We start from the raw sequence: 45,284 nt of genomic DNA, 5'->3' as shown, positions 1-45,284 counted from the left end.
CATGCGGCCCTTGGCCGGTGGCGACTTCACCGGCAGCCCGGCCGCCGAAGACCCCGCCCGGCCTTCGGTTGGCGGTGGTCCCATGCGGCCCTTGGTCGGTGGCGGCTCCTCCGGCAGCCCGGCCGCCGAAGACCTCACCCGGCCCTCGGCCGGCGGCGGCCTCGCCGGGGCCCGGGTCGACGGCGGTCACGACCGACCCCCAAGCGACGGTGACGCCCGGCCACCCGCCCGCCACGACAGGGGCGACCGCGCCCCCTCCGCCCACCACCGGAACGAGGAGGCGCGGCCATGAAGGACACCCTGCTCATGGCCCTCATCGCCTTCCTGGGGGCCGCTGCCGCCGGGCTGCTCGGCGCGGGTGCGCTGCGGCTGCTGCGGCGCCGCTCCCTCATCGCGTCGCTCACGGTGGTCGCCGCCGTCGCGGTGGGTGCGATGCTCGCCGGGACCCTGGCTGTGGCGTGGGCGATGTTCCTCTCCCCGCACGACCTGTCGGTCGTCACCACGGTCGTGGCGATGGCCGCGGTGGTCTCGCTGGCCACCGCGCTGCTGCTCGGCCGCTGGGTCGTCGCCCGCAGCCGCGCCCTCCAACTCGCCGCCCGCTCCTTCGGCGACGGCGGCTCCTTCGCCGCCCCGGACGGCCCGGCCACCGCCGAACTCGCCTCCCTCAGCGCCGAGTTGGCGGCCACCAGCGCGAAACTCACCGAGTCCCGGCAGCGGGAGCGCGCCCTGGAGTCCTCCCGGCGCGAACTCGTCGCCTGGATCTCCCACGACCTGCGCACCCCGCTCGCCGGTCTGCGCGCGATGGCCGAGGCCCTGGAGGACGGCGTCGCCGCCGACCCCGCCCGCTATCTCACACAGATCCGCACCGAGGTCGAGCGCCTCAACGGCATGGTCGGCGACCTCTTCGAACTCTCCCGCATCCACGCCGGCGCCCTGGCCCTCACCCCGTCCCGGATGTCCGTCTACGACCTGATCGGCGACGCCCTCGCCGGGGTGTACCCCCTGGCCCACGAACACGGGGTGCGGCTCGTCGGCGACCGTGTCGAGCCGCTGCCGGTAGAGGTGGACGGCAAGGAGATGAGCCGGGTCCTCGGCAACCTCCTGGTCAACGCGATCCGCCGCACCCCCGCCGACGGCACCGTCATGGTGGCCGCCGAACGCTCCCCCGACGGCGTGGTGCTCTCCGTGACGGACGGCTGCGGAGGCATCCCCGAGGAGGACCTGCCCCGCGTCTTCGACACCGGCTGGCGCGGCACCCACGCCCGTACGCCCCCGGCGGGCGCCGGCCTCGGCCTCGCCATCGTCCGCGGCATCGTCGAGGCCCATCAGGGCCGCACCACGGTCCACAACATCCCCGGCGGCTGCCGCTTCGAGGTGGTACTGCCCGCGGCCGCTTCCTGAAAGCGGGCAGCACCACCGGTGCTGGGCGGGGTCACGCGCCCCGCATCCCGCAGCGCGCGAACTCCCGCATCCCGTCGGCGAAGCCGACCTCCGGCTTCCACCCCAGCTCCGAACGCAGCCGGGACGAGTCCGCCGTGATGTGCCGTACGTCGCCCAGCCGGTACTCCCCGGTCACCACGGGCTCCGGCCCGCCGTACGCGTCGGCCAGCGCCGCCGCCATCTCCCCGACCGTGTGCGGCTCACCGCTGCCGGTGTTGAACGCCGTGAGCGCCCCGTCCCGGACCTCGGCCTCCAACGCGACCACATTGGCGGCGGCCACATCCCGTACATGCACGAAGTCCCGCCGCTGCCGCCCGTCCTCGAACACCCGGGGCGCCTCGCCGCGCGCCAGCGCCGACCGGAAGAAGGAGGCCACCCCGGCGTACGGGGTGTCGCGGGGCATCCGGGGCCCGTACACGTTGTGGTAGCGCAGCGACACCGCCGTACCGCCCGTCGTACGCGCCCACGCCGCCGCGAGATGCTCCTGGGCGAGCTTGGTCGTGGCGTACACATTGCGCGGATCGACCGGCGCCTCCTCACTCACGAGCCCGGGTGACAACTCGGCCCCGCACACCGGGCACAGTGGCTCGAAGCGGCCTGCCGCGAGATCGTCGGCCTCACGCGGCCCCGGCCGCACCACCCCGTGCCGCCCGCACTCGTACCGCCCCTCCCCGTACACCACCATCGACCCCGCCAGCACCAGCCGCCGCACCCCCGCGTCGGCCATCGCGGCCAACAGCACCGCCGTACCCAGGTCGTTGCGGGAGACGTACTCCGGCGCGTCGGCGAATCCCGTGCCCAGACCGACCATCGCCGCCTGATGACACACGGCGTCCACCCCGACGAGCGCCCGGCCGACCGCCCCCCGGTCCCGCACATCCGCGCCCGTGTCCACCGACACGTCGAACACGACGGGCTCGTGCCCGCCCTCCACCAGCACATCCACCACATGGGACCCGATGAACCCGGCACCGCCGGTGACCAGTACACGCATACGGCCACGCTAGGTCCGCCCACCCGCGGCACCCCGCGTCCACGCCCGTCACGTCACGCTTCCGTAAGGGCCGCACAGGGATCGGCCGGTGGCCGGCCCTCGGACTCGATTGGGTAAAGGGGCGGGTTGAGGGCCCCGCGATCGGGACAACCTTTGCATAGTCTCAGAGTGAGGAGGGGCGCCTGAGCAGGGCGGCTCTCCGGTGCCGGGCCCGCCGCTGGAGTACGCCATGACCGAGAAGAACCCGCCGTCCGGCGGCAGACTGCTGTCCGCGATGCCGGTCGCGGTGATGGCCGTGGTGACGGGGGTGGACGTCGTGGCCGGACCCGGTGTGGGGCTGCTGCCGCTGGTGTCGCTCGGCCCGGCCTTCTCCGGGCTCGTCGGGGGCTGGCGGCGTACCGCGGTGATCGGCGTGGTGGCGCTGGTGCTGTGCGTGGCACTCGGTCTGTACAACGGGCAGTTCGAACAGCGCCGGGGCTTCGCCGCCCTGGGATCGGTGGCAGGTGTCACCGGTGTGGCCATCGCCGCCGCGGTGATGCGTTCGCGCCGGGAGGCGGAGCTGGCCGGTGTCCGCTCGATCGCCGAGGTCGCCCAGCGGGTGCTGCTGCGGCCGGTGCCCCTGACGGCGGGCCCGTTGCAGATGGCGGTCTCGTACACCTCCGCCGTCGCCGAGGCGAGGATCGGCGGTGATCTGTACGAGGTGGTCGCCTCGCCGCACGGTGTCCGGGTGATCGTCGGCGATGTGCAGGGCAAGGGGCTGGCCGCGGTCGAGACGGCCGCCGTGGTGCTCGGCGCCTTCCGGGAGGCCGCCCATGACGAGCCCGATCTGGTGGGGCTCGGCGAGCGGCTGGAGCGCAGCCTGGCGCGCGAGTTGGAGGGGGAGACGTTCGTCACCGCGGTCCTCGCCGAGATCGGCACCGACCACGAGGCCGTCTTCCTCAACTACGGCCACCCGGCCCCGATGCGGGTACGCCGCGACGGCACCGTCGACTTCCCGCAACCACCCACCTACGCCTTACCCCTGGGGCTCGGCGCCCACGGAGGCGACGGGCCGAAGCCGTACCCGGTGGCGTTCGGGCCCGGTGAGCAACTGCTGCTGTACACCGACGGCGTGACCGAGGCCCGGGACGAACACGGCTCCTTCTATCCGCTCGCCGACGGGGCCCACCTGCTGGCGTGTTCCGACCCGCACAGCGCGTTGGACGCGTTGCGGGAGGACGTGGTGCGCCACGCGGGCGGGCCGACCCATGATGACGCCGCCATGCTCCTGCTGCGCTACCACGGTCATGGAAAGGGAAAATCTCACCGGGGCGATTGAGTGCGCACGCGCCATGCCGCGTAGAAAGGGAGGCATGGCGGAGCGCGAAACCCCTGTGAGGGGCATGGACGATGTCGATGCGGTCACGCGAGCGGTGCTGACCGCGTCACGGCTATTGGTGGCGGTCTCCGCGCGTTCGTTGGCCGAGGTCGAGGAGCGGGTGACGCTGCCGCAGTTCCGCATGCTGGTGGCGCTGTCCACCCGGGGCGCCACCAAGCTCGTCGTCCTCGCGGACCTGCTCAGGGTGGCGCCGTCCACCGCCATGCGCATGGTCGACCGGCTGATCGCCGCCGGCCTCGCCGACCGTCAGGTCAACCCTGACAATCGCCGCGAGACCATGCTCATGCTCACCGAGGAGGGGCGCCGCACCGTCGCGGACGTCATGGCCCGGCGCCGTACCGAGATCGCACAGATCGTCGAACGCCTCGACCCCGGGCAGCGCGCGGCACTCGTCGACGCGCTCACGGCGTTCAACGAGGCGGGCGGGGAGCCCCCGGCCCCGGCGGTGGACGACCCGGAGCCGTATCCGCTGGGCTGGGTCGTGGACACGGCGGTGGGGCGCGGCGTCTGAGGGCCCCTCACCCCTCCGGTGACGGCGACGGCGACGACGGCGTGGCCGTCGGGGCACTGGTCCGCACATCCAGATCCGGACGAGGACTCAGGACGACCATCGGGGCACCCGGCTGCGGCACGGGCGGCGTGACCTGGTCGCTGGGCAGCTTCGGCGGGTTGGTCTGCTGGTAGTTGACGTTCTCGTGGTTGACCAGACCGGTCTTCTCCAGCACGGTGATGTGGTCCAGCACGGTGTCGTTGGCGAGGTCGGCCAACTGGCGCACGAGGGTGTTCCTCGTACTGGCGCGGATCTTGGCGATCGTCGGGAAGATCTGGCCGTGCGTGACCCGCATGATGGTCACGGCGGTGGAGTCGAACTCCTTGTCGCTGGCCACCTTCACCGTCTCCACGAACTGCTGCTGTTGCGGGCTCGCCTGGTTGTTGAGGGTGATGCCCAGCTCCGGAGCGATCTTGCGGCACATCTCGTCGAGCCCGGCATGCCCCACCACCAGGTGCTCGCCGGCCTCCTTCATCTCCGGAGTCGTACCGCGCTCCATGGCCATCTCGCCGAGCGGGTACTCCCACAGCCCCGCCGACCGCACCTTGATCACGAAGTCCCGGTCCGCCTCCGTCAGCGGCCCGTAGGCCGTGTTGGCGATGATCCGCTCCGATCCCGTGGCCGTCTTCTCGATGCCCAGCATGGCGGGGTAGGCGAGCGCGGCGACGGTCAGCACCAGACCGCCGCTCACAAAAATCGTTCCGATGTTCCATGTACGCATGACATCTCCTGGCAGCGGGTGGCCGCACCCGGCGGCTCCGATACGGCACACCGGAGCCGCCGGTGCGACTGGGTCGCCAGGGGGTACGGATGAGACGCCCGAATGAATCATTGCGCTGGGTAAATTTTGCAGTGTGCTCAGAACGGTTGGTGTGGCCATGCGCTTCGCTCCCCTCTGACCTGCGGGAACGCGGGGTGGTGCGAGCCGGGGGAGGTGAAACGCGGCCCGGCCCCCGGCGCGGTCTCGATGGTTGAGATTTCAGCTACCCCCGTCAGGTGAAGTAAGCCTTGCCTTATATGCTGTCTTGGCCCCTTCACCCCATCCGGTGCTCCCGGGGGTCTACCGTTTTCTCCCGCACGACAGGACCCCCATGCGTACGACCTCCCGCGGCCTCTTCGCGGTGCTCGCCCTCACCCCGCTGCTGGCCGGCTGTTTCGTCTCCGGTGAGGACGGCTCGGGCACGGACGGCGACGGCGGATCGGCGGGGCGGCTGAGGGTCGCTCTCGCGGTGCCGCCGGTGCAGGCGCTGTCGCCGTACAGCAACGACGCCACCGTGCTGAGCAAGCTGTCCGTGGCCGAGGGCCTGACGGCGCTGGACGAGGACGGCGCCGCCGCGCCCGCGCTGGCGAAGTCCTGGAAGCGGACGAACGACACCACCTGGACCTTCGAACTGCGTAAGGCCACCTTCCAGGACGGCACGGACGTCACCGCCGAGTCCGTCGTGAACGCGCTCGACCACGCGGGCGCCGCCGAGACCAAGCCCCGCGTCCTCAGCGATGTGACCCTCACCGCGAAGGCCGAGGACGCCGACACCGTCACCATCACCACCAAGACCGCCGACCCGGTCCTCCCCCTGCGGCTCGCCAGCCCGGCGCTGGGCATCCTCTCCGCCAAGGCGTACGGCGAGGACGGCACCGTCAGCCCGGTCGGCACCGGCACCGGCCCCTTCGAGATCACGAAGCTCACCGGCAAGTCCAAGGCCACCCTCGACCGTTACGACGGCTACTGGGGCGGCGAGGCCGCGGCGCCCGGCATCGACGTGACCTGGATCGCCGACGGCACCGCCCGCGCCAACGCCCTGCGCTCCGGCGACGTCGACATCGCCGAGTGGATACCCACCGCCCAGGCGAAGCTGCTGGACGCCGACACCCGTCACGAGGTGCCGTCCGTACGGACCGACAGCCTCGTGCTCAACACCGGCAGCGGCCTGTTCACCGACCCGGCGCTGCGCGCGGCGGCCCGCGAGGCCGTGGACGGCTCCGCCCTCGTCGACTCGGTGTTCGGCGGGTACGCCGACCCCGCGCAGGGCCTGTTCGGGCCCGCCGTGTCCTGGGCCGCCGACAACCGCGTCGACGTCACCCGCCGCGCCGACGCCGCGACCACCGCCGAGGTCGAGGACGGGACGAAGGGCAAGACCCTGCGTCTGGCCACCTACACCAACCGCGCCGAGCTGCCCGAGGCCGCCACCGTCCTGCAACAGCAGCTGGAGAAGGCCGGGTTCACCGTGAAGCAGGACGTACGCGAGTACACACAGATGGAGGCCGACCTCCTCGCCGGCAAGTACGACGCGCTCGTCTTCTCCCGGGTCACGCTCCTCGACACCGGCGACGCGGTCGCGTACCTGGCGAGCGACTACACGAGCGACGGCGTCTACAACATCGCCGCCCTGAAGGACTCCGAGGTGGACAAGGCCATCAAGTCCGCCGCCGAGGAGGGCGACACGACGAAGCGCCGGCAGAAGATCATGGCGGCCGAGGCGGAGATCCTGCGCACCGACGCCGTCGTCCCGCTGGTCCACGAGAAGGTCGTCCAGGGCATCGCCACGGAGGTCGAGGGCGTGCTCCTCGACCCGCGCGAGCGCTCCCTGATCGACCTCGACACCCGCCTGAAGTAGCCGCTGATGAGCGCCACATCGGCCGGGGCGGACACCCGACCCTCCCGGTGGCGCGCGGGCCTCGGCCGCCTCACGGCCGGGGCCGCGCTGCTGACGGCCGTGGCCCTGCTGCCCTGGCTGTCCGGGAACGACCCCGCGCTGACCGTCCTGCGCGCCCGCTCCGCCGACCAGGACCCGACGCCCGCGCAACTGGCCGCCGTACGGGAGCAACTCGGCCTGGACGAGGGTCCGTTCACCCATCTCGCGCAGTGGCTGGGCGGACTGCCGCAGGGTGACGCGGGCACCTCCTGGGTGTCGGGCGAGGCGGTCCTGCCCGAGGTGACGGCCGCCTTCGCGGTCTCCTTCACCTTGATGCTCGGCGCACTCGTGGTCACGGTCGCGGTCGCCGCGCTGGTCAGCGCCCGCACCCTGTACCTCGGCTCCCGGCGGCGCCTGCACCGGGGGAGAGGCGCCGCCGGTACGGCCGTCCTCGCCGCGCTGCCCAAGTTCCTGCTCGCCTCACTGCTCGCCACCGTGCTCGGGGTGTGGCTCGGCTGGTTCCCGTCCAGCGGGTGGGAGGGGCCGCCGTCCATGGTGCTGCCCTCGCTCGCCCTCGGCGTCCCCTCCGGCGCGATGATCGGAGGCCTGCTCGACCAGTCGCTGCCCGCCGCCTTCAACGAACCCTGGGCCCGGACCTGGTACGCCTACGGCTTCGCACCCGGCCATGTCGCCCGCCACGCGCTGCGCCGCACCCTGGCCGGCGTTCTCCCCCAACTCCTGCCCACGGTCGTGGCGTTGGTCGGCGGTGCCGTCGCCGTCGAGAAGATCTTCAACATCCCCGGGCTCGGACGTCTCGCGCTGGACGCCGCCATCGCCCAGGACCTCCCGCCCCTGCAGACCGCGACCCTGGCCCTGGTCCTGCTCGGCATGGCGGCCGGTCTCCTCATCCAGGCCCTGCGCCGAACCCTCCTCGGCCCCGCCCTGCGCGACGGCGCCCTGCCCGCCCCGCACACCCCGGCCCTGCCACGAAGCCGCTCCACCCACTGGATCGCCGCGGCCTGCGCCGTCGCCCTGCTCACCCTCGTCGTCGCCGGACTGCTGCGCGACCCCCTGTACGTGGACACGACCGCCCGGCTGCTCCCGCCCTCGACCGCGCACCCGCTGGGCACCGACTCGCTCGGCCGTGATCTGCTGGCCCGGCTGGGCCACGGAGCGCTGCGTACGGTGGGCGTGGCCCTCGCCGTCACGGTGGCGTGCACCGTCATCGGACTACTGCTCGGTACGGCGGCACAGCTGGGCGCGGGCCTGACGGAAGTGATGTCGACGGTGCCGGCGGTCCTCGCCGGACTGCTGACGACCGCCGTGACCGGCCCGTCGGTCGGGGGCGCCGCACTCGCGGTCTGCCTGGTCGGCTGGACCCCCTACGCCGCCCAGGCGGCCGCCCTGATCGAACAGGAACGGGCCAGCGGCCACCTGCTCGCCTCCCTCTCCTTCGGCGCCGGTCCCCGCTATCTGCTCCGCCACCACCTGCTGCCCGCCGTCCTGCCCGCCGTCCTGCGCAACGCCCTGCTGCGCCTGCCCACCACGGTCCTCGTGCTGGCCTCCCTCGGCTTCCTCGGCCTGGGCGAACAGCCGCCCACCGCCGAATGGGGCCGCCTGTTGTCGGAGAACCAGCCGTACGTCGAACTGGCCCCCTGGACCGTACTCGGCCCCGCCGGCGCCCTCGTCCTGCTCTCCGTCCTCGCCGTCTCCGGCACGACCGCGGGCCGAGGAGACCGCACGAGACGCCGCTGAACGGCGACCGCGCCTCGCCCTCAGCTGCGCCGCCCGCCCTCAGCCGTGCCGCCCGCAGTGACTTCCCGTTTGCGAACTCCTACTTGTTCCAGATTCTGCGGTACGCCTGGCGGTAGCCCTCGGAGTCCCAGGACAGTGCGCCTCCGCTGTTGGCCGCGGTGGTGATGTGGACGGGGGCGACGTACCCGCTGGCGGTCTCGCCCGCGAAGGCGCGGTTGAACTCGTCGATGATCTGCCATCCCTGTTCGGACAAGGGCTCGGGCACGGTGGCGGACTGGTACTTCTTGCCGTTGATGCGCTGGAAGGCCGACGGATCGCCGTCGCCCGCACCGATGTTGAACGGTGCGCCGTCGCCCTTCCCGCCGGCGGCGCGCAGCGCGGGGGCGGCGTGGTCGAAGTACAGGTCGTTGATGGCGGCGGAGTAGGTCCAGCGGTCGCCGAGGCGGGAGTGGAGGGCGGAAACCTTGTCGAGCGTACGGCTGTTGGCTTCGGGGATGGGGATGTCCTCGTAGCTCAGCAGATCGACGTCGGGGCAGGTGGCGAGTTCCTTCTTGATCAGATCCGACTTCCGCTTCGCGAACGGTATCGAGGCGTCGGTGAACAGCACCACGCCCGCACGGCCGGCCGAGCGGGCGATGATCCAGTCGGCGCTGATCTTCGCGACGTCCTCGACCCTGGTGGTGATGTTGCTGAAGAGCTTCGGGTCCTCGCTGGGGCCGGGGGCGGCGGTGGCGTGCCAGCCGATCAGCCAGATGCCCGCGGCGCCGGCCTGTTCGACCTGCTTGGCAACGGACTTGGGGTCGAAGCCGCCGACGACGATGCCGGAGGGCTTGAGGGCGAGGGCCTCGGCGAAGGCGGACCGGATACCGGCGGATGTGCCCTGCCCGTCGAACGTGCGGACGTCCCAGCCGATGACCTCGGCCGCCTCCTGAACACCCTTGGCCACGCCGGAAACACCGGGGTTGGTCATCGTCTGGGCGACATAGGCGATGGTCCTGTCGGCAACGGCTTTGGGCCCGGTGGTGGGGCCGCTCCAGGGGGCGTTGACGTCCTCGGCCTTCTTGACGGCCTGCCGCGCCTCGGCGAGGACGGCGGGGCAACCGGGTTCCTGGGAGGCGGTGGTGGCCGCCGAGGTCGTCGAACCGCTCTCGCAGCCGACGACGGTCGAGGCCACGGCCAGGAACGTGACGGCTGCCGCAGTCGCTTTGCGGATGGGGTGCACGGGGTCTCCTCACGGAGCACGAGGGGGTATTACGGGATCGCGTGGGGGGAGGAGACCGAACCGGCCAACGGCCGGAACCGCAACGGTCACGACGACGCCTCCGGCTGCGGCCCGGAGTTGTCGCGGTGGGAATGTAGCAGGGCTCCCACCAGGTGTTCCACGGGCGGTGCGGCACTCGGTAGGCGCGTATGAACAATTCGTAATCACGTATTGATTACGTACAGGCTCAAAGCGATCACACAGGCGGTAGTCTCCGACCGACGAGATCCGGACACGTGACGTGAATCAGTAGCCCACGTTCCGGTTCCGATCGCTCACCGAAGGAGATCAGCGTGTCCGCGAACCCAGTGGAGCCGCCACCCGGACACCTGGACCGGACTCCTCCATTCCGTCGCAGGGCGGGAAACGTTCTCGCCCGGTGGCCGTTCCGGCGGAAACTCAACATCCTCGTCGTCGCGCCCATCGCGGTCGTCGGTGTACTCCTCGGCATCGGTGTCACCGGCCAGATGCAACAGGCCCGCGACGCCGCCCGGGTCGCCGAACTCGTCCGGGACAGCGAAGAGGTCGCCACGCTCATCAACGACGTACAGGCCGAACACCGGCTGGCCCTGCTGCTGTCCGTGCAGTACGACGCCGCCCGCCCCGGAGCCGCCCGGCCGTCGACCACCGCCTACCGCGAGGCACAGCAGGCCACCGACGCGCAGGTCGCCGCCGTGCGCTCCGCGTTCGGGGCCGGTCTGCCGGCCGAGGAGAAACAGGCACTCGACTACATCACCGGCCTCGACGTCCTGCGCGAGAAGCTCGGCCGGGACTACGTGCCCGCCGCCAACATCGACCCCGCGTACGCCGCCGCGGTCGGCTATCTCATCGACGGCATCGGACTCGACGGCTTCTCCACGACCTCCGAGTCCTCGGTCACCAATCTGCTGGACGCCGTACTACGCGCCGACGCCGCCCACGCGGCCTTCGAGAGCGCGGTGTTCTCCGCGCAGACCCGGGACGCCAACGCCCTCACCGAGTACACGCGCGCGGCCGGCGCCCACGAGCTGTACACGTACCAGGCGGACCGCTTCGGCCGGATCGCCACGCCGGAGCAGGTCCTGCGCATGGGCGGCATCGAGCGCGCCGCCGAACAGAACGACATCACCTCCCAGTTCGCGGAGCTCCAGATCGATCCGGGCTCCCTGCAGTCGCAGACCACACGGGAGCTGCGCAAGAAGATCACCGCCGGTCAGCGGCAGGCCGACACCCGTCTCGGCATCACCCGGACACTGATCGGACAGACCGCCGCCCAGGCCGACTCCGTCTCCGCGAACGCCCTGAGCAGGGCATGGACCATGCTCGGCGCGGCCCTGCTCGGCTTCGCCGCCTGGCTGGCCTTCTGCGTCCTGGTCCGGCGCTCGGTCATCCGCCCCCTCACGGCCCTGACCGGCTCCGCCCAGCAGGTGGTCGAGGCCGCCGACGACGAACTCGCCCATGTCGCGGACGACGAACTCGCCGACAGCACCCCGTTCAGACCGCGGCCCATCCCCGTCCCCGTCCGCGACGAGATCGGCCAGCTCGCCGAGGCGTTCAACCGTGTGCAGGTCACCTCCGCCGCGCTGCTGGAGCGGCAGGTGCTCAGCCGACGCAACGTGGCCGAGATGTTCGGCAACGTCGGACGCCGGGTCAGCAATCTGACCACCCGCCAACTGCTGCTGATCGACGCCGTGGAACGCGAGGAGACCGACCCCGACCTCCTCGACCGGCTCTACCGCATCGACCACATCGCCGTACGCCTCCAGCGCAACGCCGACAGCCTGATGCTGCTCGCCGGAATCCGCGAGACCGACGTCGAGGCCCGGCCGACCACCCTGGCCGACGTCATACGCTCGGGCCTCGGCCGCATCGAGGGATACCAGCGGGTGTCCCTGCGCTCCGAGACGGACATCACCGTCGGACCCGACATCACCGGCGACCTGACGCTGATGCTCGCCGAACTGCTGGAGAACGCGGTCGCGTTCTCCCCGTCCGACACCCCCGTCGAGGTGGTCGTCCGGCCCGGCACCGATGTCACCAAGGACGGCGGGGCACTGGTCGAGGTCATCGACCACGGCCTCGGCATGAGCGCCGAACGCCTCGCCGAGGAGAACGCCCGGCTCGTCCGCCGGGAACGCCTCGACCTCGTACCGACCAAGGTGCTCGGCCTCTTCGTGGTCGGCAGCCTCGCCCGCCGCCTGGGACTGCGCGTCACCCTGAGCCGTACCCCCGGCGGTGGTGTCACCAGCACCGTCTGGATACCCTCCGCGCTCCTGCTGGCCATCAGCCCCATGGACGCCGGGGCGCCCACCGGGGGCCCGACCGGGACGGTGGAGGCGTTCACGACGAAGCCCGAGCGCAAGGCGGCGACACCCGCACCGGTCGCCGCTGCCGCCCCCGCACCGGCGGCCGTCACCACCGCTCCCGCACCGGCCACCGGCACCGCTCCCGAGCGGCGGCCGATCGCCCTCTCACCCCAGGGCGACCTGCCCCGACGCATCCCGTCCCGCCCCGGCACGGGGAAGACGGCCGGCCCCGGTGGACCCGCCACGACGGCGACAACCCGACCACTGCGACGGCGGGTTCGGGGCGCGACCCTCGCCGTCACCACCCCGGCGGCCGACCGGAGCGTCACCGAGATACGACGGCCCGCCGACGCCGACGCCGTCCGCGCGGAACTCGACGAATTCGAGGCCGCCGTACGCCGGGCCGAGCGGGACAGCGCCGCGCCCCCGGACCTCACCGGCACCGCCGCGCCCCCCGACCCCACCGTGCCCCCGGACGCGAACAGCACCACCGCGCTTCCGGACACCACCAGCACCACCGCGACACCAGAGAACCCCAGAAGGCCAGAAGGAGACGGGCAGTGACCACGTCGACAGGTGACAGCACCCCCGAGCAGACGAAGCCCACCGACCTGCGAACCGCGGCGGCCGACTTCACCTGGCTGCTCGACCGTTTCGCCACGGACACCGCCGGCGTCGTCGACGCCATCGCGGTCTCGTCCGACGGACTGCTGATAGCCGTCTCCCAACTGCGCGACAGATCCGACTCCGAGCGGCTCGCCGCGATCGTGTCCGGCATCACCAGCCTCGCCGCCGGCGTCTCCGGCAACTACAGCCTCGGCGGCCTCAACAAGGTCATCATCGACCTGGAGGGCGGCCATGTACTGGTGTCGGCCATCGGCAACGGCGCCGTGCTCGGTGTCGTCGCCTCCAAGGAGGCCAAACTGGGCAACATCGCCTACGAGATGACCCTCTTCGCCAACCGCGCGGGCACCGCGCTCACGCCCCAACTGGTGATGGAGCTGAAGAACAGCGTCGGCTCCGCACCGGTCCGCTGAACCGTCCCGCGAGGCAGGAGATCGCCATGGCCGTCGGCGGGCGAGAACCGCATGAGGCAGCACAGGACACGTGGGACGGCTCACCGGAGCCGGAGACCTGGGACGGTTCGCCGGAGCCGGTCGGCCGCGCCCCCGCCGTCCGGCCGTTCCTGCTGACCGCCGGCCGGGTGTCGGGGGGAGGAACAGCGGCGTCCATCCCGATCGAGACCCAGATCGTGGCGACCTCGGCCGGGCTCTCCGTCCTCGGAGCCCTCTCCTTCGAACACCACGACATCGTCGCCGCCTGCCGACGGCCGCAGTCGGTGGCGGAACTGGCCGCCCGTCTGCGACTGCACCTCAACGTGGTCCGAGTGCTCACCGAAGACCTGTGTGCCGCGGGCCACCTGGCGGTCTACGTTCCGAACGCCGGTGTCGCCCAGGACATCTCCGTACTGCGAAGGGTTATCAATGGTCTCCGTGCCGTCCCCGACTCACCGGGCACACTCCGCGACAGCGGTTGAGCAACCCCCGCTGCCGGTCAAGCTGGTCATCGCCGGCGGCTTCGGGGTCGGCAAGACCACCACCGTCGGCTCGATCTCCGAGATACGACCGCTCACCACGGAGGCCGCGATCACCGAGGTCGCCGCGGGGGTGGACGATCTCACGCACACCCCCGGCAAGACGACCACCACCGTCGCCATGGACTTCGGCTGCATCACCCTCGACCCGACCCTGAAGCTGTATCTGTTCGGCACACCGGGCCAGGACCGCTTCGGCTTCATGTGGGACGACATCGTCGAAGGCGCGCTCGGCGCCCTGGTCATCGTCGACACCCGCCGCCTCGACGACTGCTACGCGGCCGTCGACTACTTCGAGCACAAGCACATCCCCTTCGCGGTCGCCGTCAACGCCTTCGACGGAGAGGTCGAGCACGAACTGGAGGAGGTGCGCTGGGCCCTGGACATCGCCGAGCACGTCCCCCTGATCGTCTTCGACGCCCGCAGAACCGGCTCGGTCCGCGACGCTCTCCTCGTCGTACTGGACGTCGCCCTCACCCGAGCCGAAGCGAGAACCCGCTGAGAACGCCGGGCACCGACGCCCAACTCCGCGAAGCCGCCGGTGGATTCCGTGAACCGGAAAGTCGGCACATACATAGGAGAAAACGGAACACCCGCGCGTAGCCGACAGATCCAAGGAGTACCCATGAGCAGCAGCCCGCGCCTCGACGACTGGCTCACGACGCGGCAACCCCTCGTCCTGGGGCTCTTCCGCATCGTCCTGGGCCTGTTGTTCGCCAGCGAGGGCGCCGCCACGGTCTTCGGGATACTGGACCGCGAGGCGAGCCCGGTCGGTGACTGGCCGTTCTGGTACGCCGGAGTCATCGAGTTGATCTGTGGCGTTCTCCTCCTCCTCGGCCTAGTGACCCGCGCTGCCGCGTTCATCAGCTCCGGCATCATGGCCTTCGCCTACTTCACGGAACACCAGAAGGACGGCCTCTTCCCCCTCCAGAACGGCGGCCTCGCCCCCGCCCTCTTCTGCTGGGGCTTCCTCCTCCTGGTCTTCACCGGCCCGGGCGCGCTCTCACTGCACCGTCGATAGTCACCGGTCTCGCCTTCCAGAACGTGCAAAAGGGCCAGGGCCTCGGGAACTCTCGGTCTTCCACGACCACGCCCGTATCGCGAACTCCTACGGCCTGGCCGAGCCCGCCAACTGGTGACACCCGCGACCGGGCGGTTCGCGGGTGTACCCGATGGTGACGTCGACACCGGCGCTGTCTCAGACGCGGGGACGGCCGACGGCCTGTTGATAGCGGAACAGGGCGGCGGGGTCGTAGCGCCGCTTGACGGCGACCAGACGGTCGTAGTTGCGGCCGTAGTAGGCGTGCCGCCAGTCGTACAGGTCAGGGTCGGGGAAGTTGACGTAGGCCGCGTGGGTACGGAAGTGGCGGCGGAGCATGTGGTGGGCGGTGCGCGTCTGTTCCAGGAGGGCGCGTACCTCGCCGGGCGGGGTGCCGGGCGTCCAGTGGGTGCCGATGTCGATGACGAAGGTCGCGCCGCGGTGCGGGTAGGCCGTCTCGTCCGGACGGGGAGCGGCGCTGTCGCCGCCCATGGCGAACAAGGTCACATAGCCGGTGGCCCGGCCGGGTCCCGGTTGCCAGCCGCGTGTCCAGTCGGCGACGGCGGCCACCGTGTCGGCGGTCGGCCACTGGTCGGGGACGAGGGACTTGGAGGCGTAGGCATCCTTCGCTCCGAGGGGTTCCATGAGGTAGTCCTGCGCGGACCAGAATCCGCGTTCCTCGATGAAGGTCCGCGTCGGTCGCAGCCGCAGAAGGGACGTGAACAGGCGTCGCAGGACGCTCTCGTCGCCGAGCCGCTGCCCGAGGAGCCACAGCGTGGTGGTGCCGTCGCCGGCGTGCTTGAAGCCGATCCGTACGTCGAAGTCGTTGCCGCGGTCCGCGTCGAGGATGTGCCGCAGTTCTTCCATCACCTGCACGCCCGCGTCCAGTGCGAACGTCAGATCGAAGACGGTGGCGCGCAGCCGGGCGACGGACACGGCGTCGAAGACGAAGCCCGTGTTGACGCCGAAGTTGCCGCCGGCTCCGCCCCGGCAGGCCCAGAAGAGGTCGGCGTTCTCGTCGTCGGCCGCGCGCACCAGTGTGCCGTCGGCGAGGACGACCCGGGTCTCGGTGAGCCGGTCGCAGGTCAGGCCCCACTTACGGTCGTTGAACCCGAGCCCGCCGCCCAGGGTCAGCCCGGCGACGCCCACCTCCGGGCACCGCCCGCCGGGGAAGTACAGGTTGGCCGCACGGGCCGCGTACACGTCCGAGTTCGTGGCGCCGCCGCCCAGCCGCAGCCGCCGCCCTTGTGGAACGACCTCGTTCAGTGCGCGCAGACTGATCACCAGACCGGGAGTGGTGGAGTAGCCCGCGTAGTTGTGGCCCCCGGAGCGGGGTGCGAAGGGCACGCCGTGCTTGGCGCACCACCGGATCGCGACCGCCACGTCGCCCTCGGTCGCGCAGACGAGGACACCGGCCGGGCGGACAGACGCGTAACGCTGGTTGTCGGGCGTCGCCCGTGCCGTGTACTCCGCGCTCCCCGGGCGGTGGAGACCGGCGGCCGGGCTGAGACTCCGCCTCAGTTCACGCCACGCGGCCGGCTCGACACCCTCGCCCGCGAAGAGGGGACGGGTGGGGGCGGTCGCGCCCGCACGCCCGCCGCCCAGCCCGATCAGGCTCCCGGCGGCCACGACGGCCGCTCCGGTGAGCAGTACTTCTCGTCGGCCGGTCTCCACAGGCGAACCCCTTCGCGGTGAGCTCGGACACCGGGCGGCGGGCCCGGGCGCAAGCGGCGGAAGCCCTGGTCGGTGGGCCGGACCCACGATGAGGGCACACCGCGACAGCCACCCACCGTGACACCGCAGAACTACGGGGATTCACGCGAACGGAGCGAGTCAACCGCATGTGCGGGACAACGGGGTCGCGGGCGGACCGCGACGAGGACGGACCTGCTGACGGGGCGTCCGGCGGCCGACGTGTCGACCGCACCTCGGTGTTCTGCCGACGTCACTCCTGGGCGCCTGACGGTCGGCCGCCGGACGGCCCGCCCGATCATTGCACAGTGCAAAACGAGGCGCCAGCGGCGCACGACCCGCACCGAGAACTCGGTGACCGCCCGGTGGGCCCAGGGCGGTCGTCACCTGCACGTCAGGGGTTGGCCGTCACCCGCACGTCAGGGTTATTACGAGAACCTGACGTGGACACGGAATCCCTTCAGTCCCAGGCACCTCGTGGGCAACTCTGGCTCCGCGCGCCACCGTTCGAGGGTGGCGGAGGGGTTTGAGGAGCGATGTATGAGCAGGCACACCAGGCGCAGGTCCGCGTTACAGGTTCGGCTGACCGTCGCGGGAGCCGCGGTCCTCGCCACGGCGGCGGCCGCGGTGACGGTGACGGTCGCCTCGGCGGGCGAGACCGGCCACCGGTACGCGGGCTCGGGGGAGACCGGCGCCGATCACGCCGTGTTCGTGCAGGGCAACGAACTCGACGGCAACACCATCCACGTCTTCAAGCGCGGCGACGACGGCACACTGGCCGCCGCCGGCCGCTACACCACCGGTGGCAGGGGCGGCGACCAGGTCGACGCGCCCACCGACTCCCTGGCCTCCCAGGGCTCGCTCGTCTACGACGACACCTCGGGACGACTGCTGGCGGTCAACGCGGGCAGCGGCACGGTGACCTCGTTCCGGGTCGAGGGCCAAAAGCTGACGGACCGGCAGGTGGTGGATTCCGGGGGCGACTTCCCCGCGTCGATCGCGGTCTCCGGCAGGCTGGCGTACGTCATGAACGCGGGCGGGGAGGGAAACGTGCGGGGTTTCCGGATCACCGCCCACGGGCTGAAGCCCCTCTCGGATTCGCGGCGCTCCCTGGGGCTGGACAACGAGGCGGTGCCGCTGTTCAGCAGTTCGCCCGGGCAGGTCGCGTTCACCCCCGACGGCCGGGCGCTCGTCGTGACCACCAAGTCCGCGAACACCGTCGAGGTCTTCCCCCTGGGACGTGACGGGCGCCCGGCGAAGGCGCCGGTCGTCAACGACTCCGCCGGCGGGGTGCCGTTCGCGATCACCTTCGACCGGCGGGGCCGGATGCTGGTGGCCGAGGCGGAGAAGTCGACGGTCAGCACCTACGAGGTGCGTGCCGACGGCACCCTGAAGGCCGTTCAGGAACCGCTGGCCAACGGCCAGGAGACGCTGTGCTGGCTGGAGCGCGCCGGGGACTTCTTCTACGGCGGCAACACCGGCAACTCCACGGTCAGCGGCTACCGCATGGACGAGGGCGGGCGCCTGGCCCTCACCGACGACGTGGGTGTGGCGACGCCGCCGTCGGCCCGGTCGCAGGGCGTCATCGACCTGGCCGTGACGGAGGACGAGAAGTTCCTGTACGTCCAGAACGCCGTCTCCGGAACGGTCGACGGCTTCCGCGTCGGCGAGGACGGCTCCCTCACCAAGGTCACCACCGCCACAGGACTGCCCGCCTTCGCCGAGTCCGGCATGGAGGGCATCGCCGCGGTGTAAAGGGAAAGCGGCCACCGCGGTGTCGGCGCCCCGGACCTCCTCCGGGGCGCCGAGTCGCGTGGGACCCCGCTGACGGATTCGGCCGGGCACGGGCCGTTCACGTCCGGCCGATGAGCACGTGCAACAGACGGGCGGCCGTCACGGCGCCCGCCAACCAGGCCTGGTCGCCGTCGTGTTCGACGACGGCGACCAGGGGGCTGTGTGTTCGGGCCATGAGGTCCGCGATCTGCGCGACACTCGCGTCCGCCCCGACCGTCGGCGGCGCGTCCCGGTGCGGTGGCAGCCACTGCACCACCGTGAGCCCCTCGCCTCCCTTCCGTACCTCGGCGGGAGCCTCGCTGCGGCCCACCGCTGTCTCCCGCACACCCTCGGGCCGGAGCCGTCCGACGAGGTGCGCGCAGGGCACGATGGCGTACGGCCTGGCGTCGGCGTCGACGACCAGCAGTGCCGGCAGCCCGTGCAGGGCCAGCAGACGGATCGCGTGAGCGGCGTCCTCGTCGGTGGTGACGTACGGATAGGGCTCGGCGAGGTCACGCGCCGACACGGTCGGCCTCCTCGGTGGGACGAGGCTCGCTCTCGCCACCGGGCACACCCGCGAGGCCGTCGACGTGGAAGAGGCGGGCGATCGGTACGTCGGTGGAGCTGTGCGCGACGATCGAGAAGGCGACGCACACGGCGATGAGGGTGAACGCCTCCTCGCCCCGCGGTATCCCGGCCTGGAGTACGAGCAGCCCGTACACCACCGACGCGAAGCCCTTGGGTCCGAACCAGGCGGCGACGAGCTTCTCCTGCCGGGTGAACCGGGTGCCGAGCAGCGACAGCAGCAGCGACGCCGGGCGGATCAGCACGATGGCCAGGACGACGGCGACGTAGCCGCCGAAGGACAGGTCACCGAACAACGACGGGGTCAGCAGCGCGCCGAACACCAGCAGGGCCGCGAACTTCGCCAGCTCCGCCAGCGCCTCGCCCAGCGGCTCGAACGCCCTCTTCGCCTCCGGTGAGCGGGCGGTGAGCACGGCACCGGCGGAGAACGCGGCGAGGTAGGGGTTGGCGTGTGTGAGGTGGCAGACCGCGTAGAGGATCACGCCGATGGCGAGCGGCAGCAGCGGCTGGAGCTTGGGCTCGGCGCCCAGCAGCCGGAACCGTACGAGTTCGATGACGACGTAGGGCAGGACGATCCCGAAGACCAGCCCGAGGACCAGCTCCAGGGCGATCTTCCCCGGGGACGCCTCGGCGTGCCCGGAGGTCGGTCCGGCCGCCGCGATCAGGATGAGCACGACCGGCAGGGCGAGCCCGTCGTTGATGCCGCTCTCCACGTTCAGCAACTGCCGCAGCTTCGACGGCACTTCCTCGCGGCCGACGATCGCGGAGGCGAACACCGGGTCGGTGGGCGCGAGGACCGCACCGACCAGGAAGGACGTCGTCCAGTCCAGGCCCACCAGGTAGTGGGTGATCAGCGCCATGCCGATGAACGCCAGCGGCATGCCCAGCCCGAGCGCGCGGGCCGGGTTGCGCCAGTTCGCGCGCAGTTTCGGGAAGGAGACGTGCATGCCGTCGGTGAACAGCACGGCGAACAGGGCCAGATCGGCCGTGACGGACACGATCCCGCTGTCCGGAGTGATGTGTATCCAGCCCAGGAAGCCATCGCTGACGAGCGCGCCGCCGACCAGGAACAGCAGCGACGTCGACAGCACCGTGCGGGCGGCCAGACCCGACAGCAGCACCGCGATCAGCAGCGCCACCCCGAAGACCACGACGAGCACCATGACCACGACCCCCGATCGGCAAGGGACCCGAGGAGAGTTCTCCTCGGACCGCCGACCAGACTTCCCGGCACACCGCGAGGAACCTACCCGTCCTTGACGCGTCGTTGACAGGTCCTTGGCGCGCAACCCCGGCCCCTGTACGTTGCCGGATTCCGGCAGGGTGTGCCGTCCGGAGGGGGTACGTCACCGCATGGGGGCCGGTTCGGTCAGTGGCCTGCCGTGAGCTCGCCGCTGAGTTTTTCGTGCAGGTGCGCGCTGGGTTCGTTGAGGCCGGTGATCTCGACCGTCTTGCCGCGCTGGGCGTACTTGGCCTCGATGGCGTCCAGCGCGGCGACCGAGGAGGCGTCCCAGACATGGGCGGCGGACAGATCGATGACGACCCGTTCGGGGTCGGTGGCGTAGTCGAACCGTCCGACCAGGTCGCCCACGGACGCGAAGAACAGCTCACCCGTCACCCGGTAGACGACCATGCCGCCGTCGGGGTCGGTGACGGCGGTGACCTCGGCGAGACGGGAGACGCGCTTGGCGAAGATCACCATGGCGGTGAGGGAGCCGGCGACGACGCCGATGGCGAGGTTGTGGGTGGCGACGACGCACGCGACGGTGATCGCCATGACGGTGATCTCACCGGCGGGCATCCGCTTGAGCGTCTTCGGGGCGATGGAATGCCAGTCGAAGGTCGCGAACGACACCATGACCATGACGGCGACCAGCGCGGCCATGGGGATGTCGGAGACGACCGGGCCGAAGACGACGCACAGCACCATCAGGAACGCGCCCGCCAGGAAGGTCGACAGACGGGTGCGTGCGCCGGACACCTTCACGTTGATCATCGTCTGGCCGATCATGGCGCAGCCGCCCATGCCCCCGAAGAACCCGGTGACGATGTTGGCGACGCCCTGCCCGATGGACTCGCGGGTCTTGGAGGAACGGGTGTCGGTGATGTCGTCGACCAGTTTGGCCGTCATCAGCGACTCCATCAGACCGACCAGGGCCATGGCGAAGGCGTACGGGGCGATCGTCGTGAGGGTTTCGACGGTGAACGGCACGTCCGGCAGGCCGGGCGCGGGGAGGGAGGACGGCAACCGGCCCTTGTCGCCCACCGTCGGCACGGCGATCCCGGCGGCGACCGTGACGACGGTGAGGATCACGATCGACACCAGCGGCGCCGGAACCACGGTGGTGACCCTCGGGAAGAACACCATCAGCGCCAGCCCGGCCCCGATCAGCGGATAGACCGGCCACGGCACATCGGTCATCTCCGGCACCTGTGCCATGAAGATGAGGATGGCCAGGGAGTTGACGAAGCCGACCATCACCGAGCGCGGAATGAACCGCATGAGCTTCGCCACCCCGAGCGCGCCCAGGGCCACCTGGAAGACTCCGGCGAGGATCACCGCGGCGACGAGGTGGCCGAAGCCGTGCTCGCGGTTCAGCGGCGCGATGACGAGGGCGACCGCGCCGGTGGCGGCGGAGATCATGGCCCGGCGTCCGCCGACGACCGCGATGGTGACGGCCATGGTGAAGGAGGTGAACAGGCCGACCGCCGGGTCCACCCCGGCGATGACCGAGAAGGAGATCGCCTCGGGGATCAGCGCGAGCGCGACGACCAGACCGGCCAGCACCTCGGTGCGCCAGACCTTCGGGTCGCCGGACCAGTCGGGGAGCACGGCCCGCAGCCGCGTGGCGGAGCTCGGTACGGAGGAGGACAAGGAAGCGGTCACCCGTCGTGCTCGGGCACACCCCCGCGGTGGGACTGGGGCGTGCGAAGGACAGCGCGGAACACCGGGCCGGCATCCCGCGGTCGGCCCGCCGGAGCGGGGCCTGGGAGTCGAGGACAGAGCGAAGGCCGACGGCGGAGAGCGAGATACGCCGGACCGGCGCGTCGCGCTCATGCCCTGGTCAGGGGTGAGGCGTCACGGTGGACAGACTGCGGCGCCGGGCACCACGGACTCGCGTACGCGCCTCTCCCACAGAACTCGGACTCTTCGCCGGGGGCAGCGGCCCCGACAGGACGGTGGCCGGGCCGCGATGCCCGTACCGTACGAGGAGGAAGACCGGCGGTTGACCGGCCCTCACCATCCGGCACCCTACCCTAACGTTAGGGTAGAGATCGGCGGGCCCGGCGCGGTGCCGTCGGGGTGGACACGGTGCCATCGGGGTGAGAAGGGCCAGGGCAGGGACGTGGGCAGCCAGCACATGCAGATCGGCGAGGTCGCCACACGGACCGAGCTGTCCCTGCGCACCATCCGGCACTACGAGGAGACCGGCCTGGTCGTTCCCTCGGCCCGTTCGCAGGGCGGCTTCCGTCTCTACACCGAAGCCGATGTCGCCCGTCTGATGGTCATCCGGCGCATGAAGCCGCTCGGGTTCTCCCTGGACGAGATGCGGGCCCTGCTGGAGGCCACCGACCGCCTCGACGCCGAGGACACACCCGCCGAGGAGCGGGAGCGGCTGCTGGAGCGGGTACGGGGCTTCGAGGAGATCGCGCAGCAGAGGGTCGCGGACCTCCGCACACAGCTGTCGCGGGCGGAGGAGTTCGCGGACACCCTTCGCGCACGCCTGACACCGGCCACGGCACCGGCGAAAACGGTGTGAGACCACGGTGCTCGCGGCGGACCGCCCTCACCGGGAGCGCTCGCACCGCGGGCCCGGCGCTGACGCCCTGGCGGTTAGTGTGTAAAGAACGCGTCAAGTGGCGCGGGGTGTGCCGGGAAGTCTGGTCGGCGTCGAAGGGGCACATGTGCCCAGGGCTCGATGCGGTGGAGGTCTGCCCGGATGCGTGCCTCCCGTCGTGACCGTTCCGTCTTCCTCGGCCTGCCGCCCTGGCCGGAGCGCGTGCGGGTGGCCCGCGCCCTGCGTACCGAAACGGTCGGCGGACTGGTGCTGCTGGCGGCCGCCGTGGTGGCGCTGGTCTGGGCGAACACCCCGTGGAGCGGCACGTACGAGCGACTGCGCGACGCACGCTTCGGGATATCCGCGCTCGGCCTGGACCTCTCGGTGGGGCACTGGACGGCGGACGGGCTGCTGACCGTGTTCTTCCTGGTCGCCGGGATCGAACTGAAGCGTGAGCTGGTGGCCGGCGAACTGCGGACCCCGGCCACCGCCGCCCTGCCGGTGGTCGCCGCCCTGTGCGGCATGGCGGTCCCCGCCGGTGTCTACCTCGCCACCGTCGGAGTCGGCCGAGGCGGCGCACAGGGGTGGGCGGTACCCATGGCCACCGACATCGCCTTCGCCCTCGCCGTCCTCGCGGTGCTCTCCACCCATCTGCCGTCCGCCCTGCGGGCCTTCCTGCTGACCCTGGCCGTCGTCGACGACCTCGGCGCGATCCTGGTGATCGCCGTCTTCTTCACCAGCGACCTGCACCCGGCCGCCCTCGCCGGTGCCGGGGCCGGCCTGCTCGTGTTCTACGTGCTGCAGCGGTTCCGGGTACGCGGCTGGTGGTGGTACGTGCCGCTGGGCTCGGCGATCTGGGCGCTGGTGTACAACGGCGGCGTGCACGCCACGGTCGCCGGTGTGGCGATGGGCCTGATCCTGCGCACGAACCGCGACGAGAACGAGAACGCCTCACCGGGGGAGCGGACCGAGTATCTGCTGCGGCCGGTCTCCGCCGGGGTGGCGGTGCCGCTGTTCGCGCTGTTCGCCGCCGGAGTGAGCGTGTCGGGCGACGCCCTGGGCGCGGTGTTCACGCGGCCGGAGCCACTGGGTGTCGTGCTCGGGCTGGTGCTGGGCAAGACGGCGGGGATCTTCGCGGGCGCCTGTCTGGCGGTCCGTTTCACCCGGGCCCGCCTCAACCCGGACCTGGCGTGGGCGGACGTGTTCGCCCTGGCGGTCCTGGCCGGCATCGGCTTCACCGTCGCCCTGCTCATCGGCGAACTCGCCTTCACCGACCCGGCCACCGCCGAACACATCAAGGCCGCCGTCCTCGTCGGCTCCCTGATCGCCGCGACGATCGCGGCACTGCTGGTCAAACGCCGCAACGGTGTCTACCGCCGCCTGCGGGAGGAGGAGAACCGGGACGAGGACGCCGACGGCATCCCCGCCCAGGGCACTACGGCAGCAGGGTGATTGCTACCGATCACCAGGGGACGACTGTGACATTCTGGTCAATCCGCTCGTATCTCTCAGTGGGGGCGGTGGCGGAGACGTTCGGGGCGGGCAGTCGGCAAGGCGGAGACATACGGAGGAGCGCCAGGTGAACCCGGGTGAACAGCGGGCCAGGGCATGACCGAACTCACCGAGGGCCGCGCACAGGTCCACCGGCCTCAGGCCCCGCCGCTCGGCCGTGTGCTGGTGCGCTGGACACGCACCACCGATCACAAGGTCATCGGCAATCTCTATATGGTCACCGCGTTCGGCTTCTTCCTGCTGGGCGGGACGCTGGCGATGCTGATGCGGGCCGAACTCGCCCGTCCCGGAATGCAGTTGGTGAACCCGCATCAGTACAACCAGTGGTTCACCATCCACGGAACCATCATGATGCTGCTCTTCGCGACACCGATGTTCGCCGGATTCGCCAATGCCGTGATGCCGTTGCAGATCGGAGCGCCGGATGTGGCTTTCCCGCGGCTGAACGCTCTGTCGTACTGGATGTTCCTGTTCGGCGGCCTGATGGTGGTCAGCGGTTTTCTGGCGCCGGAAGGGGCCGCCGCCTTCGGCTGGTTCGCCTACGCGCCGTTGAACAGCGGGGTGTTCAGCCCGAGCGTGGGTGGTGATCTGTGGACGATGGGTCTGGTGGTGACCGGCGTGAGCACCACCCTGGGGGCGGTCAATTTCATCACCACCATCCTCTGTCTGCGCGCGCCGGGAATGACGATGTTCCGGATGCCGATCTTCACCTGGAACATCCTGTTCACCTCGATCCTCGTTCTCCCTTCCTTCCCCGTGCTGGCGGCGGCGCTGCTGGCACTGGAATCGGACCGGACATTCGGCTCGCACATCTACGACGCGGCGAACGGCGGAGCGATCCTGTGGCAGCACCTGTTCTGGTTCTTCGGACACCCCGAGGTGTATATCGTCGCGCTGCCGTTCTTCGGCATCATCACCGAGGTTCTGCCCGTGTTCTCCAGGAAACCGGTGTTCGGCTATATCGGCCTGGTCGGCGCCACGATCGCCATCACCATGCTGTCCGCCGTCGTGTGGGCACACCACATGTTCGCCACGGGCGCGGTGCTGCTGCCGTTCTTCGCCGCGGCGTCGTTCCTGATCGCCGTGCCGACCGGGGTGAAGTTCTTCAACTGGATCGGCATCATGCGACACGGCTCGCTCTCCTTCGAGACACCGATGCTGTTCGCGGTCGGTTTCCTGGTGACCTTCCTGCTCGGAGGATTGAGCGGGGTGATCATCGCGTCACCGCCACTGGACTTCCATCTCACCGACAGCTATTTCATCGTCGCCCACCTCCACTACGTCCTCTTCGGTACCGTCGTCTTCGCGATGTTCGCCGGGTTCTACTTCTGGTGGCCGAAGTTCACCGGGAAAATGCTCGACGAGCGACTCGGAGAGATCCACTTCTGGACGCTTTTCGTGGGTTTCCAGACGACGTTCCTGGTGCAGCACTGGCTCGGTGAGCAAGGAATGCCCCGGCGCTACGCGGACTATCTGGCGGCCGACGGGTTCACCCTACTCAACACCGTCTCGTCCATCGGTTCCTTCGTGCTGGGCCTTTCGACCCTTCCGTTTCTCTTCAACGTCTGGAATACGGCGCGCCACGGGAAGAGGGTCGACTCCCATGACCCGTGGGGGTTCGGGCGTTCACTGGAGTGGGCGACCTCCTGCCCGCCGCCGCGCCACAACTTCGTGGCGCTGCCGCGCATCCGCTCCGAATCGCCGGCCTTCGATCTGCACCACCCCGACATCAAACAGCAAGAGAAGAGGCGCCACGGATGAGAACGGAAGCCGTGCTCTTCGCCGGTGTGGCGGTGTTCTTCGCGGTCACGGCAGCGAGTTACGCCTGGTTCGCGGCCGACCCGGCAGGGACCGCGTTCCTGGTCGTGGCCTTCGTCATGGCGTCCCTGGTGTCCTTCTTCCTCGTCGTCCAGTACCGACGGCGTGGACTTCGGCCCCAGGACCGCAAGGACGCCGAAGTCGCTTCGAGCACCGGCCCGGTGGAGTTCCTTCCGCCGGACAGCCCCTGGCCGATCACCACCGCGATCGGCTTCGTCGTCGTGGCCCTGGGCGTGGTGTTCGGGCTGTGGCTGCTGCTGATCGGCCTCGGCGTACTGGCGCTGGGTGTCCTCGGAATGGTCTTCGAACACGCGGGACGTCAGGACTCGCCGGGCTCCTCCGCCGGCCGGTCCCGCGCATCGTCCCCCGACCGACCGCGCTGAGCGGACCGCCGGGTGCCCGACTCCACCAGGGAGCCCTCCTCGGCGTCCCCCGGCAACCGCTGGGGGTACGCGGAGGACGCGTACCACGAGTGCAGCGTCGCTCGCAGTCGCGCGGCCCTGCCCGCGGAAGCCTCGGGCTCCTCGGGCGGTGACACCGGCAGGCTCCCCCGCGTCAGGACGAGGCGTTCCTCGGCCCCGACCGGCCGGCGGATCTCCATGTAGCCGCCCTCGATCGTCTGCCGTACGTCACCGGTCTCCACCCCCTCGGCGAGCCGTTCGTGTTCGACGGCCCGCAGCGCCACACAGACCCGCTTGGTCACCAGGAAGGCGAGCACCGGCAGCACGATCACGGCCACGCGCAGCACCCACGTGAGCGCGTCCAGGGAGACCTGGAAGGTCAGTGACACGATGTCATTGGCGCCGGCCAGGAGCAGCACACCGTAGAAGACGATCCCCGCGACACCGAATCCGGTGCGTACGGGCCGGTCGCGGGGCCGGTCGCACAGATGGTGCTCGTGGCGGTCACCGGTCACCCATGCCTCGATGAAGGGGTACGCGTACAGGACCGCGAACAGCGCGCCGGGCAGGACCACGGCCGGCAGGAGCACGTTCCACATCAGGGTGTGCCCGGCGATCACCGTCTCCCACGGCGGGATCAGCCGCAGCGCTCCTTCCAGGAACCCGACGTACCAGTCGGGCTGCGAGCCGGTCGACACCACGTCGGGACGGTAGGGGCCGTACAGCCATACGGGGTTGATCTGGGCGACCCCCGCGAGCAGCGTCAGCACTCCGAAGACGATGAAGAACAGTCCGCTGGACGAGGCCGCGAACTGAGGGACCATCGGCTTGCCCACCACATTGCGATTGGTCCTGCCGGGGCCCGCCCACTGGGTGTGCTTCAGATAGAACACCAGGATCAGATGAACCGTCACCAGGGCCAGCAGCAGACCGGGCAGCAGCAGAATGTGCAGCCCGTACAGTCGGCTGATGATCTCCTCGCCCGGGAACTCGCCGTCGAAGGCGAACATCGCCACATAGGTGCCGACGACGGGAATCGACAGCATGATGCCCTGGGCGATACGCAGGCCCGTTCCGGACAGGAGATCGTCGGGGAGCGAGTAGCCGGCGAATCCCTCCGCGATGGCGAGCACGAACAGCGTCACGCCGATCACCCAGTTCCCCTCACGGGGCTTGCGGAACGCCCCCGTGAAGAAGATCCGCAGCATGTGCACCCCGATCGCGGCCACGAACACGACAGCGGCCCAATGGTGCAGCTGACGGATGAGCAGCCCGCCGCGTACGTCGAAGCTGATGTCCACGGTGGAGGCGAACGCCTCCGACATCCGGACGCCGTCCAAGGGGACGTAGGAGCCGTCGTAGACGACTTCCGCCATGGACGGCTTGAAGAACAGCGTGAGGTAGATCCCGGTCAGAATGAGCACGACAAGGCTGTAGAGAGCCAGTTCCCCCAGATAAAAGGACCAGTGCCCTGGGAACGCCTTGCGCAGCAGCCCACCGGCCTCACTGACCGGGAGACGCCCGTCCGACGCCCATACGGTCCGATCCGCCGCGTCCGCCATCCTCCGTTTCACCGTGCGCGCCTTTGCGCACACCCGCGGTGGCCGGATTCCACGGGGACGCCGTTGGCGCGCAGGACTTCGCGGACGTCCAGGATCAGGGGGAAGACCTCGTGGTTGCGGTCCTCACCCTGCTCCTCCCACGCCCGCTGTTCGGCCTCGACGGCCATACGGTCCTCGGCGAACACCCGCTCGGTGAAGCGCCTGATGAACGGCCAGGCCAGATGGAGAGCGCCGGCGATCCTCGGTTTCTCGATCATGAGCAGGCCGTACGCGTGGCATGTCCGCTGCTCGGCGTCCTCGGGCACGTACGCGGCCCAGAGGCGGAAGGCGGGACGTTCGGCGTGCTCCGGGACCAGATCGAGTGTCTGGTACGGGTACTGCGTACGGATCGTCATGACGTCGGAGGAGTTGCCGCCGCCGACACCCTCCCCGGCCAGCAGACCGGCGCCACGGTTTCTCTTCCCCCCGGCGTGGGTGAACAGGTACCTGGCCTCCACCGACCGCGCGTCGGTCCGGTACCCCAGCAGCTCAGGACGGAGTCTGCCGACGACACCGCGGTGGAGGAACTGGTGGTTCATGTCGAGCAGGTTCTCGTGCATGAACGAGTAGTGGCAGCGCACCGTCCGCGAGAAGGTCATCGTCCGGTAGCGCGGTGAGCGGAAGGCCGGCAGCTCCGGCAGCGGGGTGTCGGCCGCCGCGTTCGGATCGCCCGGGAAGACGAAGACCAGGCCGTACGCCTCGCGGACGGGGTAGCCGCGCACGCCGCGCGGTGGCCGGCCGTCGCCCTGGGACAGGTAGGGGATCTGCGAGATGCGGCCGTCGCCGCGATAGGCCCACGCGTGGTAGCAGCAACGGAGCGTCTCGCCCTCCACGACGCCCATGCTCAGCGGCACCTGCCGGTGGGCGCACCGGTCCTCCAGAGCGTGCACGGTGCCGCTCCTGCCTCGGTAGAGCGCGATGCGCTCACCGGCGAACGCGGTGGCGACCACCTGGCCGACGGGCACCTCGCGGGACAACGCGACCGGATACCAGAAGTCCGGGTTCGCTCCGACACGCCTCAGGTCGATGGTGGCGGTGTCCGGGTCGCGGTGCCCCGAGCGCGGACCGCTGCGGGCCCCGTCGGTGTCCGTGTCGGTCATACCTCTCCCTCGAATCGGGGTCACCGGCATGGCCAGTTCCACGTCACACCCGGCATCACCGACCAGCCCACCAGCCAGGGGCCCGCCGCCTCTCCCATCCTGGCGGCCTTCCGCATCCCATGTCGTGCCCGGCACGTCCGGAGGGGTGAGCCGCCCGCAAGCCTTCGGCGTTCGTACGACTGGTCCGCACCACGCGGTCACCGAGCAGCCCGCTGATCATCCTCACTCAGGAGCCGGTCCCCGTCGGAGGGCCGCTGTCCGCGCGATAGCAGTACGGTCCGAAGCGAGGCAGTCGTAACACCGCATGACCGCTCCCGAGGTCAAGCGCGCCGTGCCACGGAATCCTCGGGCACGACACGCTCTGCCTCACCTACTGGAACTGCCCTGCTTGAGGCCGGTTTCTCGAACCGCGCCGATTGACGCCGATGGTCAGGCCCGCGGCGGCCAGACCGAGCACGGTGATCACCGCACCGGCCCAGCAGTTGCTCCAGATGACGCCGGCCCGTGCGCTGTGATCGGCGGTGACCACCCACGGGGAGAGCAGCAGCCACACTCCGAGCGGAGCAGCCGCCCAGGCGACCCGGAACATCCTTTCCGGAGCGATGGTGAGACCGAACCCCATCACTCCCACGGTGATGCCGACGATGAGGTTGTTGACGGTGATGTTCGGCTCATCGGTGAAGTGCACGACCCAGGGAGAGATCGCGGCGTAGACGCCCGCGAGGAGAAGCAGCCCCTCGATGGCGACCGCCCGTCCGCTCGACGCCGTGCGCTCAAGCCTTTCCCGCATCTCCGCCAGTTCGGGATGCGCGCCTATGTCACTGGAGTGCTGTGGATACGCCATGGCGGTCGTCTCCTCTCCACGAATGTGGTCCCTGTAGGACAAAATCCCCATTTATGTCCTTTTTATCCGTGTGGGTGCCGGTGTCTTACGGGTGCCGGGGGTCACCCGGTGGAGACAGCGGACAGGTGCGTCCGAAGGAGCTCGTCATGGCGCTGGTCGCGGGTATCGACGGGGTCGACGTGCACGTCTTCGAGGTGCCCACCGACGGACCCGACGGCAGGGAACAGGACGGGACCCTGGAATGGGACTCCACCACCATGATCCTCGTCCTGGTGCACGCCGGAGGCAGGACCGGGCTCGGCTACACCTACGGCGATGTGTCCGTCGCCGCCTTCGTGGCCTCCGAGCTCGCTCCGCTGATCCAGGGAGAAGACCTCACCGCCCCGCCGGCCCAGTGGCACCGCATGGGGACGCAGATCCGCAACGCGGGTCGCCCGGGCGTCGGGGCCATGGCCGTCTCCGCCGTCGACGTGGCGCTGTGGGACCTCAAGGCGAGGCTGCTGGACCTTCCGCTGATCCGCCTCCTGCCCGCCTACCACGACCGGGTACCGGTGTACGGCAGCGGCGGGTTCACGAACTACCCGCTCGACCGGCTCACCGGGCAGCTCGCCGGACGGGTCGCCCAGGACATCACCCGGGTGAAGCTCAAGACCTCACGCGAGCCCGAGCGGGACCCGCAGCGCCTGACGGCCGTACGCGAGGCGATCGGCGACGGGCCGGAGATCTTCACCGACGCCAACGGCGCGCTCTCCCGCAAGGAGGCCCTGTACTGGGCGTGCAGGTTCCACGAGGAGTGGGACGTGCGGTGGCTGGAGGAGCCCGTCGGCTCGGCCGACTTCGAAGGGCTGCGCATGGTGCGCGACCGGGGCCCGGAGCGCCTGGAGATCGCGGCGGGGGAGTACGCGTTCACACCGCGTGACTTCGTCAACCTCGTGGAGCCGCCGCCCGTGGACTGCCTCCAGGCCGATGTCACCCGCTGTGGCGGCATCACCGGCCTCCTGGAGGTCGCCGGCCTGTCGGCGACCCGGGACGTCGACCTGTCCGCCCACTGCGCCCCGGCCCTCTCCGCCCACGCCTTCTGCGCGATACGGCGGCTGCGGCACCTGGAGTACTTCCACGACCACGTCCGTGTCGAGCGGCTGCTGTTCGACGGCGCCCTGTCGCCCGACGCCGGTGCCCTGCGCCCCGACACCGGGCGCCCCGGTCTCGGCCTGGACGTCAGATGGGCCGACGCCGAGCCCTACCGCGTGTACGGGACGCGACCGGATTGACCGGACTGACCGGGCTGACCGGGCTCGCCAAGGGGAGTACTGGCCGGGACGCCGATGGCAGAGCGCGACGGCCCAGCGCCAGTAGTCCAGTGCCTCGATGCTGAAGTTCACCATGAAGTCGGTGGTGGCCGGGATGTCCGGCGCGGCGCGGTGGAGCACATCGCGTTCGGCGGTGAACAGCGACAACAGTTCGTCGGAGCAGAAGCGGCGCCAGTCCAGCCGGTGGGCCGGGCTGGGCGCGGCTCCGGTGGCCGGGGCGGCAGGATCTCCTCCCAGTCGTAGTACCACTGGCTCCAGAAGGTCGTGCCCCAGGCGTGGTTGAGCGCGCCCAGGTCGCCCGCGTACGTCGCGCGCAGCCGGCGCCGGAAAGCCGCCGCGCTCTCGTCGCGGTGGCACTCGGCGTTGTGGCAGCCGTACTCGTTGTGCACGTGCCACATCACGACCGCCGGGTGGCCGGCGTAACGCCGGGCGAGTTCGCCCGCGATGCCCAGCGCCGCGGTGCGGTACGCGGGGCTGGACGGGCAGAAGGTCTGGCGGCTGCCGTACGACAGTGTTCGACCGTCGCGGTCGACGGGCAGCGCCTCGGGGTGGGCGCGGAAGAACCAGGCGGGCGGGGCCCGGATTCGACGACTCCGGGTGGTCGTCGGTCAACACGCCCCACACCTGGAACGCCGTCGACGGCCTCAACGGCACCTCCCTGGGCACCCTGAGCAGCGGTGACCGCATCTTCCGGTGGGCCGACATCACACTGCGGCAAGGCGAGAACACGGTGGAGGTGACCGCGACCGTCAACGGCTCCACGCACACCGACAGCGTCATCTGGACGCTCGCGCTGTTGCCGGACACTTCTTCGGCCGGCTGCCTGTCGGTGTCAGGGGGCGTAGGCGATGTTCGGCCGGGGCGGTGTGGTCATGCCGGCGCCGAGGAAGTAGTCGACGTGGTGGGACTGCATGTAGCCCTTGAAGGTCATGGCGTTGCGGTAGGCGGGGTTGTGCGTGAGTGTGTAAAGGCGCGTGGTGGTGGGCTGGTTGGTGGTGAAGATGATCAGCTCGTCATAGGTGGCGTTGGTGTACACCGCCTCCTCGCGCCAGTCGCCGAGGATGTCGCCGACGAGGAGGGGGTTGATGCCCTGGGAGGCGTTGACGGCTCCGTAGTTCCAGGTGCTGACCAGTCGGGGCACGCTGCCGGTCGACGTCGGGTTCAGCGGGTCCCATTTCTCGATCTTGCCGTCGTTGAGGAGCTCCGCGGTGAGGTCGCCGTCCCACCACAGGCCGAGCTGGGGCCAGGGGCGTTTGGAGGTGTCGGGTTCGGCGAGGGTGTTGGTGGGCGCGTTGTACAGGCCGGAGAAGGACCAGACCTCCATGCCGGGGTGGCGGGAGTCGATGTCGGCGGCCATACCGCGTCCGACGTCGGCGGGGCCGCCGCGGTGCTGCCAGATCAGGGCGCCGGTCGAGGCGTCGTAGTAGTACTCCAGCAGTCCGCTGGGGTTGTTCTGCTGGACGCCGTAGCCCTCCAGACTGGGTCGGCTCGGGTCCATGTCGGCGATGTGGAATCGGTCGCCGTGGACGATGCCGCTCGGGCCCATCGAGTAGCGCAGGGTGCCGTCGCCGCCCAGGACGAACCCGATCTCGGCGATCTCGTCGGTGCCGTCACCGTTGACGTCGATGGCGCGGGTGTTGTGCCCGTCGGGTGCGTCCTGGCTGTCGCGTTGCCAGGTCCACTGGCGGTCCAGGGAGCCGACGTCGTACTTCCACGCGCCGATCATCAGGTTGAACGCCCCGTCGTCCCGCCGGTTCTTCATGAAGGCGACCAGGCTGGGAGTGCTGCCGTCGAGGTAGGCCACGCCGAGGCGGGCGGCGAGCGGGCCGTCGGAGAGATAGGTGGCCGGGATCGACGAGTACCGGCTCAGCGCTCCGGTACGGCCGTCCAGGACCGCCATCCACTGCTGTGAGTCGTCGGCGTGTGTCCAGGTGGTCCCGTCCCCGAAGGTGACCCCGTCGGCGATCTTCAGGGCGACCTCGGCGTCACCGTCGCTGTCGAAGTCGTAGACCGTGACGCCGTCCCAGTTGCCGACGTCGATCGTGGCCGAACCGGGCTCGATGTTGTCCTGGTTCACGCTGTTCGGCCCGAGGCCGACCTGCCAGAGGAAGGTCCCGTCGCTGCGGTAGGCCTCGATGGACTGCGGTGAGGTCTGCCGGTCGATCACGTAGTCGTACTCGCCGTCGCCGTCGAGGTCACCGACCCAGAGGAACTTCACCGCGCCCCCGGAGCGTAAGGGGAGGCGGACTACGGGTTCGGTGGCGTGGTTCGCGGTGAGGGTGAAGGCCGAACTGGCGGTCTGCTCCTGGCCGTTCACGACCGGGGTGACGCGGTAGCTGTTGTCGCGAGTCAGGTCGGCGGTGGTGTCGGTGTAGTTGGTGCCGCCGGTCAGGACGCTCGCGTTGAGTCTCGTGTAGGTGCCGCCGGCGGCAGAGCGGTACACGTTGAAGCCGATGCCCTCCGGGTCCAGGCCCAACAGCCGCCAGGAGACGAGGACTTGGGCGGAGCCGCTGCGGACCGCCACGACTCCGCGGCCGAGGTTCTCCATCACCCGCGCGGCCTGCACGGTCGTGTCCGCGGAGGCGGGATCGGCGGGGCCGACGGCGAGGGCGGAGCAGAACGCGAGGGTGGCCGAGACGACGGCCGCCGCTCCACGGGATCGTAATGTCGCGAGCATGACAAGCCCTTTCGCTTGGTGGCGCGGTGGCGCGGGCCGGGTGGTGCGGCGCGATGGTTCTGTCCGTGCGAGAGGGGGGCGCTGATTGGTTAAGCGCTTCCATTGAGGGGATGGAAGCACTGAAGCGTGGGCGCGTCAAGGTTGCTGGAGGGGTGAGTGGCGGCGAAGTACCTCAAGCGGAATTGAGTGAGAAATACCTGTTCACCGCCATCCATAGACCGGTTCGACGGCACACCACTGATCACTGAAGGTCCGGCCGAGCCAAGTTCACACGCCTGAAAGCGTTTACATCAAGTCGTGTGACCCGGCCGACGCCGGAACCGAGGACACATCAGCCCCGCAACGCGCGACGCAGAATCTTGCCGGTCACCGTCTTCGGGAGGTCTTCGCGGATCTCGACCTGGCGCGGGTACTTGTACGCCGCCATCCGCTCCTTGCAGTGCCGGACGAGTTCCTCCGGCGTGCAGGAGTGGCCGGACTTGAGGCTGACGTACGCCTTGACCGTCTCGCCGCGCTTGTCGTCGGGGACGCCGACGACGGCCGCCTCCCGTACCGCGGGGTGTTCGGCGAGCACGTCCTCGACCTCGCGGGGCCAGACCTTGTAGCCCGAGGCGTTGATCATGTCCTTCTTGCGGTCGACGATGAAGATCCATCCCTGCTGGTTCATGAAGCCGACGTCGCCGCTCTTGAGCGCGCCACCGGGCAGACCTGCCGCGGTCTCCTCGGGCTTGCCCCAGTAGCCGGCGACGACCTGCGGCCCTTCGGCGACGATCTCGCCGATCTCGCCGAGCGGGATGTCGTTGCCCTCGTCGTCCTGGATGCGCACGATGGTCGACGGCACGGGGACACCGACCGAGAGCGCGCCCGAGTTCGGGTCGACGGGGGAGCCGGTGCCGAACGGGGTCGCGGTCATCGGGCTGGTCGTCTCGGTGAGGCCGTAGGCGTTGTGCACCCGGAGCCCGGTCGCGGCCAGGAACGCCTTCTCCGCGCTGGGTGAGATCGCGGCTCCGCCGGAGTAGAGCGATGTGAGCGAGCTGAACTTCTCCTGGGCGAAGTCCGGGTGATGGAGTAGCGCGTTCAGTGCCGTGATCGCCCCGATCGTGTACGTCGGCCGGTGCTCGACGAACGCGTCGAGCACCACGCCCGGTTCGAAGCGGTAGGCGAGCACGAGGGGCATCGGAGCCAGGAAGCTGATCGCGACGTGTCCGATCAGTCCGGTGATGTGGAACAGCGGCGCGATCCCGAACACCTCGCCGCCCGGCCGGAAGTGGAGAAAGTCCCGGTACACCGTGGCGTTGAACACGACATTCCGGTGGGTGTTCATCGCTCCCTTCGGGACCCCGGTGGTGCCGGAGGTGTAGGTGAGGAAGGCGATGTCGTCCGGCCCGAGCCCCACCGGGGGCGGGATGCTCCCCCGGTGCTCGGCGATGAACTCCAGCAGGTCCCGGGTCCCTTCGTGGCGCTGCCGGGTCACGCCGGAGAACAGCCGGGCGTCGTCGCGGGTCTGATAGTCCAGTTCGCTGGTGGTGAGCACGGCCTCGACCGGACTGGCCGGTACGACGTCCCGGCCCACCTCGTCGTACAGACTCTCCAGGCACACCAGGACCTTGGCGCCGGAGTCCGCGAGGAGATAGGTGAGTTCGCGGGCCCGGCTCATCGGGTTGACCGAGACCATGAACCCGCCGGCCTTCCACGCCGCGAGCATGCAGACCAGGAACTGGGGCACGTTCTGCAGATAGACCGCGAGCCGGTCGCCGCGGGCGAAGCCGAGTCCGCGCAGGCCGACGGCGAGCGCGTCGCTCTGGGCATCCAGCTCCGCCCGGGTCACGACGCCGTCGAAGTAGCGGATCGCGACGCCGTCCGGGTCGGCCGCCAGGCCGGCCCGGAACATCTCCAACGCGTTGGTGTGTTCGAGGGGAAGCTCGTCGGGCTGGTCGCCGTACCGGGCGAGCCAGGGGCGCTGATCGTAGACGGACATCGGCGGCCCTACTTCACGACGATGGGGTTGACCGGGGCGCCGCTTCCCTTGGCGATCTTCAGCGGAGCCGCGGCGTAGAAGAACTCGTACGTGCCGTCCTCGGCGCAGTCCTGGGCGAGCGCCTCCAGGTCGGCGATCTCGGTGAAGGTCACCCCGAGGTTGCGCATCAGGGCGCTGTGCAGCGGCAGCACCACGCCGTTGTTCGGGTCGGCGGTGACCTCGTTGGCGATCGTGTCGGTGACCAGGTTCGGGATCTCCATGTCGGCGAACTAGTCCACCAGTTCGGGGCTGTAGACGAGGCCGGGCTCGCAGAAGCCGTCGTAGAACTTGTCGCCCAGGTCGAAGAAGAGTTGCAGGTAGTTGGTGCGGATCAGCGGGATGTCGCGCTTGCGGAGCTCGACGCCCTGGTGGGCCGCGCAGGCGAGCAGGTCCTCGTGGCTGAAGGTCTCGGCGGTGTCGAGGTTCTTCTTCCCACGGAACCGCGCCATGTCGAGAAGCACGCCGCGGCCGACGACACCGCGCCGGGCGATCGGCTCGACGCTGGCCCTGTCCATGCCTCCCACTGTGGTGCGGGCGTCGTACCCGTTCCAGATCTTGCCGCCGTACCAGACATGGCCCAGGGCGTCGTACTGTGTCGAGCCCTGCAGGAAGGCGTCGATCTTGTCGTCGGCGTAGTGCAACCCGCCGGGGAACTGCGGCGCGTCCTTGCTGTCCCAGGTGGCCTCGTCCATGATCTGCGTGCGGACCGCAGGGGTCCGGCCCGGCCACACCGGGTCGCCCTTCGGGTCGCCGATCAGCCGCTGGATCGTGAAGACCTTGCCCGAGCGGATCAGCGCGGAGGCGGCGACGACCTGCTCAGGGCCGAGGTAGTTGAGGCCACCCACCTCGTCGTCGGGACCCCACTTGCCCCAGTTGCTGGGCGATCGGGCCAGCAACTCGTCCAGGCTGGGGGCGGCGTTCTGGGACATGGTTCCTCCGGGTCACTCAGGCGTTGCCGGGATGCGTGGCGCCTCCACTCCGGGCTCCATCCCCGAGTGAACGGCGTCACATCGGAAGTGAAACGCGCCCTACTGGTCCAGGTCGCGCGCCGGGGCGCATAGTTGTGTCGTCAATCCGCACAACCGGCCCCTCTCCGGTTGCCGCCTGCCGGCCCAGCCCTGTGCTCGGAAGCGAAAGAGGGCACACCGCGATGTATCAGATCGATGGCCTGGTCACCGGCGACCGGGCGACCGCGGGCGTCAGCGCCCAGGACGCGTGGCGGGACTGGTGCAGCGACGTGCACGGCGAGTTCGGCATCGACTTCCCCGCGGAGTCCTACCGGGGCCGCGTGATGCGACAGCGCACATCGACGTACCAACTCGTGTCGTGGACCGGCGAGTCCGAGCACGTGCGTCGCGAAGCGCGCGGTATCCGCCGCGATCCACGCGGCCACTACGAGCTCTTCGTCCCGCTGAGGGACCGGTTGCACGTCGGCAGCGACTCCGTGGACCGAGCACTCCAGACCGGGGAAATGGCCCTTGTGCCCATCGATGCGCCGTTCCACGTCGCGCACGCCGATGGAGCGGCCGCGCTCACGCTTCTCATCCCGTTCGAGCGGATCGATCAGCGTCTCGGCCTGGTCGCGCCGCGCGGACAGCGGATCGTCGGACGCAAGGGCCTGCCGGGCGTCACCCGTGACCTGCTGGTCAGCCTCATCCGGGAGCGCGACCACCTCTCCGGTGCCGAGTTCGACTCGGTCTGCGACCGGATCGTGGACCTGTTCTGCCTCGCCGCCGCCGGCGACGAGAAGATGCCCTCCACAAGCGGCACCACGGCGGTACTCGACGCCGTACGCCGGTACGTGCGCGAACACGTCACCGACCCCGACCTCTCCGTGGCCGCGATGTCCTCGGCGATCGGCTGGTCGTCCCGGTACATCCAGGCTGTACTCGCCCGCGAAGGCACCACCGCCACCGAGCTGATCCGTCACGAGCGGCTCGACCTCGCCCGCACCAGACTGAGCTGCCCGACGTTCGCCTCACAGAGCATCGCCGATGTGGCCGCGTCGGTCGGCTTCAGCTCCCCCAGCGCCTTCAGCAGCGCGTTCCGGCAGCACTTCGGTACCTCACCGCGCGAGGTACGCCGGCAGATCTGACCCGCGGCGCCTCCCGCACCGACACCTTCCACGGCGCCCGCTGTCGGCGCCCGGCCCGTACGCCGGCAGGGAGGGAGGTGAGGTACATGTGATGGCGACGCCCTCGCCGTAGATCTATCCGGGCAATGGGACGACCTACGTGCTCAACGCCGCGACGGCCCCTCGCGAGCCGGATACCTTCCTTGGACGATGCGCGGGTCTCGCCGGACACCGACGGCTGTCATCCCTGCTGCGGCAACATCTGCCGCACCGAGAAGAACATCGACGGGGACGGCGGTGACGAGCCGCCGTGACGTCAAGGCCCTTCGGAACGGGCGGGATTGGCCGTTCGCATGGCGAGTCGTGGGGCGACTTCCCTAGGCTGCGCCGGCATGAGGGGCGGCGTCCGCGACCGCCTCACGGAGGCAGGAGCGGGAGAGCACGAGTGGAGCCCTACAGCAGGCACGGCAAGTTGGTGCGGGACCGGATTCCGCAGATCATCCGCGAGGACGGGGCCGAGCCGGTCACCTACACCGCGGGCCGGGAGGAATACCGTGGTCGGCTGCGGGACAAGCTCGGCGAGGAGGTCGCCGAGTTCCTTGAGGCGGATGAGGACTCGGCGCCGGAGGAACTCGCGGACGTACTGGAGGTCGTGCGCGCGCTCGCCGCGGACCTGGGGATCGACGCGGATCAGCTGGAGAAGATCCGTGAGACCAAGGCGGCCGAGCGGGGAGGCTTCACCGACCGGATCGTCTGGACGGGCAACCGCTGACCGCAGGCCGTTCTGCAGCAGATCGTGTGGCGGGGCAGCACCAGTTCGGTGCGGTCCGGCGTGCGAGGCTGCTGCTGGCTGCGGTGGGCCGGGAACCGGGTGCCGGTGATTGCGAAGCTGGTACGGGCTGATGAAGACACCCAGGACCTCCCGCTGACCACGCTGACCGTGAAGTGGAGCATGTACGGCCGCGCGTCCTTCGCGCTCCCGCGAGCCCGCATCCTCACACCGCCCTGACCTCGATCACCGACAGGGCCGGATGCGTCGCGTGCGACGTCGAGTAATCCACGTGTCCCCTCCTCGGCTGAGCGGGTAGCCTCTCGCGGGTGGCGAACGAGGACGTGTTGCAGGATCACGCTCATCGGCAGGTCGTGCGAATCGGCGACACGGTCCGCAGACCCGTTCAACCCTGGACTGAGACAGTGCACGCTCTGCTGCGCCATCTGGAAGCGGTGGGTTTCACGTGTGCTCCGAGGGTCTTGGGGTTTGACGAGGAGGGCCGTGAGGTCCTGACCCATATCGACGGCGATTCAGGCCCGCTGGGCTGGGCCAGGGTCGTGGAGGACGAGGGTTTGAACGCCTTCGCCCGGCTGCTGCGCGACTACCACGACGCGACCGCGGACTTCCGCCCGCCGGCCGGAGCGGCCTGGGCGGCCGGGCCGGACGTGCCCGCCGCCGGTGACGTGATCTGCCATGGTGACTTCGGTCCATGGAACGTGGTGTGGCAGGGGTTCCGGCCTGTGGGAATCATCGACTGGGACTTCGCCCGCCCGGCGGCACGTCTGCACGATGTGGCCTACGCACTGCAGTACGTCGCACCGTTCCGGGGCGATGCCGAGTGCATGCGCTGGCTGCGCTTCCCGCAACCACCCGACCGTCGTCACCGCCTGGAACGGTTCTGCTCCGCCTACGGACTGTCCTCCACCGAGGGCATCGTCGATGCCGTCATCGACGGACAGCAGAAAAACATCGATCAAGTACGCCGACTTGCCGACGCCGGCCACCAGCCCCAGGCCACATGGGTGGCCGAAGGCTATCTGCAGGACCTCGAACGCAAAGTGGCATGGAGCCGGTCGCACCGGCATCTGTTCCGGTAACGGCTCCCCGCCGTCACGAGATCGGAGATCGCTGACAGAACCAGCGGAGCCCAAGGAATGGGCTCCAGCGCACGGAGTTCTCGACAGGTCCTTGGAGTTGCCGACCCGACTACGGCCGGCGCCGGCCGAGGCTCACGCCAAGAAGTCCTCGATCAGCTCAGCCGGGTTGGCGGCCTTGGTGGCCTCCTCCTCCCAGCCTGGGCAGTCCATGTCGAACACGACCACGGGCAGTGGGCGGCCGAAGATTCTATCGATGGTGCCGCTCGCGTGGAGGTAACGGGCGAGGTCGATGACGGCGTCGTGGAAGTGGAGTTGGAGGCGGTCGGACTTGGCGCGGATCTCATCGTCCTCCAGCGTCCGACCGAGATCGAACTCGCCGTCGTACCAGATGCCGAGGTTCCTGACCTCCTCCTCGTAGAGCGGGCCGCCGGCCTGGTCCTCAGGGACGTTGCCGAGCTTGTCAAAGCCGTTGAGGAGCCAGAAGGCATAGTTCCAGCGCACCTCCCAGGGATCGCAATTCCGGCGTATCCCATCCTCGTACTGGCTCTCCGTGTTGTAGCCGATGTCCACGTAGGGGTGGCGGTCGTCGGCGTCGATGCGCCAGATGTTGAAGGCCAGGACGTATATCTCACGCTTCAACTGCTCGGGGACGCGCTCCAGGATGCCGGTGGCGGCCTGCCGCAGATGCGTCTGGAAGGTCTTGTGTTGCGTCACAGCAGCAGCGTCTCACCCACCCGCCCCGAAGGTTCCACCGCCGTGGCTCCAGCCCTGGGAATGCATCGCCCCCCTGTCAGCGGTGTCCGTCGAAGAGAAAGCCTCGGTCGGGTGATCACTGCCGATCGCGGGCACGCCCATACCCCCCGTCAGCCCATCGCCCGGCCGGACGGCGCCAACGCCACGGCTCGGAGAGCCCGTGCTCACCCCCAAGGGGCCCTTCTCACCAGCATTCTGCATGAAACATTGCCCTCCAATAACTCAACGCAATATACCTTGCATATCGGCAGGGTCGTAGCTACGGTTCGGTCTCAATCCCAGCGGAACTCGCAATGACGCGCTTATCTCAGCAGACCCCCTTATTTCGCTACGTAACGTCACCAAATAGTTTGGCGACCAGCTCGTTCTGGACGGCATCGACCTGGACGTCAGTCCGGGCGAGGTCGTCGCCGTCATCGGCCCCTCGGGGTCGGGCAAGTCCACCGACTTGATCGACAAGACCTTCACCAAGGAGCCGTACGGCGTCGGTGTGAAGAAGGGCGACAACGACTTCGTCGAGTTCATCGACGAGACGTTGCAGCAGGCGTTCGACAACGTGCTGGCCGCACTCGTCTCAGTCGCCGCCGGGGCGGCCTTGGCCGTGGCCAGGGTCAGCCCGGTGGCCCCGCTACGCACCTCGGCGGCGGTCTATGTGCAGCTTGTCCGCAACACCCCGCTGACAGTGGTGTTCTTCCTGATCGTCTTCGCCGCACCTCGGGTGGACCTCACGGCGCCGAGCTACTTCCTCGCCGCTGTCGGCGCGCTGGGGCTGTACACGGCGGCATTCGTCGGTGAGGCGCTGCGCTCGGGAATCAACGCGGTCGGGACCGGGCATGGCGAGGCGGCCCGCGCCTTGGGACTGCGCTTCGGCCAGACCATGCGCCACATCGTGCTGCCCCAGGCCGCCCGGGCGGTGCTGCCCCCGCTGGGCAGCACATGGATCGCGCTGGTCAAGAACTCCTCGATCGCGGCCGGCTTCGCCCTGACCGAGCTGACCGCCACCAGCCAACGCATCGCGTTTCTCGCGCCGCAGGCGGTCGTGCCCGCTCTGTTGGTCATCGCGCTTGCGTACCTGCTGATCACCATTCCTCAGGACTCGCGGTGGAGTGGTACGAGCGAAGGACGGCGGCCTGATGGACACGACTGGACTCTTCGACCTCCCGGGCCCCCGCACCCGCCGGCGGATACATGTCGCCACAGCAGCCGCCCTCGTCGTCCTGGCCGGGCTGGTGGCCCTGCTTCTGATCCGCCTCGAAGGCCGGGGTCAGCTGGAGCCCGAACGCTGGGCCATCCTCTTCGATCCCGCGACCGGCGTTCCCGGCACACTGCTGGACGCCTTGCGGTCCACCCTTGAGGCTGCTCTCCTCGGCATGGTCCTCTCCCTGGCGGTCGGGACCTTGCTCGCGGTGGGGCACGGCTGTCCCCGAAGCGATTCGTACGCTGGCCCGCGACGATCCTCGTGCAGTTCTTCCGCGGAGTTCCGCTGCTGCTGATCCTCTTCGCCTACCTCGCCCTGACCCACCCTTGGTCTGGACATCGGCCTGCTGCCCACGCTGCTGCTCGGCCTGGTGGCCTACAACTCGACCGTGCTGTGCGAGGTCTTGCGCGCGATACGCCGCATGCTTCCGGCCATCGTCACCCAGTTGGTCATCCTGCTCAAGGACACCTCGCTGGGCTTCGTGATCGGATACGCCGAGCTGCTGCGTTCCGGCCGCACGCTGGTGGAGTTCTACGGCAACCGTTACGCGCTGCAGGGACCGCAACACCCCGGTCCGGACCCGGCGCCTCTGCTCGGGTCGATCCGCTGACTGCCGCGGAAGGCAAGGCGAACTCCTGATCGTGGGGGCGCCCGTCTCGCCAGGCGCCCCTGCACCAGCCCCGTCGTGTGGCGATGCGCGAGCCCTTGTTTGCAACAAAAATTGCAGTTCATCTCCAATATGCAAGTTTTAATGGCGTGCCGTACTTTGGTCCTCGTGAAGGAGTCGTGGGCTCGTGACGATGCATTCGGTGACACTGGCCGCCAATGAAACGCTGCAAGCGCGGCGCGCTGCGGGAGAGAAGGCGCTGCACCTGGGCTTCGGCGAAGCCGGGCTGCCGGTCCTGGACTCGGTCGGCGCGGTGCTGGCCGGGGCGGTCGGGCGCAAATGACTACGGTTCTGTCGTTGGGTCCCTGGAGGCGCGTGAGGCGGCTGCGGGATGGTTCTCCCGGCGGGGCCTGTCGACGCGTCCGGAGCAAGTCCTGTTCGCGCCGGGGAGCAAGTCACTGCTGTTCGCGCTGCTGGCCGCGCTTCCGGGGGACGTGGTGTTGCCGTGCCCCTCCTGGGTGGGCTACGCGGCCCAGGCCTCGCTGCTCGGCAAGCGGACCATTGATGTGCCCATCCCCGCGGAGGCAGGCGGTGTGCCCGATCCCGCGGTACTGGAGCAGGAACTCCGGGAGGCGCGTGAGACCGGTGCGCGTCCGGGAATTCTCGTGCTGACCGTCCCCGACAATCCGACCGGCACCGTCGCCCGGCGCTCACATGTCCAGGCGGTGTGTGAGATCGCGGAACGCTGGGGCCTGGCGATCATCGCGGATGAGATCTACCGGGAGCTGGTGCACGACGGGGTGGCTCCCAGCGCGACAGAGTTCCTGCCCCAGAACACGATCGTGACCACCGGCCTGAGCAAGTCGATGGCGCTGGGGGGCTGGCGGATCGGTCTGGCCCGGGTGCCGGACGGTGAGTGGGGGCGGAAGCTGCTCTCGGACCTGGTCGGTGTGGCCAGTGAGATCTGGTCGAGCCTGGCGGCACCGATGCAGGCGGTGGCGGCTCATGTGCTGCAGGACCCGCCCGACGTGCTGAGGCACATCGAGCGGTCGAAGAGGCTGCACGCCGCGGTCGCGCGGGCCGTGCACGCGGAGTTCGTGACCGCCGGTGCCGTGTGCCGCGAGCCCAAGGTCGGCTTATACCTGTACCCCGATTTCGAGCCGCTCCGGGCGTCTGGGCGCCCTGGCCGGGAGCGCCGGCAGCTTGAGAGTCGGGGCATCACCGGCGGGGCGTCCCTGGCCACAGCCCTGCTGGAGCGGCACGGTGTCGGTGCGCTGGCAGGCGAGGCGTTCGGTGACGCCGAGGACGGGCTGCGGGTGAGGGTGGCGACGAGCCTGCTGTACGGGGAGTCCGAGGCGGAGCGCCGGCAGGCACTGAACAGCGCGGACCCGGTGGCGCTGCCGTGGATAGCGGCGTCGCTGGAACATCTGCGCGGCGCGTTGGGAAGCCTCACCGAACAGGGCTGAGCCCGGCGGGAGGTGGAAGGGGGTGGCTCGGCGCTGCCCCCTTCCACCTGCTCACTTGCCGGGGGCGGTGTACACCGCGAACTGCTCCAGTAGTTGCTCCTCTATGAGGAGGGTCGACCGTGCTTCATGACCGCGCGCTTGCGCCACGCCGGTTGCCAGCGCCTGGACCAGGGATGTGAAGGCGGTCATCGAGCGCAGAACGGACGCGCCTGCGGCGTCGACGTAGAAGACATGGTCCGCCGTGGTCGCCAGCGGGGATGAAGGGTTGTCGGTCAGCGCCACGCAGCGGGCACCGCGTGAGCGGGCCCATTCGGCCCCCTTCACCGTCTCCGCGCTGTAGCGGTGGATGGAGATGGCGACGAAGCAGTCGCCCTCGCGGACACGGCGCAGCTCGTCGGTGAGGCTCCCCGATGAGCCCGTGAGGGTGTGGACCTCTTCGCGCAACATACGCAGCAGGTAGCCCAGGAGATAGGCGGGAGCGTGGCATTTGCGCAGCCCCAGCACGTGAACGCTGGGCGAGTCCGCCAAGGCGGAGACCGCCCCTTGCCAGGTTTCGGGGTGGATGCGGGCAAAGGTACGGGCAATATTGGCCTGATCAAGGGCGACCGCCCGTTCGAGGGGGTCGCTTCCCTCCGCGCTGAGCTGCTCCAGGTGGTTGTAGCGGTTCAGCAACTGAGCCTGCTCGCGCAGTTGTTCACGGCACAGCCGTGTCAGCCCGGGGAAACCCTCAAGTCCGAGCGCGTTGGCGAACCGTACGACGGTCGCCTCGTTGACGCCCACGGCCGAAGCCAGCTCGGAGACCGTCATGAAGGCCACACCCTCGGGGTCGGCCATGACGCGATCGGCGAGCAGGCGTTGTGATCGAGTCAGGGTTGTTCCCCGCCGGCGCAGCTCGGTGAGGAACTCGTCGTAGGACCGGGGGGGAGACTGCGGTCGGGAGGCCATGCCTGGATTCTCTCCTAGTCGGGGCGAGTGACAGACCGCCGGGCTCGCCGGGGGCGGGTATTTCGTACTGCCGGACGGCAACTGGCAGCCGACGCACCCATGTCATGGGCCCTCCGTCAAACCCGGCCGAGCCTCACCTTGCATCGGTAGCCATACACGAGAATGCTCGTGACACTTGCAAACTTAGCACTAGATGCAATGCTCATTGCGAGATGCAGCGTCTCAAGGGCTTCGCTCGGCTTAGACGTCGTCTCATTTGGCGCGCTGGGTAGTCTGCCCGTGTGGTGATGGTCGAGCGCATGGTGCCGGATGAGTTGTGGGAACTGTTCGAGCG

At 69.8% G+C, this 45,284-nt stretch carries 39 protein-coding genes and 4 pseudogenes; 26 read left to right on the top strand and 17 right to left on the bottom strand.

Annotated features, from left to right (window positions below):
- Both ACWD4G_RS43515 and ACWD4G_RS43510 read left to right on the top strand, forming a co-directional pair.
- Positions 1-292 (top strand): annotated as a pseudogene (locus ACWD4G_RS43515) (hypothetical protein); the annotation flags it as partial.
- The gene (locus ACWD4G_RS43510; protein WP_451303892.1) at positions 289-1,401 is read left to right on the top strand and encodes a sensor histidine kinase; all 1,113 of its coding nucleotides are present in this window, start codon (positions 289-291) and stop codon (positions 1,399-1,401) included. The pseudogene ACWD4G_RS43515 and the gene ACWD4G_RS43510, both read left to right, overlap by 4 nt.
- 31 nt (positions 1,402-1,432) lie before the next feature.
- Here ACWD4G_RS43510 and ACWD4G_RS43505 read toward each other — a convergent pair whose 3' ends face one another.
- Positions 1,433-2,434 carry an NAD-dependent epimerase/dehydratase family protein gene (locus ACWD4G_RS43505; RefSeq protein ID WP_451303890.1) on the bottom strand — a complete coding sequence of 334 codons (1,002 nt, stop codon included), beginning with the start codon at positions 2,432-2,434 and terminating at the stop codon, positions 1,433-1,435.
- Positions 2,435-2,663: 229 nt separating this feature from the next.
- Between ACWD4G_RS43505 and ACWD4G_RS43500 the strand changes: the two genes are divergently transcribed.
- Both ACWD4G_RS43500 and ACWD4G_RS43495 read left to right on the top strand, forming a co-directional pair.
- Complete coding sequence (locus ACWD4G_RS43500; RefSeq protein ID WP_451303888.1) at positions 2,664-3,752, top strand: PP2C family protein-serine/threonine phosphatase; 1,089 nt, start codon at positions 2,664-2,666, stop codon at positions 3,750-3,752.
- Between the two features lie 64 nt (positions 3,753-3,816).
- A complete protein-coding gene (locus ACWD4G_RS43495; RefSeq protein WP_451303887.1) occupies positions 3,817-4,323 on the top strand; it encodes a MarR family winged helix-turn-helix transcriptional regulator in 507 nt (168 codons plus the stop codon).
- A 7-nt stretch (positions 4,324-4,330) separates the two neighbouring features.
- Here ACWD4G_RS43495 and ACWD4G_RS43490 read toward each other — a convergent pair whose 3' ends face one another.
- Positions 4,331-5,083 (bottom strand): DUF4142 domain-containing protein, encoded by a 753-nt coding sequence (locus tag ACWD4G_RS43490; RefSeq protein WP_451303885.1) that lies wholly within the window; start codon positions 5,081-5,083, stop codon positions 4,331-4,333.
- Positions 5,084-5,453: 370 nt separating this feature from the next.
- On the opposite strand from ACWD4G_RS43490, the gene ACWD4G_RS43485 reads away from it, so the two are divergent.
- Together ACWD4G_RS43485 and ACWD4G_RS43480 are read left to right on the top strand one after the other, a co-directional pair.
- Positions 5,454-6,977, top strand: coding sequence for an ABC transporter substrate-binding protein (locus tag ACWD4G_RS43485; protein ID WP_451303883.1), 1,524 nt, complete (start codon positions 5,454-5,456; stop codon positions 6,975-6,977).
- Positions 6,978-6,983: 6 nt separating this feature from the next.
- Positions 6,984-8,750 (top strand): ABC transporter permease subunit, encoded by a 1,767-nt coding sequence (locus ACWD4G_RS43480; RefSeq protein ID WP_451303881.1) that lies wholly within the window; start codon positions 6,984-6,986, stop codon positions 8,748-8,750.
- A gap of 79 nt (positions 8,751-8,829) precedes the next feature.
- Here the strand turns inward: ACWD4G_RS43480 and ACWD4G_RS43475 are convergent, their stop codons facing one another.
- The gene (locus tag ACWD4G_RS43475) at positions 8,830-9,972 is read right to left on the bottom strand and encodes a substrate-binding domain-containing protein (protein WP_451303879.1); all 1,143 of its coding nucleotides are present in this window, start codon (positions 9,970-9,972) and stop codon (positions 8,830-8,832) included.
- A gap of 332 nt (positions 9,973-10,304) precedes the next feature.
- Here ACWD4G_RS43475 and ACWD4G_RS43470 point away from each other — a divergent pair, with 332 nt between their 5' ends.
- The 5 genes from ACWD4G_RS43470 (at position 10,305) to ACWD4G_RS43450 (ending at position 14,911) form a co-directional block, all read left to right on the top strand.
- Positions 10,305-12,860 carry an ATP-binding protein gene (locus tag ACWD4G_RS43470; protein ID WP_451303877.1) on the top strand — a complete coding sequence of 852 codons (2,556 nt, stop codon included), beginning with the start codon at positions 10,305-10,307 and terminating at the stop codon, positions 12,858-12,860.
- Positions 12,857-13,333 (top strand): roadblock/LC7 domain-containing protein, encoded by a 477-nt coding sequence (locus ACWD4G_RS43465; RefSeq protein ID WP_451303875.1) that lies wholly within the window; start codon positions 12,857-12,859, stop codon positions 13,331-13,333. Before ACWD4G_RS43470 ends, ACWD4G_RS43465 begins: the two co-directional genes overlap by 4 nt.
- A gap of 26 nt (positions 13,334-13,359) precedes the next feature.
- Positions 13,360-13,833 carry a DUF742 domain-containing protein gene (locus ACWD4G_RS43460; protein ID WP_451303873.1) on the top strand — a complete coding sequence of 158 codons (474 nt, stop codon included), beginning with the start codon at positions 13,360-13,362 and terminating at the stop codon, positions 13,831-13,833.
- Positions 13,781-14,392, top strand: a complete 612-nt coding sequence (locus ACWD4G_RS43455) for a GTP-binding protein (protein WP_451303871.1) — start codon at positions 13,781-13,783, stop codon at positions 14,390-14,392. The genes ACWD4G_RS43460 and ACWD4G_RS43455 overlap by 53 nt, the downstream gene beginning before the upstream one ends.
- A 123-nt stretch (positions 14,393-14,515) precedes the next feature.
- Positions 14,516-14,911, top strand: a complete 396-nt coding sequence (locus ACWD4G_RS43450; protein WP_451303869.1) for a DoxX family protein — start codon at positions 14,516-14,518, stop codon at positions 14,909-14,911.
- 177 nt (positions 14,912-15,088) lie between these two features.
- On the opposite strand, the gene ACWD4G_RS43445 is transcribed toward ACWD4G_RS43450, so the two are convergent.
- On the bottom strand, positions 15,089-16,603 hold the full coding sequence (locus ACWD4G_RS43445) for an FAD-binding oxidoreductase (RefSeq protein ID WP_451303867.1): 1,515 nt from the start codon (positions 16,601-16,603) through the stop codon (positions 15,089-15,091).
- Between the two features lie 558 nt (positions 16,604-17,161).
- Between ACWD4G_RS43445 and ACWD4G_RS43440 the strand changes: the two genes are divergently transcribed.
- Positions 17,162-18,376, top strand: coding sequence for a lactonase family protein (locus ACWD4G_RS43440; RefSeq protein ID WP_451303865.1), 1,215 nt, complete (start codon positions 17,162-17,164; stop codon positions 18,374-18,376).
- Between the two features lie 97 nt (positions 18,377-18,473).
- On the opposite strand, the gene ACWD4G_RS43435 is transcribed toward ACWD4G_RS43440, so the two are convergent.
- The 3 genes from ACWD4G_RS43435 to ACWD4G_RS43425 form a co-directional block, all read right to left on the bottom strand.
- Positions 18,474-18,920, bottom strand: a complete 447-nt coding sequence (locus ACWD4G_RS43435) for a CBS domain-containing protein (RefSeq protein ID WP_451303863.1) — start codon at positions 18,918-18,920, stop codon at positions 18,474-18,476.
- Positions 18,907-20,142 carry a cation:proton antiporter gene (locus tag ACWD4G_RS43430; RefSeq protein ID WP_451303861.1) on the bottom strand — a complete coding sequence of 412 codons (1,236 nt, stop codon included), beginning with the start codon at positions 20,140-20,142 and terminating at the stop codon, positions 18,907-18,909. The genes ACWD4G_RS43435 and ACWD4G_RS43430 overlap by 14 nt, the downstream gene beginning before the upstream one ends.
- A 206-nt stretch (positions 20,143-20,348) precedes the next feature.
- Entirely contained in the window at positions 20,349-21,854 is a 1,506-nt protein-coding gene (locus tag ACWD4G_RS43425) for a SulP family inorganic anion transporter (RefSeq protein ID WP_451303898.1), read from the bottom strand.
- A gap of 472 nt (positions 21,855-22,326) precedes the next feature.
- On the opposite strand from ACWD4G_RS43425, the gene ACWD4G_RS43420 reads away from it, so the two are divergent.
- From ACWD4G_RS43420 to ctaF, 4 genes are all read left to right on the top strand, one after another.
- Entirely contained in the window at positions 22,327-22,740 is a 414-nt protein-coding gene (locus ACWD4G_RS43420) for a MerR family transcriptional regulator (RefSeq protein WP_451303859.1), read from the top strand.
- A 180-nt stretch (positions 22,741-22,920) separates the two neighbouring features.
- The gene (gene nhaA, locus ACWD4G_RS43415; protein ID WP_451303857.1) at positions 22,921-24,210 is read left to right on the top strand and encodes a Na+/H+ antiporter NhaA; all 1,290 of its coding nucleotides are present in this window, start codon (positions 22,921-22,923) and stop codon (positions 24,208-24,210) included.
- Positions 24,211-24,366: 156 nt separating this feature from the next.
- Positions 24,367-26,031 (top strand): aa3-type cytochrome oxidase subunit I, encoded by a 1,665-nt coding sequence (ctaD, locus tag ACWD4G_RS43410; RefSeq protein WP_451303855.1) that lies wholly within the window; start codon positions 24,367-24,369, stop codon positions 26,029-26,031.
- A complete protein-coding gene (gene ctaF / locus ACWD4G_RS43405) occupies positions 26,028-26,471 on the top strand; it encodes an aa3-type cytochrome oxidase subunit IV (protein WP_451303853.1) in 444 nt (147 codons plus the stop codon). The genes ctaD and ctaF overlap by 4 nt, the downstream gene beginning before the upstream one ends.
- Here ctaF and qcrB read toward each other — a convergent pair.
- The 3 genes from qcrB to ACWD4G_RS43390 all read right to left on the bottom strand — a co-directional run bounded on the left by qcrB (position 26,408) and on the right by ACWD4G_RS43390 (position 30,034).
- The gene (gene qcrB, locus ACWD4G_RS43400) at positions 26,408-28,051 is read right to left on the bottom strand and encodes a cytochrome bc1 complex cytochrome b subunit (RefSeq protein WP_451303896.1); all 1,644 of its coding nucleotides are present in this window, start codon (positions 28,049-28,051) and stop codon (positions 26,408-26,410) included. The genes ctaF and qcrB overlap by 64 nt on opposite strands.
- 8 nt (positions 28,052-28,059) lie before the next feature.
- Entirely contained in the window at positions 28,060-29,190 is a 1,131-nt protein-coding gene (locus ACWD4G_RS43395) for a Rieske 2Fe-2S domain-containing protein (protein WP_451303851.1), read from the bottom strand.
- 370 nt (positions 29,191-29,560) lie between these two features.
- Positions 29,561-30,034 carry an SPW repeat protein gene (locus ACWD4G_RS43390; RefSeq protein WP_451303849.1) on the bottom strand — a complete coding sequence of 158 codons (474 nt, stop codon included), beginning with the start codon at positions 30,032-30,034 and terminating at the stop codon, positions 29,561-29,563.
- A gap of 146 nt (positions 30,035-30,180) precedes the next feature.
- Between ACWD4G_RS43390 and ACWD4G_RS43385 the strand changes: the two genes are divergently transcribed.
- Positions 30,181-31,305 (top strand): enolase C-terminal domain-like protein, encoded by a 1,125-nt coding sequence (locus ACWD4G_RS43385; RefSeq protein WP_451303847.1) that lies wholly within the window; start codon positions 30,181-30,183, stop codon positions 31,303-31,305.
- A 60-nt stretch (positions 31,306-31,365) separates the two neighbouring features.
- Here ACWD4G_RS43385 and ACWD4G_RS43380 read toward each other — a convergent pair.
- The 5 genes and pseudogenes from ACWD4G_RS43380 to ACWD4G_RS43360 form a co-directional block, all read right to left on the bottom strand.
- Positions 31,366-31,922 (bottom strand): annotated as a pseudogene (locus ACWD4G_RS43380) (beta-galactosidase); the annotation flags it as partial.
- A gap of 254 nt (positions 31,923-32,176) precedes the next feature.
- The gene (locus ACWD4G_RS43375) at positions 32,177-34,021 is read right to left on the bottom strand and encodes a rhamnogalacturonan lyase family protein (RefSeq protein ID WP_451303845.1); all 1,845 of its coding nucleotides are present in this window, start codon (positions 34,019-34,021) and stop codon (positions 32,177-32,179) included.
- Positions 34,022-34,352: 331 nt separating this feature from the next.
- Entirely contained in the window at positions 34,353-35,999 is a 1,647-nt protein-coding gene (locus ACWD4G_RS43370) for an AMP-binding protein (RefSeq protein ID WP_451303843.1), read from the bottom strand.
- Between the two features lie 8 nt (positions 36,000-36,007).
- The gene (locus ACWD4G_RS43365; protein ID WP_451303841.1) at positions 36,008-36,259 is read right to left on the bottom strand and encodes a hypothetical protein; all 252 of its coding nucleotides are present in this window, start codon (positions 36,257-36,259) and stop codon (positions 36,008-36,010) included.
- 9 nt (positions 36,260-36,268) lie between these two features.
- The gene (locus tag ACWD4G_RS43360; RefSeq protein WP_451303839.1) at positions 36,269-36,967 is read right to left on the bottom strand and encodes a cyclase family protein; all 699 of its coding nucleotides are present in this window, start codon (positions 36,965-36,967) and stop codon (positions 36,269-36,271) included.
- A gap of 221 nt (positions 36,968-37,188) precedes the next feature.
- Here ACWD4G_RS43360 and ACWD4G_RS43355 point away from each other — a divergent pair, with 221 nt between their 5' ends.
- The 4 genes and pseudogenes from ACWD4G_RS43355 to ACWD4G_RS43340 all read left to right on the top strand — a co-directional run bounded on the left by ACWD4G_RS43355 (position 37,189) and on the right by ACWD4G_RS43340 (position 39,981).
- Positions 37,189-38,133: a helix-turn-helix domain-containing protein gene (locus ACWD4G_RS43355; protein WP_451303837.1), complete on the top strand. Its 945-nt coding sequence runs from the start codon at positions 37,189-37,191 to the stop codon at positions 38,131-38,133.
- A 424-nt stretch (positions 38,134-38,557) separates the two neighbouring features.
- On the top strand, positions 38,558-38,884 hold the full coding sequence (locus ACWD4G_RS43350; protein ID WP_451303835.1) for a nucleoside triphosphate pyrophosphohydrolase: 327 nt from the start codon (positions 38,558-38,560) through the stop codon (positions 38,882-38,884).
- A 12-nt stretch (positions 38,885-38,896) separates the two neighbouring features.
- Positions 38,897-39,025: pseudogene (locus tag ACWD4G_RS43345) on the top strand (IS630 family transposase); the annotation flags it as partial.
- A gap of 185 nt (positions 39,026-39,210) precedes the next feature.
- Positions 39,211-39,981: an aminoglycoside phosphotransferase family protein gene (locus ACWD4G_RS43340; protein ID WP_451303833.1), complete on the top strand. Its 771-nt coding sequence runs from the start codon at positions 39,211-39,213 to the stop codon at positions 39,979-39,981.
- Positions 39,982-40,113: 132 nt separating this feature from the next.
- On the opposite strand, the gene ACWD4G_RS43335 is transcribed toward ACWD4G_RS43340, so the two are convergent.
- A complete protein-coding gene (locus ACWD4G_RS43335) occupies positions 40,114-40,695 on the bottom strand; it encodes a hypothetical protein (protein WP_451303831.1) in 582 nt (193 codons plus the stop codon).
- A 406-nt stretch (positions 40,696-41,101) separates the two neighbouring features.
- Here ACWD4G_RS43335 and ACWD4G_RS43330 point away from each other — a divergent pair.
- From ACWD4G_RS43330 to ACWD4G_RS43310, 5 genes and pseudogenes are all read left to right on the top strand, one after another.
- Positions 41,102-41,167, top strand: a pseudogene (locus ACWD4G_RS43330) (hypothetical protein); the annotation flags it as partial.
- Between the two features lie 15 nt (positions 41,168-41,182).
- Entirely contained in the window at positions 41,183-42,088 is a 906-nt protein-coding gene (locus ACWD4G_RS43325) for an ABC transporter substrate-binding protein/permease (protein ID WP_451303829.1), read from the top strand.
- 214 nt (positions 42,089-42,302) lie between these two features.
- Positions 42,303-42,542 carry a hypothetical protein gene (locus ACWD4G_RS43320; protein WP_451303827.1) on the top strand — a complete coding sequence of 80 codons (240 nt, stop codon included), beginning with the start codon at positions 42,303-42,305 and terminating at the stop codon, positions 42,540-42,542.
- Between the two features lie 184 nt (positions 42,543-42,726).
- The gene (locus ACWD4G_RS43315; protein ID WP_451303900.1) at positions 42,727-42,882 is read left to right on the top strand and encodes a hypothetical protein; all 156 of its coding nucleotides are present in this window, start codon (positions 42,727-42,729) and stop codon (positions 42,880-42,882) included.
- Positions 42,883-42,904: 22 nt separating this feature from the next.
- Complete coding sequence (locus tag ACWD4G_RS43310) at positions 42,905-44,005, top strand: pyridoxal phosphate-dependent aminotransferase (RefSeq protein WP_451303894.1); 1,101 nt, start codon at positions 42,905-42,907, stop codon at positions 44,003-44,005.
- A 51-nt stretch (positions 44,006-44,056) separates the two neighbouring features.
- Here the strand turns inward: ACWD4G_RS43310 and ACWD4G_RS43305 are convergent, their stop codons facing one another.
- Positions 44,057-44,950 (bottom strand): MurR/RpiR family transcriptional regulator, encoded by an 894-nt coding sequence (locus tag ACWD4G_RS43305; RefSeq protein ID WP_451303825.1) that lies wholly within the window; start codon positions 44,948-44,950, stop codon positions 44,057-44,059.
- Positions 44,951-45,284 lie beyond the last annotated feature (334 nt).

This window comes from Streptomyces sp. NPDC002643, assembly GCF_053592555.1.
The sequence above is the reverse complement of the archived record's forward strand: the minus strand, read 5'-3'. Positions and strand labels throughout refer to the sequence as shown.

Excerpts from the sequence above, each read along its gene's own strand:
- ACWD4G_RS43510 (WP_451303892.1), top strand. The coding sequence starts at position 289 with ATGAAGGACACCCTGCTCATGGCCCTCATCGCCTTCCTGGGGGCCGCT.
- ACWD4G_RS43505 (WP_451303890.1), bottom strand. The coding sequence starts at position 2,434 with ATGCGTGTACTGGTCACCGGCGGTGCCGGGTTCATCGGGTCCCATGTG.
- ACWD4G_RS43500 (WP_451303888.1), top strand. The coding sequence starts at position 2,664 with ATGACCGAGAAGAACCCGCCGTCCGGCGGCAGACTGCTGTCCGCGATG.
- ACWD4G_RS43495 (WP_451303887.1), top strand. The coding sequence starts at position 3,817 with ATGGACGATGTCGATGCGGTCACGCGAGCGGTGCTGACCGCGTCACGG.
- ACWD4G_RS43490 (WP_451303885.1), bottom strand. The coding sequence starts at position 5,083 with ATGCGTACATGGAACATCGGAACGATTTTTGTGAGCGGCGGTCTGGTG.
- ACWD4G_RS43485 (WP_451303883.1), top strand. The coding sequence starts at position 5,454 with ATGCGTACGACCTCCCGCGGCCTCTTCGCGGTGCTCGCCCTCACCCCG.
- ACWD4G_RS43480 (WP_451303881.1), top strand. The coding sequence starts at position 6,984 with ATGAGCGCCACATCGGCCGGGGCGGACACCCGACCCTCCCGGTGGCGC.
- ACWD4G_RS43460 (WP_451303873.1), top strand. The coding sequence starts at position 13,360 with ATGGCCGTCGGCGGGCGAGAACCGCATGAGGCAGCACAGGACACGTGG.
- ACWD4G_RS43455 (WP_451303871.1), top strand. The coding sequence starts at position 13,781 with ATGGTCTCCGTGCCGTCCCCGACTCACCGGGCACACTCCGCGACAGCG.
- ACWD4G_RS43450 (WP_451303869.1), top strand. The coding sequence starts at position 14,516 with ATGAGCAGCAGCCCGCGCCTCGACGACTGGCTCACGACGCGGCAACCC.
- ACWD4G_RS43440 (WP_451303865.1), top strand. The coding sequence starts at position 17,162 with ATGAGCAGGCACACCAGGCGCAGGTCCGCGTTACAGGTTCGGCTGACC.
- ACWD4G_RS43430 (WP_451303861.1), bottom strand. The coding sequence starts at position 20,142 with ATGGTGCTCGTCGTGGTCTTCGGGGTGGCGCTGCTGATCGCGGTGCTG.
- nhaA (WP_451303857.1), top strand. The coding sequence starts at position 22,921 with ATGCGTGCCTCCCGTCGTGACCGTTCCGTCTTCCTCGGCCTGCCGCCC.
- ctaD (WP_451303855.1), top strand. The coding sequence starts at position 24,367 with ATGACCGAACTCACCGAGGGCCGCGCACAGGTCCACCGGCCTCAGGCC.
- ctaF (WP_451303853.1), top strand. The coding sequence starts at position 26,028 with ATGAGAACGGAAGCCGTGCTCTTCGCCGGTGTGGCGGTGTTCTTCGCG.
- qcrB (WP_451303896.1), bottom strand. The coding sequence starts at position 28,051 with ATGGCGGACGCGGCGGATCGGACCGTATGGGCGTCGGACGGGCGTCTC.
- ACWD4G_RS43395 (WP_451303851.1), bottom strand. The coding sequence starts at position 29,190 with ATGACCGACACGGACACCGACGGGGCCCGCAGCGGTCCGCGCTCGGGG.
- ACWD4G_RS43390 (WP_451303849.1), bottom strand. The coding sequence starts at position 30,034 with ATGGCGTATCCACAGCACTCCAGTGACATAGGCGCGCATCCCGAACTG.
- ACWD4G_RS43385 (WP_451303847.1), top strand. The coding sequence starts at position 30,181 with ATGGCGCTGGTCGCGGGTATCGACGGGGTCGACGTGCACGTCTTCGAG.
- ACWD4G_RS43375 (WP_451303845.1), bottom strand. The coding sequence starts at position 34,021 with ATGCTCGCGACATTACGATCCCGTGGAGCGGCGGCCGTCGTCTCGGCC.
- ACWD4G_RS43370 (WP_451303843.1), bottom strand. The coding sequence starts at position 35,999 with ATGTCCGTCTACGATCAGCGCCCCTGGCTCGCCCGGTACGGCGACCAG.
- ACWD4G_RS43365 (WP_451303841.1), bottom strand. The coding sequence starts at position 36,259 with ATGGAGATCCCGAACCTGGTCACCGACACGATCGCCAACGAGGTCACC.
- ACWD4G_RS43360 (WP_451303839.1), bottom strand. The coding sequence starts at position 36,967 with ATGTCCCAGAACGCCGCCCCCAGCCTGGACGAGTTGCTGGCCCGATCG.
- ACWD4G_RS43355 (WP_451303837.1), top strand. The coding sequence starts at position 37,189 with ATGTATCAGATCGATGGCCTGGTCACCGGCGACCGGGCGACCGCGGGC.
- ACWD4G_RS43305 (WP_451303825.1), bottom strand. The coding sequence starts at position 44,950 with ATGGCCTCCCGACCGCAGTCTCCCCCCCGGTCCTACGACGAGTTCCTC.